Source organism: Streptomyces sp. NPDC058051, assembly GCF_042885475.1.
Classification (GTDB): domain Bacteria; phylum Actinomycetota; class Actinomycetes; order Streptomycetales; family Streptomycetaceae; genus Streptomyces.
Genome location: NZ_JBHVRW010000013.1, coordinates 113356 through 171026, shown reverse-complemented (window position 1 = coordinate 171026; position 57671 = coordinate 113356). Strand labels below are relative to the sequence as shown.

The following is a 57671-nucleotide window of genomic DNA, read 5'->3' as shown; positions in this document are numbered from 1 at the left end:
GCCGGCGCTGACGGCCTGCTCGGACTCGGGCGGCGGCTCCCACCGGCTGCGCATCGTCGGCGTCGCCGACCAGCAGAAGCCGATCGGGGAACTCGTCGGCCTTTACCGCACGTCCCATCCCGACGACACCTTCTCCACCTCCTTCGCCCCCACGGACCAGGTGCAGACGGTGGTGCGCACCCAGCTCGCCGGCGGCAACGCCCCCGATGTGCACGTGCTCTATCCCGGCAGCGGCAGCGCCATGTCCATGGTCGAGTTGGCCAGGGCCGGGCTGCTCGCCGATCTCAGCGACCAGGCGTGGACCCACGAGGTCCCGGCGAACTTCCACCCCGCCTACCGGTACCAGGAAAAGACGTTTCTGTACTCGGCGGGAAGCAGTGTCATCGGCGCCATTCACAACAAGAGGGTCTTCGCCGAGGCCGGAGTCGCGCCGCCCAGGACCTGGAGCGAACTCCTCGATGTCTGCGCCGGGCTGAAGGCCAAGGGCGTGACGCCGATCGCGCTGGGGGCACAGACTCCCTGGGTCACCCAGCTGATCACCTACGCGCTGGTACCCAATGCCGTATACGCGAAGAACCCCGGCTTCGACGCCGAGATGGCTGCCGGGCGGGCACATTTCCGCGGCTCCGGGTGGGCCGACGCGCTGGGCAAGTACCAGGAGTTGCAGCGCCGGGGGTTCTTCAACGACAACCCCAACGGAACGACGTACGAGCAGCAGACCTCCATGGTGGCGAGCGGCAAGGCGGCGATGGCCGTCCAGGTCTCCGCCGTACTCGCCAACTTCCGCCAGGCCGCCACCGATCCGGACGACCTCGGCATGTTCCCGTTCCCCGGCGGGGACGACCCCGCCGCACCGTGGATTCCGGCGGGCATCGTCGTCGGCCTCGGCGTCTCGGCGCGGTCCGGGAAGACGGCGGAGGCAAAGGCGTTCATCGAGTTCCTCGGAAAACAGGAGAACCTCAACCGCTGGGCCGAGTCCGTCGCCGCGATCCCGTTCGCACGCGACGATTCCACCCGGATCGATCCCGTCCTCAAGGACTTCCTGCCCGTCATCGACGGCGGCCGGGCCGTCCCCTTCATGGACCAGAGCTGGCCCAACGCCGAGGTGCAGCCCGCCCATTTCGCCGCCGTACAGAACCTGCTGGCGGGAAAGACGGACGTCGACGGCGCACTGGGACAGATGGACAGGGCCTACGGGAAGACCTCGTGACCAGCACGTCCGAGAGGGTGGAGCCGACCGGCCGGGCGGGAGGCGGTCCTCCGGCCGGCCCCCGCCGTCCGGTCCGGCACCGCGATCACACCGCCCCGCCGTGGATCTTCGTGATCCCGGCACTCCTCGTGTACGGCGTCGTCGTCCTGTACCCGAGCCTTGCGGGTGTGGTGTACGCCTTCACCGACTGGTCCGGCATCGGCGGCTTCTCCTTCACGGGCCTGGACAACTTCCGTACGCTTCTCGACGACAGCCGCGCCCTGGAGTCCGTGAGCAACACGCTGCTGCTCACCGTCGCCGTGGTGGTCGTCCAGAACGGTGTCGGCCTGCTCCTCGCGCTCGGTGTCCACACCCGTATCAAGTCCCGCGCGGTGCTGCGCCTGGTCTTCTTCGCTCCCGCTGTCGTCAGCCCCGTCATGGTCGCGGTGCTGTGGAAGTACGTGTACAACCCGGAGAACGGCGCCGGTCTCAACGGCGTCCTCGACGCGATCGGGCTCGGGGGTCTGCGTCAGGACTGGCTCGGTGATCCGTCGCTCGCCCTGTGGTCCGTCGCGGCGATGGTCGTGTGGCAGTACGCCGGCTACTCGATGGTCGTCTTCCTCGCGGGGCTCCATGGCGTCCCCGCCGAACTCCACGAGGCCGCGAGAATCGACGGCGCCGGCTCCTGGCAGCGCTTCCGCCATGTCACCTGGCCGCTGCTGGCCCCGGCCCTGACGGTCAACCTCCTGCTGTCGACCATCGGTGGCCTCAAGCTCTTCGACCAGGTCTACGCCGCCACCAACGGCGGGCCCGGCACGTCCAGCGAGACCCTGTCGACCGTGCTCTACAAGGAGGCGTTCGTCTACGGGAAGTTCGGCTACAGCACCGCCGTCGCCCTCGTCCTCGCGCTGTTCGTCGCCGCGGTCTCCCTGGTCCAGCTCCACTATCTGCGCGCGAGGGAGGTCACCGCGTGAACGCCACGACGACCCCCGGCCCGACACCACGGCGACCCGGGCACGGTACGCGCACGGGCCGCAGACCGCGGTACGGACGGTACGTCCTCGAACTCGTCATGATCGCTGTCGCCGTTGTGTTCCTGTTCCCGGTCTACGCACTGGTCACCCTGGCGATGAAGGACCCCCGACAGATCGCCGACTCCCCCCTTTCGCCGCCCTCCCCGCCCACCTTCGCCAACTTCGGTGACGCCTGGTCCTCCGCGTCGCTGGGGCCCGCGCTGCTCAACAGCACGGTCATCACCGCGATGAGCCTGCTGCTCCTGGTCGTCCTCGGTTCGGCGGGCGCCTACTGCCTCGCGCGCCGGGGCCGCGGCATCGGCTACGGGATGTACGTCCTGTTCCTGCTGGGCATCGTGCTGCCGTTCCAGCTCGGCATGATCCCGCTGTACAAGCTCGTCGACGACCTGGGCTGGCTCGGCACGTACCAGGGCATGGTGTTCTTCTACACCGGCATCCAACTGCCGTTCACCGTCTTCCTCTACACCGGGTTCATCCGCGCCCTGCCGCAGGACTACGCGCAGGCGGCGCTGATCGACGGCTGCAACCACCGGCAGGCGTTCACCCGGATCGTCTTTCCCCTGCTGCGTCCCGTCACGGGCACCGTGATCATCCTGAACGCCGTGTTCATCTGGAACGACTTCTTCACCCCGCTGCTGTACCTGGGCGGATCCGGCAAGGAGACCGTGCCCGTCGGGGTGTTCGCCTTCGTCGGTCAGTACGTCTCCGACTACGGGCTCGTCTTCGCCGGACTGGTGCTGGCCGCCGTGCCGATCCTGGTGGTGTTCGTGGTCCTCCAGCGTTATGTCATCAAGGGATTCGCAGGCGGTCTCAAGGGCTGAGGCAGGTCATGACGCATTCGGCACACCCGCCCCTCCCCCCGGGCATCGCGAAGGCACTCGCCGAGACCCCGCGCGCCTTCTCGCCCACCGCCATCTGGTGGTGGAGCGGGGAACGACTCGACCGCGCACGGCTTCGGGCGCAACTGGAACGGTTCGCGCAGGGCGGGGTGCACAACCTCGTTCTCCTCAACCTGGCGCCGTCAGGGCCTCTGTTCGGCTGCGACGCCGACGACCCGCCGTTCCTCTCGGACGCGTGGTGGGAGCTGGTCGACGAAGTGTGCGAGGACGCCCGGACACGCGGCGTGAGTCTGTGGTTCTACGATCAGCTCGGCTTCTCCGGGGCGGATCTCCAGGCGCGCCTCGTCGACGAACGGCCGACGCTCGCGGGCCGTCGGCTCGACCGCCTGTGCGCCGTCGTCGACTCCACGCCTGAGCACACTGCCGAGTTGCGGTGTCCCGAGGGCGGCCGGCCGCTCGCGGGCCGTGCCGAACCGGTGGACGCCGACGGCCGCGCGGTCGGCCCCGCGGTCCCGGTCGCGGTGGACGACGCGGTGGTGCGTGCGCCGGGCCCCGGGCGCTGGCGGCTGACCCTCCATCATCATGTCGCGCTCGGCTTCGACTACCTGGGCGCACAGGCGTGCGCGGCGCTGCTGGACCGGGTGCACGGGGAGTTCGAGCGTCGGCTCGGCGACCGGCTCGGGAACGTCGTCGTCGGCTCGTTCCAGGACGAGCTGCCGACCCTGCCCACCTGGTCCACCGGCTTCGCCGACGCGTTTCTGCGCCGTCGCGGGTACGCCGTCACGGCGCGCCTCGACGCCCTGTACGGCGACAGCACGGACCCGGACGCTCACCGGGTGCGGCGCGACTATCAGGTGACCCGTGCCGAACTGGCCGAGGAGGCGTTCTTCCGGCCGCTGGCCGCCTGGCACGACCGCCACGGCCTGCTCATCGGCTGCGACCAGCAGGACCCGGCCCGTGCCGGGCAGCCCGTCGCGGGGGTGGCGCTGTACGCCGACTACGCCCGCACCCACCGCTGGTTCTCGGCGCCGGGCTCCGACCACCACGGGGATGCCCGCATCCATTCCTCGCTCGCCCATCTCTACAGCCGTCCCCGCACCTGGATCGAGGCATTCCACTCCACCGGCTGGGGCGGCACGCTGGAGGAGACGTTCGACTGGCTGCTGCCGTGGCTCCGCGCCGGTGCGACCCTCTACAACCCGCATGCCGTCTACTACACGACCAAGGGCGGCTGGTGGGAGTGGGCGCCGCCGGCCACCGACTGGCGGCAGCCGTACTGGCGCCACCACCGCGTCTTCGCGGACGCCGTGACGCGGCTGTGCGCGATCCTGAGCCTCGGCCGCCATCTCTGCGACCTCGCGATCCTGCTGCCGACGACCACGGTGCAGGCCGGTACCGCTCTGGACGGGGTCACCGACGCGGCGGCGCGGGCGCAGTCGGCGTACCTCCGGCTGACCGGTGACATGGCCTGGTTCCGTACCCGGCCGGGTCTCATGGACCGTCTCGGCCGCGACGCCGACGTCATCGACGACGCATCGCTCGCGCGCGCCCGCATCACGCCGTCCGGCGACGGGGTGCGGCTGCGGGTCGCGGATGAGGCGTACACCACGATCGTGCTGCCCGGGTGCACGGTCCTGGAACGGGACACGGCACAACGGCTCGTCGAATTCGCCTCCTCCGGTGGGACGTTGATCGCGTTCGACGTCCTCCCCGAACAGGTCGTCGGTCCCGGTGGGGCCGGTGTGCTCGCCCGGCTGCGCGCGTGCTTCGCGGACGGCCGGGCCGCATTCGTCCCCGGGACGGACGATCCGGCCGACGCGCTCGCCACGGCGCTCGCGGGGACGGTGCCGGTGGTCCGCGCGCCGGTTCCGGCGCTCGCGCGCCGGGTGGACGACGCCACGGTGGTGTTCCTGACCGCGGCCGCCCCACGGGCGACCCGGGCCCGCGTCGCGGCACCCGACGAGAGGGGCGCCGCACTGGGCTGGCTGGACGCCCGCTACGACTTCGACCCGGGCCGCTGCGCACGCAACGCACGGGTGCGGGTACGGGACGCGGCGGGCCCGGCCGTCCTGCTGGACCCGTTCGGCGGGGCTCCGCGGACGCTGCCGGTGCGGCCCGCCGACGACGACGGCCGCGCGGTCGAGGTCGACGTCCCCTTCGATACGGGCCCCGCGGCCGTGCTCGTCCTTTCGGCCCGGCCCCCCGGGCCGGCCGCGACCGAAGTGTCCGCCGTGTCCGGCGTACGAGCCGCACCCCACACAGCCGATGGGCCCGACGCACCCGGCGACGGACCGGGCACCGCCACCGTCGAGATCCCTCCGGACGCGGACTGGGACGTGACGCTCGTGCCGACCCTCGACAACACGTGGGGCGACTTCGCCCGGCCCGCGACCGGCCCGCCCACCGTCCCGGCGGTGACCGAGTGCCGGACGTTCCGGCACCGGGTCGAAGGCGCCGGGGAGGACGGCCTACGCGACGGCTGGACCGGTCCCGGCCGCGCGGCCGGGCCGCTCACCTCCACGGTTCACGCGACGTTCGGCCCGCACGCGGTCGTGTCCCGTGGCGGCCCCGGCCACAACACCCCGTCGGTCCTCGCATGGTCCGACACCCTGGGCGTGTACAAGGACCCGGTGCACCGTGCCGTTCTGGGGCCCAAGGGGCATGTGCCGGAGGAGTTCGTGCACATCGGCCCCGTGGCTGCCGGAGAGGTGGCGCGGGTGCGGACGGAGTTGGTGCTCGACGAGCCGTTCGACGGACACCTCGCGATCGGGGCCGCGGCGGCGAAGCGGGCCCGGCTCGACGGGGCACCCGTGGCCCTGGACGACGGAGGGCATTTCGCGACGGGTCCGGTGGCGGTGGCAGCGGGGCGCCGCCTGCTCGAACTGGAACTGACCGCCGATCAGGACGTCGACCTGCGGGCGCATGTGGCGCTCGTGCGCGATCCGTCGTCCTGTCGGCGACCGGAGTGGATCCACTCCGCCGGGACGATGGGCACGACGGTGCGGCTGTCCGCCCTCCCTGCCCGGGCCGTCGTCCAAGTCGCCTCGCGCGCGCCGTGCGTGCTGCGCGTCAATGGTCACGTGGTCGGCAGGCAGGGCGGATTCGACCCGTACCCCGAACACGCGGTCCCGCGCGTGCGGCGGCACGACGTGGCGGCGGCCCTGCGCCCCGGTGACAACGACCTCACGGTGGAGACGTCCGGGAGCGGCGACCGCGCGGTGCTGGTGGACACCGACTTCACCGACGGGAACGGTGGACGGGTCGCGGCCCCGCACAGCGACGCCCGCTGGTGGGCCGTGGGCGCGAACGGGCGTGTGCCGGTCGCCGTGCGCCGCGAGCCGGTGGGCGACCCGGCCGCCCTGCACCTGCGCCGCCGTCCTCATCCGCTGCCGGGTGCCGCCTGGCTGGATCCGGCAGCGGACGACGGCACGGTGCTGCCTGTCCGGTTCGCGGTCCCGGGGAGCCGGGGATCGGTGGAGTGGCTGTGGTGCGAACTGCCGCCCGGGACGGTCCGGTTGACCGCGCAGGTGCGCGGCGTGACGACGGTGTTCGTGGACGGCTCGGAGTGTGCCGGGGCCGTCACCACCGTCACCGGGCGGGATGTGTGGACCGTGGCGGTCGACCTGGCGGCAGGTGGCCCCTCAGGGCCACGCACCGCGGCCCTGCGCATCCGGACCCGCCCGGGGTACGAGGGGGGCGCCGCACTGGCCGGTCCGGTGCGCTGCGAGGTGGGGCCCGGCCGGATGCGCGTCGGCGACTGGGAGGCGCGCGGCCTCGCCGAGTACAGCGGCGGTGTGCGGTACCGGCGCCTGGTGACCCTGCCGGCCGGAGCCGACGCGGGGCATGTGTCGCTCGACCTCGGACGGGTCCGCGGAACGGCGGAGGTGCGGGTCGGCGGCGGCGCCGCGGGCGTGCGCGTGTGCTCCCCGTACGTCTTCGATCTGACGGGTCTGGTGCGGCCCGGTGCCAACACGCTCGACATCACCGTGTTCGGAACGCTTGCGCCACGCCTGGACGCGACGAGCCCGACCCACTTCGTCTTCCCGGGCCAGCGTGTCAGTGGGCTGCTGGGTCCTGTGCGGCTGCGCTTCGCCGTGGCGCGGGCCTGAGCGGCACGCCCCCACCGCCCACACCCTCCTACGACCGCTGCCGGACCTGAGGAACGCGTACGGCATCAGGATCTGAGAAACGCCAGCACCGCCAGGACCCGGCGATGCCCCTCCGTGTGCACCGGCAGATCGAGTTTGTTGAAGATGCTGCCGATGTGTTTGTTGATGGCGGCTTCGCTGATGAACAGGTGCGCCGCCAGGTTCGCGTTGGATCGTCCTTCCGCCATCAGGCTCAGCACCTCCTTCTCGCGGGCGCTGAGCCGCTCCAGCGGATCGGGACGGACCTTGACGAGCTGTTGGATCACCTCGGGATCCACCACGGTCCCGCCGGAGGCGACGCGGTCGAGCGTCGACATGAAGTCGGCGACCGCACCGACCCGTTCCTTCAGCAGATAACCCACCGCGGCGCCGTTGCACGAATCGAGCAGCCGCAGGGCGTACGAGCGCTCGACGTACTGACTGAGCACGAGCACCGGCAGCCCGGTGTACGTCTCCCGCAGGTCGACGGCCGCACGCAGCCCGTCGTCCCCGTTCGAAGGCGGCATCCGTACGTCCGTGATGACCAGGTCGGGACGGTTCCGGTGGACGGCCGTGACGAGTGCGTCCGCGTCCCCGACCACGGCGATCGTCTCGTGGCCGAACCGCTGCAACAGGCCGACCAGCCCTTCGCGCAGCAGTACCGCGTCTTCCGCGAGGATCACACGAAGTGGCACGGGATCTCCACATGAAGAAGAGTCGGACCGCCCGGCGGGCTCGACACGCGCATGCGGCCGTCCAAGGCGGTGAGCCGGTCGGCGAGGCCGGTCAGACCCGTTCCGTCGGCCGGGGCCGCGCCGCCGTCTCCGTCGTCCGTGATCTCCAGGACCAGCATGTCGGCGTGGTAGCGGCCGTGTACTTCGGCGCTCAGGGCGCCGCTGTGTCGCGCGATGTTCGTCATGGCCTCGTTGATCAGGAAGTACACGTTGGTCTCCAGCTGTCTGGGGAGTCTTCCCGGCAGTTGGAGATCGACGGTGACCGGTACGGGGAAGCGGCTCGCTCGGTCCTCGACCGCGGCGACCAGGCCGTGGTCCGCGAGCACCGGGGGGTTGATCCCCCGGATCAGACTACGCAACTCCAGATGGGTGGCGGAGAGCTGGTTCTCGGCCTCGGTGAGCTGCGCGGCGAGCGGGGATCCCTCGGGGATGTCCAGACGCATCAGGCCGAGCGTCATTCCGAGCGAGACCAAACGCTGTTGTGCACCGTCGTGCAGGTCGCGCTCGATGCGTACGCGCTCCGCGTCGAAGGAGTCGATGAGCCGCACCGGCGACGCGTGCACCTCCTTCAGCGACTCCCCGAGCTCGTCGTCGCGCGGTGCGAGAAAGGTCCGGGCGAGCGCGGCGCGCGCGCCGGCCCACGACGTCACGGTGTACGGCGAGGCCAGCAGCACGACGGCGCCGAAGACCGCCCACGGCCAGGTGGTGCTGTCGGCCGCCTCGAAGGTGAGGGCGGGCAGGCCGAAGGAGAAGGCGAGCACCAGCAGGTCGAGCCACCACAGCGCCGCCGCGGAGATGAGCGTGAACAGCAGCTCGCGCCAGGTGATCTGTTCGGTCAGGCGGGTCGACGCCCAGGCCCGGAGACCGGGTTGCTCCGGCCGCCGGTGCGGGTTCGGCATCCCGTCGAGGTCGACGAGGCGCAGCCGGCGCCGCTCGACCGTCGCCACGGTGATGGAGGACAGGACGACGCCGACGAGGGGGGCAGCGCCGACCAGGACCACCAGGAGGAGCAGCCCGGCCGCCAGTCCCGTGACGAACACCGCGACGGCCGCCGCGCCGACCACGACACCGGTGGCCAGATACACCAGTGAGCGCCACGGCCAGCTGGAGGCCAAGAAGTTCAGCGGGCTCTGAGCCATGGCCTGCCAAGCCGTTCTGGGACGCATGTGACAACGGTAGGCCAGACGTCCGCTCGATCGCGGTAGAGCCGGCTCTACTTGTGGAGTAGAGCGCACATCAATGTGGCGCCCTGGGTCGCTCCGCTGAAATCGACGCCATGACCACCACTCAACAGGCACCCGCTCCGGATGCGGTTCAGCTGTGTACCGTCCGGAAGGTCTACGGAGCCGGCGGCGGCTCGGTTACCGCGCTGGACGGCATTTCCATCGGTTTTCCGCGCGGAACGTTCACGGCCGTCATGGGTCCGTCCGGCTCCGGGAAATCCACGCTGCTGCAGTGTGCGGCCGGCCTGGACCGGCCCACCGAAGGACAGGTGATGCTGGCCGGCGTCGACATCGGACGAGCGGGTGAGCGGGAGCGCGCCGGATTGCGGCGCGACCACATCGGCTTCGTGTTCCAGTCCTTCAACCTGGTCGAATCGCTGACGGCGGCGCAGAACGTGGAACTCCCGTCGCGTTTTGCCGGGCGCCGGGTCAGCCGTGAGCGGGTCGACGCCGCGCTCGCCGCAGTCGGGCTGGAGGAGCGGGCGGGGCACCGGCCGAGCGAGCTGTCCGGCGGTCAGCAGCAGCGCGTCGCGCTGGCCCGGGCGCTCGTGACCCGGCCGGAGATGCTGTTCGCGGACGAGCCCACGGGTGCCCTGGACACGACCACATCGCGTGAGGTGCTGCGGATGATGCGCCTGCTGGTCGACGAGGAAGGGCAGACCACCCTCATGGTCACCCACGACCCGGTGGCCGCGGCGGTCGCAGATGCGGTCGTGTTCCTCAAGGACGGCCGCATCGCGGACCGGATCAGCCTCAACCGGGACTCCGACGTCGGCAACGCCGCCTCGATCGCGGCCCACATGGCGAGTCTGGAGGCGTGATGCTGGTCTTCGCGAACGTCCGTGAGCGCTGGACCAGCTTTCTGGCGGCCTTCGTCGCGGTGCTGGTCGGCGTGGCGCTCATCACGACGACCCTGATCATCTACGACTCCTCCCGCCCCGAGCTCCAGTCCCGCCTGACGGCCGCCTCCGCGCTCGCGATCCCCGAGCGGGCGGTCGACCAGGACGGCAGCCCGGCGGATCGGGTGCCATGGAGCCGGAGTGAGGCCCAGCCACTGATCGACGAGCTGGGCGCGGTGCCCGGTGTGGGCTCTGTCGTGGTGGACCGCTCGTTCTACGCGCAGGCGTTCCTCGGCGGCAGACCGGTCGAGGACGAAGGAGCCCTGGAGGCGGGGCACGGCTGGTCGAGCACGCGGCTCGCTCCGTACGAGCTCGTCACGGGACGGGTGCCGGTCACGGCCGACGAGGTCGTGGTGGACCGGGCACTCAAAGTGGCGGCGGGCACGACGCTCACAGTGAACCTCACCGCCGGGCGTACCGCGTTCCGCGTGGTCGGCACCGTGGACGGACCGGGCTACTACTTCACCGACGACTTCGCCACGCGGCAGGAGCCGGGCGTCGGTGCCCTCGCGATCCTCGCCGACAAGGGCGCGTCCGTCAGCGACATCAGGGCAAGGGCCGAGAGCATCGTCGGGGACAGGGGCACCGTGGTCTCCGGCGACGGCCGGTCCGTGCTCCAGCCCAAGTACGTGGAACACAAGCGGTTCCTCGGCACGCAGCTCATCGGAGCCATGGCGACGCTCGGCCTGTTCACCACCGTCTTCGTGGTCGCGTCCATGCTGGTCCTGGCGACCGGGCTCCGGCGGCGGGAGATCGGACTGCTGCGGATGATCGGTGCGGCTCCGCACCAGGTGCGCCGGATGATTCTGGGCGAGGCGGGCCTCATCGGCCTCCTGGGTTCGCTGGCCGGCTGCTCGGCGGGTATCGGCGCCGCGCCGCTGCTGCGCGACATCCTGCGGGGGCTCGACGTGACGCCGCCGGATCTCACGGTGCGGGTGACCCTGTGGCCGCTGTTCACGGCGGCCGCGATCGGCGTCGGCGTCAGCGTCCTGGGGGCCTGGACATCCGGCCGGGTGGCAGCCCGGGTGGCGCCGATAGAGGCACTGCTGGACAGCAGGGCGAACAGTCGGACAATGAGCCGCGCCCGCTGGATCGGCAGCCTGACCGTGCTCGGCCTCGGTGTGGCGCTCACGATCGCGACCGCCGCCGTCGGCGCCGACGACCGGATCAACATGGCGATCTTCGCCACGATGGTGCTCATCGTGGCGGCGGCCCTGCTCGCCCCGGTGTTCATCGGCCCCGTCGGACGGGCGCTCACCTCGCCGTTCACGCATCTCGGCTCGGCCGTCCCGCTTCTCGTGCGGGCGGAGCTGCACGCCGACGCGCGCCGGGCGGCGTCACTCGCGGCCCCGGTGATCGCGGCCGTCGGTTTCGCCGTCCTGCTCAGCGGCATGGTGGACACGATGCGAGTGGCGTACCCGGCGGGCGACGCGCTCAAGCTCACGGGACAGGTGATCGTGACGCCGGACGGAGCACCGGGCAACACCGACGAGGTGGTCGCTGCCAACCCCGTGGGCAAAGCCATGCTGCCGACTCGGGCCTTCGTCCGCGACAAGGACGGCACGCTCACCGCCATCGACGCGCTCGGCTCGCGCGACCCGCGCTGGGACAGACCGGGCGAGGCGGTGCTCGGCAGGAAGACGGCGGACTTCCTGGGCGTGAAGGCCGGTGCCGACTACGCGGTGAGGTTCGCCGACGGTGCCACGGTGAAGTTGCGCATCGCCCGCGTCCTGCCGGACGAACCCGCCCGAGGAGACTTCGTGATGTCTCGTCAGCTCGTGCGTGCGCACGACCCGGGCGCGCTCACCGACGACATCTTCGTCCCGGTGCGGCTGAAGCCCGCCTCGGCCGTTCCCGGCACGGCCGTGCACGACGCGGTGCGGTACGCGCTCGACGACTACGCCACCGACGCGAAGCTGACCGACAGCCTCGCGGTCATGCTGATCGTCGTCGCCGTCGGCTACAGCGGGATCGCCGTGGCCAACAGCATGGCCATGGCCGCGCACGGCCGACGCCGCGACTTCGCCGTGATGAAGTCGGCCGGCGGCACGGTGCGGCAGCTCCTGCTGTTCTCCGTTGCCGAGACCTCCCTCGTCGTCACGGTCGGCGCGGCACTCGGGGTCCTGGTGACCTTGGGCCCGCTGGCCGGCATGGCGTCCGGGCTGTCCCAGGCGACCTCCACGGAAGTCGGCCTGCACCTGAACCTGCCCACCATCGCCGCGGTGGTCCTCGGCTCCCTCGTGCCGGCGATCGCGGCGAGCGCGGTTGTCACCTGGCGGACCATGCGTCGGGAGGCGGCGTAGGACGGCAGCGCCCGGCACACGGGCCGGGGCCGGCGCCCTGGCCCGTCGTCTTCTGCGGGAAGCACGCCGAGCCCGCACGGGTCGGGGTTCGGGGCCGGTCCAGCTCCACACCCATGGAGATGTGCTGGTGGGCGCCCCGCGGAGAGGTTCCGCTCGGCCGCTCTGCCTGCTCTCGCTCCGCAACCGGGCCGAGGGCGCGGCCCCGGGGCCGCGCCGGGTGCTGCGCTGCGGGAACATCCGGGCGCGGCCCGTCAGTGGCACAGGCGGGTGTTGAGCCGGGCGGCCCGGCGCGTCAGGTAGTCGCGCTCGGCGAGATTGGGGGCCTTGGGGGCCGCCTCGGCGTACAGCCGTGCCGCCGTCGCCAGGTCGCCGTCGCGCTCGTGGAGGTACGCCGCCACCGCCGTGTGGCGGGGCAGTGAGTCGTCCAGCTCCGCGAGCGCGGCCAGCCCGGCGCGCGGTCCGTCGGCCTCGCCGACGGCCACCGCGCGGTTGAGCCGGACGATCGGGCTGCCGGTGAGGCGTACGAGTTCGTCGTACCACTCGACGATCTGTACCCAGTCGGTCTCCTCGGCGGTGGGCGCGTCGGCGTGGAGTGCCGCGATGGCTGCCTGGGCCTGGAACTCGCCCAGCCGGTCGCGGGCAAGAGCCGCCTGCAGGATCTCGACGCCCTCGGCGATCGACTCGGTGTCCCACCGGCCGCGGTCCTGCTCGGCGAGCGGCACCAGGCTGCCGTCGGGCGCGGTCCGGGTGGCGCGCCGGGCATGGTGGAGCAGCATGAGGGCCAGCAGTCCCGCCACTTCGGGGTGGTCGATCGCGGCCGCGAGCTGCCGGGTGAGCCGGATGGACTCGGCGGCGAGGTCGACGTCGCCGGAGTAGCCCTCGTTGAAGACCAGGTAGAGGACGCGCAGCACGGTGGCCACGTCGCCCGGCTGGTCGAACCGCACGCCGGAGACGGTGCGCTTGGCGCGGCTGATGCGCTGCGCCATGGTCGCCTCGGGCACCAGGTAGGCCCGGGCGATCTGGCGGGTGGTGAGCCCGCCGACGGCGCGCAGGGTGAGCGCGACCGCGGACGACGGCGTGAGCGAGGGGTGGGCGCACAGAAAGTAGAGCTGGAGCGTGTCGTCCCCCGCGGGCGCCGGCCCGGGCGCCGGCTCCTCGTCGGCGAGGTCCTCACGCCGGCGGCGGGCGGCGTCCGCCCGGGTCGCGTCGAGGAACCGGCGCCAGGCCACGGTGATCAGCCAGCCCTTCGGATCCCGCGGCGGCTCGGCCGGCCAGACGCGGACGGCCTCGACCAGCGCGTCCTGCACGGCGTCCTCGGCCGCCGCGAAGTCGGCTCCGCGGCGGACGAGGATCCCGAGCACGCTCGGCGTGAGGCTCCGGAGCAGGGCCTCGTTCATCCGGGAGGTCACTCCGTGATGGTGGGCGGCGCGGTCAGGAACGGGCGCAGTTCGAGCCACTCGTGGATCGGCTTCCCACCCGCCCCGGGGGCGGCCGACAGTTCCCCGGCCAGCTCGATGGCGCGCTCGTAGCTGTCGACGTCGATCACCATCCAGCCGGCGATGAGGTCCTTGGTCTCGGCGAACGGGCCGTCGGTGACCGGCGGGCGCCCCTCACCGTCGTACCGGACGAATGTTCCCTCCGGGGAGAGCGCCTGACCGTCGACGAACTCGCCGGTCCCCTCCAGCCTGTCCGCGAAGTCCTGCATGTACTGCACGTGCGCCGAGATCTCCTCCGGCGTCCACCGGTTCATGGGCACGTCGTTGACCGCAGCCGGAGCGCCGCGGTAGTGCTTGAGCAGCAAGTACTTGGCCATCGTGTTTCTCCTCGGTACTGGTGCGACCCATTCTGGTCACGTTCACCACGGGGACGGAGCCGGGCACGGGATCTCGACATCGCCGTCCGAATCTTTTTGACTCTCGTGGATGAGCCCGGGTGAGGCGTCTCCTGGCGTCCGGATCCACGGCGTGGCGCGAGGGCGCCCCGAGCGACCCGAGAGAGCCGGAGAGGGCCTGCGGGAGCCGGGGGCCGGGCTACGATCGATCGCCGGACAGGAGCGGCGCGGTCGAGCAGGCCCCGTCCGCTCCGATGATCCGGCATGCACGTCGGCAAGGAGTCAGCACGAGTCCGCTCGCACCTGGTCGCGGTGAATCACACGTGCGGATCGGCGAAGTACGGCAAGAGTCATGTGACCAGGCAGCACACGACCATCAATCTGATCCGGAAGAGCAGTGGGGAGAGAACGTGTTCTACTACGTCCTCAAGTACGTCATCATCGGGCCGCTCCTCCGGCTGTTCTTCCGCCCGAGGATCGAGGGCCTGGAACACATTCCCCAGGACGGCGCGGCCATCGTCGCCGGTAACCATCTGTCGTTCTCCGACCATTTCCTGATGCCCGCGATCCTCAAGCGGCGCATCACCTTCCTCGCCAAGGCGGAGTACTTCACCGGACCGGGCGTGAAGGGGCGGCTGACCGCCGCCTTCTTCCACGGCATCGGGCAGATTCCGGTGGACCGGTCGGGCAAGGATGCCGGGCGGGCGGCCATCCGCGAGGGGCTCGGGGTGCTGGGCAGGGGCGAGTTGCTGGGGATCTATCCGGAAGGCACTCGTTCGCACGACGGCCGGCTGTACAAGGGCAAGGTCGGCGTGGCCGTGATGGCGATCACGGCGCAGGTGCCGGTGGTGCCGTGTGCGATGGTCGGTACGTTCGAGATCCAGCCGCCGGGACAGGTCGTCCCGCGTATCAAGCGGGTCACCATCCGCTTCGGTGAGCCGTTGGAGTTCTCCCGCTACGCCGGTCTGGAGAACGAGAAGGCCGCGATCCGGGCGGTCACCGACGAGATCATGTACGCGATCCTCGGGCTTTCCGGGCAGGAGTACGTCGACGAGTACGCGGCCAAGGTGAAGGCCGCAGAGGCCGCGCAGGCCGGGCCGTCGAAGAAGTTCCCGAAATGGCGACGCTGACGGCGCATCCGCGACGGACGGACTCCGCCGGTCCGGACAGGGGCACGGGCGGCCGGTGGTCCGAGACCACCGGCCGCCCGTGCCCGTGAGGTGTGACCGTTACGGCTTGGGTGTGGCGTGCGGGGCGCACGTCACGTCGCTGCGGTCGGTCTTGCCGGTGAGCAGGTAGGTGTCCACCCGCTCGTTGATGCAGGGGTTGACCAGGCCGGTGACACCGTGCGATCCGGCGTCGCGCTCGGTGATGAGGCGCGAGCCCTTGAAGCGCTTGTGCAGTTCGACGGCGCCCTGGTACGGGGTGGCGGCGTCACGCGCGGACTGCACGATCAGCACCGGGGGCAGGCCCTTGCCGGTCTTCACGTTCAGCGGGGTCTGCTGCTTGGCCGGCCAGGTCGCACAGGGCAGGTTCATCCAGGCGTTGGCCCAGGTCATGAACGGGTAGTCCTGGTGCAGCCGGGTGTTGTCGCGGTCCCACTTCTGCCAGCTGGTGGGCCACTTGGCGTCCGTGCACTCGACCGCCGTGTACACGGCGTTGCTGTTCTCCGAGGAGATGTTCCCCGCGATGTCCGACATGTCCGGGGCCGCGGCGTCGACCAGAGCCTGGGTGTCGCCGCCCCGGTAGTCGCTCCAGGTCTGGGCGATGGGCGCCCAGGTGGAGTCGTAGTACGGGGCACTCTGGAAGAAGCCGATGAGCTCGGCGGGGCCGAGGACGCCACCGATCGGGCTCTTCTTGGCCTCGGCACGCAGCTTCAGCCACTCCTCCTCGACCTTCTGGGGGGTGGCGCCGATGTGGAAGACGGAGTCGTTCTCGGCGACCCATGCCTTCCAGTCGTCCCAGCGTCCCTGGAAGGCGATGTCCTGGTTGAGGTTGGCCTGGTACCAGATGTTGTCCTTCGCCGGGTTGACGACACTGTCGACGACCATGCGGCGGACATGGGTCGGGAAGAGCGTGCCGTAGACCGCGCCCAGGTAAGTGCCGTAGGAGACGCCCAGGTAGTTGAGCTTCTTCTCACCGAGGGCGGCGCGGATGACATCCAGGTCGCGTGCGGTGTTCGGCGTGGTCATGTGCGGCAGCATGTCGCCGCTGCGTTCCGCACAGCCGTCCGCGTACTCGGCGGCGAGCTTGCGCTGCGCGCGCTTGTCGGCCTCGGAGTCGGGTACGGGATCGGCCTTCGGGGCCTTGACGAACTCCTGGGGATCGATGCAGGAGATCGGCGCGGAGTGACCCACGCCCCGTGGCTCGAAGCCGACGAAGTCGTATGCCTTCGCCGTATTCGTCCAGAGGGGGTTCTTCGTGGTGATCCGGGTCGGGAACCGCAGCCCCGAACCGCCGGGACCTCCGGGGTTGTAGATCAGGGCGCCCTGTCGTTCGCCCTTCGTGCCGGTGCTGACATGCCGGTCGACAGCGAGCTTGATCTGCTTGCCGTCGGGCTTGGCGTAGTCGAGCGGCACGGTCACCCAGCCGCACTGGATCGGCTTGGCCAGGGCCCAGTCGGCCGGACAGTCCTTCCAGTCGATGCCGGACTTGGCCGCCCGGGCGGCGGCGAGCTGAACGCCGCGGACCTCGGAACCGTGGTGCCGGCCTTCGGCGGTGGCCGCCGGTGCGGCCACCGCGCCCGCTATGAGCGTGCCCGCGATCAGAGCACCGGCCGAGCCGAGCGCTGCTGTGCGTCTCAAGTGGAACCTCCCCCAACTGTGAAGCGCCGCCGGTGGCAGCGCAGTTCATACATGTCCTCCCGCGGATCCTGTCGTCTGTGGGGTTCCTGAGAACAGGCCGTGCAGTTACTTCTTTACCGAATCGATAACCGGACACCCGTGTCCCGCTGAGCGGAGTTCACCTCTCCGGCCTTCCAACACCTCGCTGAGTGCGTCGTCCAGAACCCTGCGCAGCAGGCGTGCGTCGGGGGCGACGGCCGTCACCAGCACAGCCGGGCCGACGAGCGGCGCGAGGACGGCAGTCGGTGCCAACAGGCGCGCTTCGAGACGCTTCTCGTCGAACGAGGGGTCCACCACCAGGAGTTGACCGACGGCCCGGTGGCCGCCCAGGACGGCCGCGCCGTCCCATCCGCCGGGTGCTCCCGGCCCGTACGCCATCTGCTGGTCGATCAGCGGACGGCCCGCGCGGTGTACGGAGAGGCGGCTGGTGAGGGTGCCGGTGCTCTCGCCGTGGCGGCCGAGGATCTGCTCCTCGCGCAGCACCAGCCGTGCGGTGGGGGCGAGTTCGACCCGTGTGGCCATGCGCAGGACGCTGCGGTGCGCCGAGACGAGCTGTTCCGGAAGCCAGCGAAGCTCGGCCCGGTCCGCCACGTTCAACTCGATGTCGTACGTGGCCGGTTCGGCGGCCGTTCCCGGTCCGGGCAGGGCGACGGTCGCCGCAGCCGCGTCGACGGTGAGCCGAGCGCCCTCCTCGACCTGCGCCTCGATGGCGAGCCGGTCGCCGCCCAGCGGCGCGCTCATGGCGCCGACGACGGTGACACGGGCGTACGAGCCGTTCGCCGCCCGGGTGCGGCGCAGGGCCAGGGGGCCGTCGCTCGCCAGCACGGGGAGCGAGGTGGCGCCCCGGCTGTCGAGGGCGGCGGTGATTCTGGCGGTGGCCCGGACGCTCATGCGGTCCAGGCGGCGAGCTGCCCCCGTACCCAGTCGGCGACGGGCCCCACACCTTCTTCGGAGGTGAGCGAGGTGAAGGCCACGGGGAGCCGGCCACGCTGCTGTGCGGCGTCCTGGGCCATGCGGTCGAGATCGGAGCCGACGTACGGGGCGAGGTCGGTCTTGTTGATGACGAGCAGGTCGGAGGTGGTGACGCCGGGGCCGCCCTTGCGCGGGATGTCGTCGCCGCCCGCCACGTCGATGACGAAGATCTGGGCGTCGACCAGGCCCTTGGAGAAGGTGGCGGTCAGGTTGTCGCCACCGGATTCGACGAGGATCAGATCGAGCGGCCCGACGGTGTCCTCCAGGTCCTCGACGGCTTCGAGGTTGGCGGAGATGTCGTCCCGGATCGCGGTGTGCGGGCAGGCACCGGTCTCCACGGCCTGGATGCGCTCCGGTGGCAGGACGGCGTGACGCAGCAGGAAGGCGGCGTCCTCCCGGGTGTAGATGTCGTTGGTGACCACGGCGATGGAGAGCTGGTCGCGCAGGGTCCGACAGAGGGCGGCGACGGTGGCGGTCTTGCCGGAGCCGACGGGTCCGCCGAGTCCGATGCGCAGAGCGCGGCGGGTGCCGTCGGGGCGGGCGGCATCGGCTCCCACGGCGGCGGGGCCGTGCTGGGTGTGGTCGAGGTGCATGGTGTGCGGCTCCTGGTTCGTGCGGGTCTACGAAGCGAACAGGCGGACCGGCCAGGCCGCGTGTGCCTCGGCGGTGATGTCGAGCAGGGGGGCGGAGGCGGCGGGCAGCGCGTCGACGGTTCCGTGCGCCGCGGCGGCCGCTTGTGCGGCGATCAGGTCGAGTTCGGGTGCGAGTCGGGCGAGGACGGCGGTGGCCTCGAAGGGGTCGAGGGACAGGAGGCGGACGACGGCGGTGGCCGGTCCGCTGACGGTCTCGTAGGCGGCGCAGTGCGCGGCTTCCTCGGGGCCGAGCCCCGCCGCGCGTGCGGTGAGGCCCAGCACGACGGGCTGGTGGGCGCCGCGCGGCCGGGCCAGGGCGAGCGCGTCGAGTTCGGGACCGGGCCAGGTCGCTCGGGCCGCCCGCATCAGCTGCCGGCCGAGCCTGCGGGCGACGGCCCGTAGCGCGGGTGACGGGGTGCGGGCGTCGGCGGCCTCGTCGAGCGCGAGCGGGTCGTGGCCGTGGGCGGCCGCCGCGGCAAGCGCGGCGGCCGTGAGTCCGGTGGTGTGGAGGCGTCCCCTGCAGAACTCGGCGAGGTCGGCGGCGTCGCGGATGCGACCGTCCTTCACGGCCGGTTCGGCTCCGCCTGAATGGGCGTGGCCGCCGGCGGGGAACCGGCCGTCGGCGAGGACGAGCAGAGCGGCGCGGCTCATCGCAGGGTCCGCATCAGAAGAGGAAGTAGCGTTGGGCCATGGGCAGTTCGGCGGCCGGTGCCGGTTCGACCGGGGTGCCGTCGATCGTCACGGCGAAACTGTCGGGGTCGACATGGACCTGCGGCATCGCGTCGTTCTCGCGCATGTCGGCCTTGGTGACGCCTCGTGTGCTGGTGATCGGCACGAACCGCTTGCCGAGACCGAGGCGCTCGGGCAGCCCGTCCTCGATGGCCGCGTTCGCCACGAAGTTGAAGGAGTTGGCCGCGGGGGAACGGCCGACCGCGCCGAACATCGGGCGGGGCAGCACCGGCTGCGGGGTCGGGATGGAGGCGTTGGCGTCGCCCATCTGCGCGTACGCGATCTGGCCGCCCTTGATGACGGTCTGCGGCTTGACGCCGAAGAACGCCGGTTCCCACAGCACCAGGTCCGCGAGCTTGCCCGTCCGGACCGAGCCGATCTCCCCGTCGAGGCCCTGAGCCACCGCGGGATTGATCGTGTATTTGGCGACATAGCGACGGACTCGTTGGTTGTCGGCCCGTCCGTCGCCGGGCAGTGCCCCCCGGCGCCGCTTCATCACATGGGCGGTCTGCCAGGTGCGCAGGACCACTTCGCCGATGCGGCCCATCGCCTGGGAGTCGGAGGAGATGATCGAGATGGCCCCGAGGTCGTGGAGGATGTCCTCGGCCGCGATGGTGGACGGCCGGATCCGCGATTCCGCGAAGGCGAGATCCTCCGGCACTGCGGGGTTGAGGTGGTGACAGACCATCAGCATGTCGAGGTGTTCCTCGATGGTGTTGACGGTGTGCGGCCGGGTCGGGTTGGTCGAGCTCGGCAGGACGTTCGGCTGGGACACGACGCCGATGATGTCCGGGGCGTGCCCACCCCCCGCGCCCTCGGTGTGGTAGGCGTGAACGGAGCGCCCGGCGATGGCGGCCAGGGTGTCCGCGACGAATCCGGCCTCGTTGAGGGTGTCGGTGTGGATGGCGAGCTGGGCGCCCGTCTCCTCGCAGACGCTCAGGCAGGCGTCGATGACGGCGGGGGTGGCGCCCCAGTCCTCATGGATCTTAAAGCCGAGTGCTCCGGCGCGCAGTTGGGAATGCATGGCCTCGCGCGACATGGTGTTGCCCTTGCCGAGCAGCCCGATGTTGACGGGGTACGCCTCCAGCGCTCCGAACATCCGGGCAAGGTGCCATGGGCCCGGAGTGATGGTGGTGGCCTTGGTGCCCTCGGCCGGTCCGGTGCCGCCGCCCACCAGCGTCGTGGTTCCGGAGGAGAGCGCCTGGTCCACCAGGGTCGGCGAGATCAGGTGCACATGGGCGTCGATGGCGCCGGCGGTGAGGAACTTCCCGTTGCCCGCGATGATTTCGGTCTCGGGCCCGATGACCAGGTCGGGGTGGATCCCGTCCATGGTGTCCGGGTTGCCGGCCTTGCCGATCCCGGTGATCCGGCCGTCGCGGATACCGATGTCCGCCTTGACGATGCCCCAGTGGTCGATGATCACGGCGCCGGTGATGACGGTGTCGGGGGCGCCTTCGGCCCGGGTGGTCCGTGCCTGGCCCATCGACTCGCGGATCACCTTGCCGCCGCCGAAGACGGCCTCGTCCCCCGCGAGTCCGGGGCCGCCCGATCGGTCCTCCTCGATCTCGACGAACAGATCCGTGTCGGCGAGCCGGATGCGGTCACCCGTCGTGGGGCCGAACAGGTCGGCGTAGACCGCGCGGTCGAGTTCAGCCATCGAGGGCACCTCCGGTTTCGCCGCGCAGGCCGGGGACGACGCGCCGTCCGGCGAGGGGCACGAGCTCGATGTCGACCGGCACACCGGGCTCGAAGCGCACGGCGGTCCCGGCGGCAATGTTCAGCCGCAGTCCGCGAGCGGCCGAACGGTCGAAGTCCAGGCCCGGGTTGGTCTCGGCGAAGTGATAGTGCGAACCGACCTGGATGGGCCGGTCGGCGGCGTTGAGGACGGTGAGGCGGGTGACGGGCCGGCCCTCGTTGAACGGCACGGGCCCGTCCGCGTACAGGATCTCTCCGGGAATCATCGGTGACACCTTCAGTCAGACGATCGGCTCGTGGACGGTGACGAGTTTCGTGCCGTCGGGGAACGTGGCCTCGACCTGTACGTCATGGATCATCTCGGGCACCCCGTCCATGACGTCCTCGCGGGAGAGCACGCTGCGGCCCGACGCCATCAGTTCGGAGACCGTACGGCCGTCGCGCGCACCCTCCAGCAGATGTGCGGTGATCAGCGCGACCGCCTCGGGGTGGTTGAGCCGCAGCCCGCGGTCCCGGCGCTTCTGAGCCACATCCGCAGCAACATGGATGAGCAGGCGTTCCTGCTCATGCGGGGTCAGTTGCACGCTTCCACCTCACAGTCCGGTGCCCAGTACCGGCCCTGGGCGCAGCGAGACACTAGCCGCCTTCAACGAACTGTTGAATATCGAGCCGGTCCCTCGCGGCGAGATATTGCACGTTAGAGCCGAAGTTTTTCCGGCGCGTTAACTGATCTTTTGCAGATCCGACGAACGATCCCTCTTCTTGAACCGAAGCCCGCCGGACACTGGGGAACCGGTCCGTATACGGCGCGGTCATGGTCACCGCACAGGGCCCGCACCTGCTGACCGCGTCCGCGGCAAGCCCGACCGTGGCCCAGCCGCTGCGCGAGGCGGTCACGGCCCAGGCACCCGCGGACTCTCAGGTGCGGGTCACGGATGCGTTCCCGCACCGCGAATCGTCAGACGAACCGCGCCGCACGGCGTTCCCGCGTCACCGCGTCACCGCGTCACCGCGTCACCGCGTCACCGCGTCACCGAACGAACCGGGCCGCACCGCGTTCCCGCGTCACGGAGCGGCAGCTGGGCACTCAGCTCCCCTGCTCGTGCTGCCCCCTGTGCTCCGCGGCGATACCGAAGCTCCGCCGTTCGCCGGGAGCGGACACGGAGGAGCCGATCGAGGAGACCGAGCTGATCACCCGTTCCTCGGCAGCTTCCTCACCGCTTTCGAGTCGCTCCAGGTCAGCGGCCGAAACAAGCGCCACGAGCGGCTTGCCGTGCCGCGTCACGACCACTCGTTCGCCACCGTAGACGACGCGGTTGATCAGATCGGCGAGCTCAGCTCGGGCTTGCGTCACCGGAATCTCGTAGGCCATGCTTCCTAGCTTATGTAATGTCCACCTCGTCCGCCGTGGTCCGTGGCGACAGCGATGATCCAGGTCAGAGGCTGTCGCGTGCTCTCGTCCGTGAGAGATGTGCGGGACGAAGGGCTGTCCCGTAATCCCTGGCGGGTCTCAGCGGGGATCGACGCCTCACACGACGCCATCGGGCGGGTGCAACCAGACGTCCTGGCCGTGAGGTCTCCCGGCCGGCCCGAAGGCGTCGGCCGGCGGCTCACCGAGACCGACTTACCGCCCGCACAGGGCGGGCGGTATGCCCGGGCGTCCGTCGCGCGGGTACCAGCCCGCAGTGTCCTCGTCGCACCACAGCCCGTCCATCCGGTCTCTCACCCACATCGCCGTCGTACCGCCCAGGTCGCTCGCCCGCGCGATCTGCGTGGTCGGAAACGGGACCTGCTCACCGGAACGGGGACAGAGCGACAACTGGCACCTCGACAACTGCATCGGACTTCGAAACAGCCACGAGCATGCCCGCTGATCAGGCTGACGCATAAGGAAACTCCCATATCCCCGACAGAGTCAAGTCGGCGCCGGGGCTCATCCCTTGCGACCGGGTGGCGAACGGCATGGGAAAGAGATGATCCACATCGAGATGATGCAGGCCCGTGGCCATCCGGCGGTACCAAGCCGCCCGAGTGTGAAATCCGCTCGTACAAGACGGGCCGCTACTACCTTCGGGTGATACGCGCTTACGAGTCTTGCGCCTCAAATCCCCCTGTGGGTCACTGAAATGGCGAACGGGCGGGCTGCACATCCCTGACCGAGGAAGTTGAGAACAGACAGCACTTGCCGGATCTATTCCGTGCCCGAGAAAAAGTTCCGGCAGCTTAGGCCCGGGCCGGGCCCCGGCCTTGTGCGCCCGCTCCCCCTGAACTCTCTGCAATGCCAACAACTGCGTGCCAGCACACGTGGCGTCACTTGAATTCGTCGACAACCGACCTTTCCGGCGGAAGCCGAACACGTGGGCCGGGCACGCTCCGCCGGTCCCCGTATGTGCCGTCGGAGAACAAGGAGCGTTGTACATGCCTCTCTCCCGACCAGGGCTCCACCAGCGACGGAACCGTGGTGACCATCACGGGAACACACCTGCCCCATGGGCCCGTGCGACCGAGTTCGAATGACAGCCCGACGGTGGACAGCCAAGACCGAGGCAATGGTTCGGGATCCGGACAACAGCCCCGACCTCGTGATTCCCGGACCACTCGCTCCGGTCATCGAAAATCGCGAGTACGAAGCGCCCACCGCAATGGCGACGGTACTCGAAATTTCCTCAAGGAGTTCTGCATGAAGGAGAAATCCCACGACGTCCTGACGTCCGGTCCTGATGAATCCGCAATCGCCACAAGCAGGTTCACCAGTCCGGAGAACGGTATCGAGAAGAACCTCGCCGGAGTGCTGGCCGACGTCATGTGCGTCGAACATGTGTCGATCGACAGCAATTTCTTCGACGACCTCGGCGCCAACTCATTGGTGATGGCTCATTTCTGCGCCCGAGTCAGAAAGCGAGAAGACCTTCCCTCGGCGTCGATGAAGGACATCTACCGGCACCCGACGATCCGCAGTCTGGCGACGGGGCTCGCGAACTCCGCCCCCGTCGAGCCGTCGGTCCCGGCGCCGTCCATGGGGGTGACCCCCGTCGGCACGGTGCGGTACGCCCTCTGCGGAACCCTGCAGTTCCTGCTTTTCCTGGGATACTTATTCTTCGCCGGACTTGTTGGCAACCGAGGCTACGCATGGGTCTCCGCCGGGTCGGGTGTGATCGATGTGTACCTGCGATCGTTCGTCTTCGGAGGCATCGGCTTCGTCGGTCTGTGCACCTTCCCCATCGCGGCCAAGTGGCTCCTCATCGGCCGGTGGACATCACGAAGTTTCCCGGTCTGGGGTCTGACCTATCTGCGCTTCTGGACCGTCAAAGTGCTGATCCACGCCAACCCGATGACCTTCTTCGTCGGCAATCCCCTGTACGTGCTGTACCTGCGAGCGCTGGGCGCACGGATCGGCAAGGGGGTCACGATCCTCTCCCGCAACGTTCCGGTATGCACCGACCTCCTCACGGTCGGCGCCGGCACCGTGATCCGCAAAGACTCGTTCTTCCTCTGCTACCGGGCACACGCCGGACGTATCCAGACCGGCCGGGTCACCCTCGGCCGGGACGTGTTCATCGGCGAGAAGACCGTGATCGACATCGACACGTCGATGGGTGACGGGGCCCAACTCGGCCACACGTCCACGCTGTACAGCGGCCAGGCGGTCCCGGGCGGTCAGAGCTGGCACGGATCCCCGGCACAGCTCACGCAGCACGACTACCTGAGGATCGGGCCGGCCGCATGCGGCACGCTGCGCCGGGCCGGCTTCGGCCTGATCACCGTGCTTCAGCTGTTCTTCCTCTACGTGCCGCTGTCTGTCGGGGGCGCGTACATGCTGGTGACCCTCGTCCCGGCGCTGGACAACCGGCTGGGCACGGTGGATCTCACGTCACTGGATATCTGCATCGACGCGCTGATCCTTTCCCTGCTGCTGTTCTTCGGCTTCGTCGTCGTGGGCCTGGCCGTGATGTTCACCGTTCCGCGCCTGCTGAACCTGTTCGTCAAGCCGAACACGATCTATCCGCTGTACGGGTTTCACTACTCGGCACACCGGGCGATCGGGCGCATGACCAACATCAAGTTCTTCACATGGCTGTTGGGTGACAGCTCCTACATCGTCCACTACCTGCGCGGCATCGGATACGACTTGTCCCAGGTCGAGCAGACCGGGTCGAACTTCGGCACGGAAGTGCAACACGAGACCCCGTTTCTGTGCTCGGTCGGGAGCGGGACGATGGTCGCCGACGGGCTCTCCATCATCAACGCCGACTATTCGAGCACGTCCTTCCGGGTGTCCCGGGCCTCGATCGGGTCGAACAACTTCCTCGGGAACAACATCGCCTATCCCTCGGGGGCCAGGACGGGCGAGAACTGCCTCCTCGCGACGAAGGTGATGGTTCCGCTCGAAGGCGAGGTGCGCGAGGGAGTGGGCCTGCTGGGCTCGCCAAGCTTCGAGATTCCCCGGTCGGTCGAGCGCGATTCCCGGTTCGACCATCTGCGCACCGGCGACGAGCTGCGCCACCACCTCGCCGCGAAGAACCACTACAACATCCGCTCGATGGTCTTCTTCCTGCTCGTGCGGTGGCTGCACTTCTTCGTGCTCACGATGCTCGGCCTGGCGAACGCCGAGCTGTACGACTCCTACGGGCATGTGCTGATCGCCGTGTTCCTGGCGTCGAGCCTCGGGTTCACCGCCCTCTACTTCGTACTGGTGGAACGCGGCATCGCGGCGTTCCGCGCGCTGCAACCGCAGGTGTGCTCCATCTACGACCCGTACTTCTGGTGGCATGAGCGCCTCTGGAAGGTGCCCGACACCTACCTCAACATCTTCAACGGCACCCCCTTCAAGAACGTGATCTGGCGGATGCTGGGGGTCCGGATCGGCAGCAGGGTCTTCGATGACGGCTGCTACATGACGGAGCGGACGCTCACCAGCATCGGGAACGACTGCACGCTGAATGCGGGAAGCAAGATCCAGTGCCACTCGCAGGAGGACGGCACCTTCAAATCCGATCGCAGCACCCTCGGCGCCGGCTGCACCATCGGTGTGGGAGCCCATGTCCATTACGGCGTGACGATGGGCACCGGCGCGGTGCTCGCACCCGACTCCTTCCTCATGAAGGGCGAGGAGGTCCCCGAGCACGCACGCTGGGGAGGAAATCCCGCCACGGAGACGCGAGTTGCCCCTCATCAGCCCGAGGCGCTGACGCGGAAGGGATAGCAGCGCCGCCCTTGTCGGCGCTGAACAGCACGATGGCGAAGGCGAATGGAGAGGGACGACCAGATGGGAATGCAAGCGCAGGCCGACCGGGAGTTCTGGCGCGCTGTGCTCGTCGCCGGTGGATTCACCGAAATCCCGCGGTGGACGCTCGATCCGGCGAAGGGCATCGGCGAACACGAGACGCCGGTCCCGGACGACGTCGTCGCGGCGTTGCGCCGACTGGCCGAGGACCTGGCGGTACCACTCGACTCGGTGCTGCTGGCAGCGCACTCCAAGGTGCTCGCCGCGCTGTCCGGAGAGCACGAGGTCGCAACCGGATACGTCACCGCTGAGGGCGGCCGACCGCTGCTCTGCCGGCTGACGACCGGGCCCGACTCGTGGCGGACGCTGCTGCTGGACGCTCATCGAGTCGCGTCGGGCCTGCTGCGGCACAAGGACTACCCGGTCGATGAGCTCAGGTGCGAACTGGGCCTGGCAGAACCGTCGATCGAGGCTGTTTTCGATCCGCACGGCGTGGGCGGCGAAGTCGCCGGTAGCACCATGCTGTGGGTGGGATTTTCACAACGCGGCCGCCACCTTGTGCTGCGGCTGCGCTATCGGACCGACGCGCTCGATGAGGACTGCGCCGTCAGGATCGCCGGTTATCACCTCACCGCACTCGCGCTGATCGCCGCCGATCCGGACGCCGAGCACGGGCGGCAGAACCTGCTCTCCGCCGAGGAAATCCATTTCCAGCTCGAATCACTCGCCGGCCCACGCCGGGAACTGCCGGACCACCGCTTCCACGAACTGTTCGAGCAGCGGGTGGCGGCACGCCCGGACGCCGTCGCCGCGGTGCACGGTGAGCAGCAACTGACGTATCGGGAACTCAACGCACGCGCCAACCGGGTGGGTCGAGCCCTGCTGGCGCGGGGGCTGCGCCCCGAAGGTGTCGTCGCAGTGGTGACCGAGCGCAACCTGGACTGGATGGCCGCCGTCCTCGCGGTCTTCAAGGCCGGCGGCGTGTATCTGCCCATCGAGCCGCATTTCCCGGCCGACCGTCTCGCGACCATGCTCTCCCGTGCCGCATGCGAGCTCGTGCTGACCGAACCCGGCAGCACTACCACGCTCGACCAGGCCCTCGACTCGCTGTCCGGCGTCCAGAAGCTCTTCGTCCGCGCAGCGTACGAGGAAGACCACGCCGACGATGATCTGGGCCTGCGCATCGCACCGGACCAGCTCGCCTACATCTACTTCACCTCCGGCTCCACAGGTGAGCCCAAGGGTGCGATGTGCGAGCACGCGGGCATGCTGAACCACCTCTACGCCAAGATCGACGACCTGGAGATCGGCGAGGGACAGGTGGTCGCCCAGACCGCACCCCAATGTTTCGACATCTCGCTGTGGCAGTTGGTGTCCGCGCTCCTGGTCGGGGGGCGGACCCTCCTGGTGGAGCAGGAGGTGATCCTGAACGTCCAGCGGTTCGTCGACAAGATCGTCGACGGCCGGGTCGCCGTCCTCCAGGTCGTACCCTCCTACCTGGACGTGGTCGTGTCCTGGCTGAAGCAGCACCCCCGCGAGCTGCCGGACCTGCGGTGCGTGTCGGTCACGGGCGAGGCGCTGAAGAAGGAGCTCGTGCAGCGCTGGTTCGCCGCCCAGCCCGGGATCAAGCTGGTCAACGCCTACGGGCTGACCGAGACCTCGGACGACACCAACCACGAGGTCATGGGACGCGTGCCCGACGGAGACCGGGTCCTGCTGGGGCCCGCCGTCAACAACGTGCACGTCTACGTCGTCGACGAGCACCTGATCCCGGTGCCGCTCGGTGCCCCCGGCCTGATTGTCTTCTCCGGCGTCTGCGTCGGCCGCGGATACGTCAACGACCCCGAGCGCACCCGGCAGGCCTACCTGGCCGATCCGCACCGTGAGGGCGCCCGCCTCTACCGGGGCGGCGACTACGGCCGCTGGACGCCCGAGGGAAAGCTGGAGTTCCTCGGCCGCCGCGACACCCAGGTGAAGATCCGTGGCTTCCGGATCGAGATCGGCGAGATCGAGAACACCCTGTTGCAGGTGCCCGGTGTTCGCGACGGTGCGGTCGTGGTCACCGAGCGGGCCGACCGGAGCAAGCACCTGGTGGCGTTCTACTCCGGTCGGCGGCCACTCAAGGCCGACGTCCTGCCGGACCGGCTCGGTGAGTCGCTGCCCGTGTACATGGTCCCGACGGCCTTTCACTGGCGGGAGACTCTGCCGCTGACGGCCAACAGCAAGATCGACAGAAGGACCCTGCAGGCACTCGCCGGAGAGCTCGACGCCGTCCGGGACGACTACCGCGCGCCGGATACGCCGACCGAACAACAGTTGGCGGCCGCATGGGCGAAGGTCCTCGGCATCCCGCAGGACCGGATCGGACGGCGGGACCACTTCTTCGACCGGGGCGGCACGTCGCTGTCGGCGGTGAAGCTGGCCATCGTCCTGGACCGTGCGGTGTCCCTCAAGGATGTCACCGGTCACCCGATCCTCGCCGATCTGGCCGGGCTGATCGACGGCAGGTCCGTGCGGCGTGCCGGGCTGCTTCAGCCGCTGTCGAAACCGGAGGGTGCGCAGACCGCAGCCCTGGTGTGCTTCCCCTGTGCCGGCGGCAACGCGGTGAACTTCCAGCCGATGGCCGGAGCGCTGCCGGACGGCGGACCGGCGGTCTACGCCGTCGAGCTGCCCGGTCACGACGTGGCCGCCGACAGCGAATCGCTCGTGCCGATGACGCAGGTGGTCGAGCAGGTCGTCGACGAGATCATCGGGCGTGGCCTGACCAGGGTCCTGCTGTGGGGCCACTCCTCGGGAACCGCGCCGGCGGTGGAGACGGCCAGAAAGCTGCGGGAGCGCGGGGTGGACGTCCAACGGGTCTTCCTCGGCGCGCAACTGCTCGGTGACGCCGACGACCGGCGCGCCACCATCACCGAGCTGACCGGACGGAGCAACGCCGAGATCGCCGCGAGCCTGAGCACGCACGGCGACCACACCTCGCTCGGTGAGCTGAGTGCGCAGCACGCCGAGCACGTCAGCGCCGCCTACCGGCACGACTGCGTGTCCGCACACCACTACTTCGCCGACGTCCTGGAGCACCCGCCGGCGCAGAAGCTCTCCGCGCCGGTCACCGTGGTCGTTGCCGCGGACGACCCGAGCACGGCGGAGTACCCGCGCCGGTACCTCGACTGGCAGCTTCTGGCCGAGCAGGTCGACCTGCACGAACTCTCCGACGGCGGCCACTACTTCCTGCGTACCCGTCCGGCCGAGGCAGCAAAGGCCGTGCTGCACGCCGCCGAACTGTCCGCTACTTCCTGAGTATCGGCTGAAAGGAAAACGAGATGTCGTTCACATCCACGGCGTTGCTGGTCGACGTGGAACTGAATACCGGCGCACCCCCACGGGTGCGGGCCGAGGCCACCGGAGACGCGCCGGCCTGGGCAGCCGGGCACCGGGACGCGCTGCGCGCAGTCGTCGCCGAGCATGGTTCGGTCCTGGTCCGGGGCCTCGGGCTGCGCGATGCGGCCGAGACCGGAGCCGTCTTCTCCGAGCTGGCCACCGGTCTGATGACCGAGCAGGAGGCCTTCGCACCCCGGCAGTCCTACTCCGACGGGCTGCACTCCCCATCGAAGTGGCCGCCGAACCAGCCCATGTGTATGCACCACGAGCTGAGCTACACGCTTGAGTTCCCCGGCCTGATGATGTTCGCCTGTCTCAGCGCGCCCACCGACGGCGGGGCGACCGCGGTGGCCGACTCACCGACTGTGCTGGACGCGCTGCCCGCCGAGTTGACCGAGCGGTTCGAGCGCGAGGGCTGGCTGCTCACCCGCAGCTACAACGACGAGATCGGCGCGTCCGTCGCCGAGTCCTTCGGCACGGACGACCGGGGCGCCGTCGAGCGCTACTGCCGCACCAACGCAATCGCGTTCGAGTGGCAGCCCGACGGTGGGCTGCGCACCAGACAGCGCCGTAGCGCCGTGGTACGCCACCCGGTCACCGGCCGACGCTGCTGGTTCAACCAGATCGCGTTCCTCAACGAGTGGACGATGGCCCCCGAGGTGCACGAGTACTTGGTGGACGTGTACGGCGCCGACGGGTTGCCGTTCAACACCCGATTCGGCAACGGCGACCCGATCGGCGAGGACGTCGTCCAGCTGCTCAACAGCGTCTACGAGGCGAACACCGCACGCGAACCGTGGCAGGCCGGCGACCTGATGCTCGTCGACAACGTCCGCACCGCGCACAGCAGAGAGCCCTTCGAGGGACCGCGCGAGCTGCTCGTCGCCCTGGCCGAACCTGTGCGTCTGGCCGACTGCTCACCGACCGTGGAGGTGACCACGCGATGACCACTGTCGATTCCACCGCGAGTGAGTCCGCAGGCGTCGCACTGATCACCGTGCCACCGTTCGCGGTGATCTCCGGTGACCAGGTCCGGCGCACACTGCACGGATGCGAGAAACGGATCACGGAGTTGGTCGAGACCACCTACCGGGTGCACGGCGCCGGTGACTCGGTGAACCCGCCGTCGTACTTCCTGCGTTTCCCCGACCGCCCGTCGTCCCGGATCATCGCGCTGCCCGCCTCGATCGGTGGGGACACACAGGTGGACGGCCTGAAGTGGATCTCCAGCTTCCCGGAGAACGTGACGGCGGGCATCCCCAGGGCATCGGCCGTGCTGATCCTCAACGACCATGACACCGGCTACCCGTTCGCCTGCCTGGAGAGTTCGATCATCAGCGCCACCCGGACGGCCGCGTCGGCGGCGTCGGCGGCCGACTGGCTCAGCCGTGACCGGTCGCGACCGACGCGCGTCGGGTTCTTCGGGGTGGGCCTGATCGCCCGCTACATCCACACCTTCCTGGTCGGTACCGGCTGGTCGTTCGACGAGATCGGCGTACACGACCTGTCCGCCGACAGCGCGGCAGGCTTCCGCTGCTACCTGGAGCAGTCGGGCACCAGCGGCCGCATCACCGTGCACGACAGCGCCGAGCAGTTGATCCGAAACAGCGACCTGGTGGTCTTCGCCACGGTCGCCGGTCAGCCGCACGTCAGTGACCCGTCATGGTTCGCACACAACCCGCTGGTGCTGCATGTGTCGCTGCGCGACCTCGCGCCGGAGATCCTGCTCGCCTCGACCAACGTCGTCGATGACGTCGAGCACTGCCTCAAGGCCGACACGTCGCCGCATCTGGCCGAGCAACTCACGGGCAGCCGGGACTTCCTGCACGGCACGTTGGACGACGTGATGGCCGGGCGGGTGACGGTGCCGACGGACCGGCCGGTGGTGTTCTCGCCCTTCGGCCTCGGGGTGCTCGACCTCGCGGTGGGCAAGTACGTGTACACCGAAGTGGCTCGCCGCGGAGAGTTGCACGTCGTCGACAACTTCTTCCACGAACTGAGCCGGTACGGATGAGCAGGCCGAGAGTCCAGAAGGCTCCTTCACGGCTGGTCCCGGGAGGAGACCACCGGTCACGTCGCCGCAGGTCCTGACACATGAGACAGCGGCCGCTGGCGCAGGGCCCCTTCCCGCCCGGTCGGAGACGGGGTCTCGCCCGCACAAGCGGGGAACGCGCCACGGCCGGACGGAAGTTCCGATAGTGCTCTGCTCCAGACAGAGGAGACCATCGTGCCTGTCATTTCCGCTCCCTACGCCTTCAATGAAGAGGATCTCTATGTCGACCTCCGGTCGATCTTCGGGCACTCGCTCTTCCTGAAGTGTGAGGGCTTCAACTTCGCCGGCTCGATCAAGTTGAAGGCCGCGACCGAGATGGTGGAGGACGCTGAGCGGGATGGAATCCTGACGCCGGAATCGTTCCTGGTCGAGTCCTCGTCCGGAAACCTCGGCGTGGCGCTGAGCATGATCGCGGCGAGCAAGGGCTACCGGTTCCTGTGTGTGACGGACGCCCGCGTCAATCTGTCCAACAGAATGATGATGGAGGCGTTGGGCAGTCAGGTGCACGTGATCGCCGAACAGGAGGCCAACGGCGGTTTTCTCGGCGCACGGCTGGACTACGTCCGCGCGCTGTGCGCCTCCGACGACCGGTATGTGTGGCTCAGCCAGTACACCAATCCGAGCAACTGGAAGGCGCACTACCGCACGACCGCGCCGCAGATCGCCCGTCAGTTCCCGCGGCTGGACGTGCTGTTCGTCGGAGCCGGCACCACAGGAACCCTGATGGGCTGTGCGCGCTACTTCCGGAGATGGCACCGGCGGGTGCGGATCATCGCGGTGGACAGCGTCGGCTCGGTATCCTTCGGCGGTTCGCCGGGCCGCCGGATGATTCCCGGTCTGGGCACGAGCATGCGCCCGCCGCTGCTCGACGAGTCCTATGTCGACGAGGTGATTCGTGTCGAGGAGGCGGACACCGTACGTGCCTGCCATCGTCTGGCCAGGCGCGGATTCCTGTTCGGCGGCTCCACCGGCACGGTGATCAGCGCCGCAACGGACTGGATGGCCCGGCATGACGCGCGCGAACTCACCGCAGTGGCCATCGGCCCGGACCTCGGCGAGCGCTACCTCGACACCATCTACCAGACCAACTGGCTGCAGGGTCTCTACGGCGAGGAGGTGCTCGACTCCGACAAGCAGGCCGCCGATTCCTGGACAGCCGCCCCCTCGCCGGTGACACCGTAGGACCGTCGGCCGGACCCTGCCAGTCTCCCGATTCAGGAAGTCTGTTCAGACAGCCGGCGAGGCGTTCGAGGATCCGGAGGGCGTTACCCCTTGATCATGGACACCCTGATCACCGGTGACTTTCGGCCTGCGGGTCTCCCCCCAGGTCTTGGGGGCGAGCTGGTAGGCAGCTCGGGTCACACGGACCCGTGTCCCGAGGTGGAGTCGACGGCCGCCTGTACCGCTTCCAGCAGCGCGGCCAGATCACGGGCCCGATCCCATTCCGCGGCCGTGTACCTCCAGATCCGGCTCACGCCCGGGAGTTCCGGCCGGCCTTGCGTGATCTGCACAATCCGCTTCCCCTTCCGGTCGGGCCCGGTGACGCGTAGGTGCAGGTGCCGTATGTGGAAGCGGAGAGGGTGGTCACAGCCGAAGATCTCCAGTATCCGACCGTCGAACGAGTAGAACTCCCTGCCGACCGTGGCCGTGATCTCGTCGTTCATGGGGGGAATCCTATGCACGGTGACCAGTCGGCGGCAGGCCCCTGTCACACACCACTTCCCTCACCGCCCCCGCCACCGCGCCCGTGCGGCGTCTGCGAAGACCTGCGTCGGAGCGTCTCGGCAGCGGGAACTCCCGGCCGTCCTGGGCCATGACCTCGGCCCGTGGTGAGGAGGAATCGCGGCTTACCGTAGGCGCTTCAGGAACCTGCTGGAGCAGGCCAGTTGAGGGGGGTACATGCCGCAGATCAAGAAGGTCACGTTGCAGAGCGGCAAGGTCCGTTACCGCGCCGTCGTCGACATGGGCCATGACGCCCAGGGCAAGCGCATGCAGCGCACCGTCACGATGGACACTGCAACAGAGGTGCGTGACGAGATCGCCCGCATCCGCAATCAGCGGGCGACGGGCATGTTCGTCATGCCGAGCAGGATCACAGTGTCCGAGTGGCTCGACATCTGGCTGGCCGAGAAGGCCCAGGACCTGGAGGAGAGCACGGTCCAGGGGTACAGGAACGCTTTGGTCCACGCGCATTCCTACCTCGGCTACATGCGCCTGCAGGAACTGACGGAGGAACACGTCGAGTCCATGGTCGCCTGGCTGCTCGTCGGCGCCCGCAGACGTGGCGGCCAAGCCGGCACAGGGCTGCGCCCCTCGACGGCCCAAGGGGTGCTCAGTCGCCTGAAAGAGGCCCTCGGCCGGGCCGTCGTACGGAAATTGGTGCATGCCAACGTCGCCGTGTACGTGAAGATCCCTCGCCGTGCCCGCAAGGAGGACAAGCGCACCAACAAGCGTCCCGCCCCGTGGAACGTCGTCGAGGTCAAGGACTTCCTTCTCGGCATCAAGGACGAGCGTCTGTTCGCCCCGCTGATACTCAGCCTGATGGGCCTGCGTGCCGCTGAGGTCGCCGGTCTGCGCTGGGAGGACATCGACTTCGACGCCGAAACACTGGTCATCGCCCACACCAGGACGATGATCGGCAACGCCCGGGTGCTGGAGAGGGACACCAGAACAGAGGCGGGCGAACGCACACTGCCACTGCCACTGCCGGTGAGGCAGGCGCTGCTCGCCTTTCAGTTGACGCAGGAGATGGAGCAGATGTCGATGGGCGCGCTCCATCAGCGTTCTGGCCATATGTTCGTCGACCACCTCGGCCGGCCGCTCACGACTCGCCACCTGCGTGAGGCCGCGTACTCCCTGCAGCGGAAGCTGGAGCTGCGGAAGGTCCGGCTCTACGACGCGCGCCACTCGTGCCTCATGTTTCTTGCCGTCAACGGTGTGCCGGACGCCGTTCTCGCCGCATGGGCCGGCCATGCCGACGCCAACTCCGCCCAGCGGGGGTCCGTCCGCCCGAGCCCCGAGGACCTCGTCGTCGCCTCGGACCACCTCACTTCTCTCCTCGGTTTCAGTGAGGGCGAAGCAGCCTGACGATCAGGACGACGTGACAGATTGTGAGATTTCTGCCCGAGGCGAACAGTTAAAACAGCATCTGACCTGGGACTTTTAGTGGATCACTAGGATGTGTTCCGCATCATAATCCTCCGTACGTCCTGTACATTTTTTGCACACATGCGCAGGCCCCGCACAGCACCCGGAGGAGAGGCATCGCCATGCTGTTCCGTCCCACCGCCCGCTACGTACTGCCCGAGTTCACCGAGCGCACGTCCAGCGGAACCCGCACGCTCGACCCGTACTCCAGACTGCTCGCCGAACGGATCGTCTTCCTCGGCACCCCGGTCGACGACACCGCGGCCACCGACCTCATCGCGCAGTTCATGTACCTGGAGCACGACGCTCCCGACCGCCCCATTTCCCTCTACATCAACAGCCCGGGCGGCTCGTTCGAAGCCATGTGCGCGATCTACGACACGATGCAGTACCTCAGCTGCGAGGTGGAGACCTACTGCCTCGGCCAGGCCGGTTCCTGCGCGTCGACGCTGCTCGCCGCGGGCGCTCCGGGCCGACGGCACGCGCTGCCCGGCGCCAGGGTCGTCGTACGGCAGCCCGAGCTCACCGAGCCGATGCGGGGTCAGCCGTCCGATCTGGAGATCGAGGCGCAGGAGTGGGCACGGGTCCGCGAGCTGCTCACCGTCCTCCTGGCCCGCCACACGGGCCGCGGCGCCGAGCAGATCTCCGCCGACATCGAGCGCGACCTCATCCTCGACGCGGCCGGCGCCAAGGCGTACGGCCTGGTGGATCACATCATGGAGAACCGGAAGCCTGCCCTCCCGCCGCAGAGTGCGAGGTGAACGTCCGATGCTGCTCCCCGAACTGCCACCCCTCCCCGCACTGACGCGCGCAGAGGGGGAGTTCATCGACTGCTACCTCGAAGTCCTCGACCAGTTGGGGCGGATCAATCCGGCACGCGCCGACGACACCTACAGCGCGCTGCGCGCCGCACAGGCACTGGCCTCACGGGCGGGCGCCTTGCGGGACGCCCTCACGCTGATGCACGCACGCGGCGAAGCACGCATCCACACCGGGACGCTGACGCGGGCACTGCGCGTACTGGACGGGGAGCGGAGGGCCGCGCGCGTCACCGTACCCCCCGCTCGGGCGAGTTGATCCGCCCGCGCCGCCTGCGCACCCGGCGGGGCGCCGTCAACTCCCCCTGCCTCCACCCGCAGCGGATCGGCTCATCTCGCTCCGGCCCCGCTTCCGACGGACCTCAGCACGCTCCCCTGCGCGACACGCCCGGCCCGTACAGCAGGATTTCAGCCCTTTCGGCGTAGAAAATCCCTTCACATGATGACTATCCCAACTTGCGATTTTTTCGCGCACAGTGAGTGGATTTCATCGTTCCACCGCTGGTACGAGGTCGTCACCAGTGACCAGCGTGGACCCAAAAGGTTGCATACACACCCTAACGGGCTAGTCGCGATAACCCTCACATAGCGCCTCGCATCATCGGAAATCCGGCATCCGTTGAGTAAAGATCCCTGGGACGACAAGCCCCCGCCACCACGGCGGGGCGGTCCGGGCGGACGCCGAGTCCTGCCGCCGTCCGGATGCCTGGTCGACAGAAGTGGATCGGCAGGAGTGGAGGACCCGAGCACTACGGGCCGGCCGGAACATCGGCCGGCCCTCGGGGTGAAGCCGCCGTGCGCGGCCGGGCAACTTCGCCAGCCCGAACCCGACAGGTCATCCTTCACAGGCGGCTGACGAAGGGTTGCGCATGAGTGCGCAGGTTCATGTCCCGTCTCTGCTCGCCCGGGCCGGTACGGCCTCGGTTCTGACTCTGGCCGCCGTCGGCGGCACGATGCTCGCCCCGGGTGCCACGACCCAGGCCCAGGCGGCCACTCTCTCGTTGAAGGCGCTCAAGATCGCGGCGTCGAAGAAGGGATCGCCCTACAGCTGGGGGGCGACCGGCCCCTCTCGCTTCGACTGCTCGGGTCTGACCGTCTATTCGTTCAAGAAAGCCGGTAAGAAGCTCCCGCGCACGGCCCAGCAGCAGTACAACAAGACCCGCCACATCTCGGCCTCCCACAGGCAACGCGGCGACCTGGTCTTCTTCCACTACGGCCACGGCATCTACCACGTGGGGATCTACGCCGGGAAGGGCAGGATCTGGCACTCGCCGCGATCCGGCGCGGTAGTCCGCCTGGAGAAGATCTGGACGAAGAGCGTCTACTACGGGCGGGTCCGCTGATGCCCCTCCACTGGAGGGTCCGATGCCGCTCCGGCGGACCGGGCCACCCCCCTCCGGTGGATCGGGCGATGCCTCTCCGGCGATCAGGGGTGCCCCTCCGGTACATCGGGCCGCGCCACGGGCCGTGACCCGCCGGACCGGGACCGGTCCGTGCCGGCGGTCCGTGCGCCCTCCGGCATCGGGCGGAACCGGACGTCGGCGCGGGCCCCGACGCGGCGAGCACCGTTCCTCGCACCGCCGAGGGCGGGTGAACAGGCACTCGGGAAGCGCCGAGCCGACGAACCGTACGGCCTGTCAGCTCTCCACCGGGATGCTCCACGGGAGCGCGATCGACACCGTCTTGCCGCCGTCGGCGGTGGGGGTGACGGTGAGTCGGCCGCCGCACTCCTTCGCCAGGCAGCGAATGATCACCATGCCGCGCCCGTTGTCCTGCTGAACCGCGGCGGGGAGCCGCCGGGGCCAGCGGGGGTGGCTGTCCGTCACCCCCAGATGCAGTTCCTCCTCCCGCACCAGCCTCAGGGCCACGGTGAAGGTGGGCGACTGTCCGAAGGTGTGCTGGACCGCGTTGGTCGCGAGTTCCGAGACGATGAGGCGAATGCTGTCGGCGTACTCCGTATCCCCGGCCAGCCCCCAGTCGTTCAGCACTCTCGCCACATGTCTGCGGGCCGCCGACACCGAGACCGGCTCGCTCGGCAGAGTGACGCGTGCTTCCTGATGGTCTGCCATGGCGAGCCGTCCCTTTCCCACCCGGACCGGCCCTCGGCCGGTCCGGGATGTGCTTCGCACCGGATTGCCATTGATGCTGCCCTCTGGGGCGGCCATCCACCACGATATGCATATATCTGTCGCTCAATGCGGTGAACTCTGCCACGCACGAGCGCATCCGGGCGTGACACTGTCCGCTCGGCACAAGAGGGAGGGAGGCCGCAGATGCAGCACGGCCCTGCGGTGAGGCGCCGCAAGCTCGGAGAGGAACTCCGGAGTCTGCGCCACGCGTCCGGACTGACCAGTCGCGACGCCGCGCGGACACTCGGCTGGCACCAGTCGAAGGTGAGCCGTATCGAGACCGGAGTCAGTGGGGTACGGCCGGCCGACGTGGCCCGACTGCTGGACGCGTACGGCGTGGACGACACGCAACTGCGGACGCTGCTGGCCACGCTGGCGGGCTCGGCGGGCGGTGGCGGCACCGGGTGGTGGCACGCCTATCGCGGCCTGATCCCGCCCCAGTACCGCGACTTCATCAGCCTGGAGTCCCAGGCGCGGACCGCGCGGACCCTGGAGACCTCGGTGATGCCGGGGCTCCTGCAGACCGCCGACTACGCACGCGCGGTGACCCGGGCGTCGCTGGACGGGTTGCCCGTCGGCCAGTTGGACTCCCTGGTGGAGGTGCGGCTCGCCCGACAGGGAGTGCTGCGGACCGATCCGCCGCTGCGCCTGAGCGCGGTGCTCGACGAGGCGGTACTGCGTCGCGAGGTCGGCGGGCGACGGGTGATGAGGAACCAGCTGCGCCATCTGACGCGCGTGGCTCAACTTCCGCACGTGGAACTTCAGTTGCTGCCGTTCTCGGTCGGCGGCTACGCCGGACTCACCGGTCCTTTCGTTATCTTCTCATTTCCGAACACTTCTGATCTGGACGTGGTAGTTCTTGACCATTTGACGAGTAGCCTCTACCTGGAGCGGAAAGAAGACCTTGAGGCGTACAGCTCGGCCTTCCGCACCATGCAGGCACACGCGCTGTCGCCGCAGCACTCGTTGGACCTCATCGCCGCGATCGACCGCGACGAACGGTGACCCCGAACTGCCCGAGGGGGGCTCATGTCGGAATGCCTCGCACAGCACGAGTTACGGTGGCGGCGCAGCAGCCGCAGTACGGGGATGAACAACTGCGTGGAGGCCGCAGCGTTCGGTGACGGACGGCTGGCCGTGCGGGACTCCAAGGACGTGTCCAGGCCGCCGCTGCGGTTCTCCGCGGCGTCCTGGGCATCCTTCCTCGCCGGCCTGGACCGGGGTCCGGTCAGCTGACGGGAGCGGTCCGGCGCACGATCGCCACCGCCGCGTCGACCTGCTCCCGGGTCAGGTCGGCCCGCGCTGTGAGCCTCAGTCGGGAGACACCGTCCGGCACCGACGGCGGCCGGAAGCATCCCACCGCGATTCCCTCGGTGCGGCAGTCGGCCGCCCAGCGCACCGCGGCGTCCGCCGAGGGTGCGCGTACCGAGACCACGGCCGCGTCGGGACGTGCGGCGGTCAGGCCGGCCTCGGTGAGCCGCAGGTACAGGGCGTTGGCGACGGCACGGGCCCTTCCGGCGCGTTCCGGTTCGCGGCGCAGCAGCCGCAGGCTCGCCAGGGCGGCGCCCACCGCAGCCGGTGCGAGGCCCGTGTCGAAGATGAACGTACGGGCCGTGTTGACCAGGTGTTCGATGACCGGGGCGGGTCCGAGGACCGCTCCGCCCTGGCTGCCGAGGGACTTGGAGAGCGTGAGTGTGGTGACGATCCCCTCGCCGTCCGCGAGTCCGGCGGCGGCGAGCGCTCCCCGGCCGCCCTCGCCCAGCACGCCCAGACCGTGCGCGTCGTCGACGAGCAGCGCGGCGCCCTCCGTCCGGCAGGCGTCGGCCAGTCCGGCCAGTGGTGCGGCGTCGCCGTCCACCGAGAAGACCGAGTCGGTGACCACGAGCGCGGGTCCGCCGTGTGCGTGCAGGGCTTTGCGTACGGCATCGGGATCGGCATGCGGGACGACGGCGGTCTCGGCGCGGGAGAGCCGGCAACCGTCCACGATCGAGGCGTGGTTGCCCGCGTCGGAGACGATCAGTGAGCCGCGGCCGGTGAGCGCGGTGAGGGCGGCGAGATTGGCCGCGTAGCCCGACGACAGCACCAGGGCGGCCTCGAAACCGCAGAAGTCGGCCAGTTCGCTCTCCAGTTCGGTGTGGAGCGCGGTGGTGCCGGTGACGAGCCGCGATCCGGTCGCCCCCGCACCCCACGTGCGGGCCGCCTCGGCTGCGGCGGCGGTGACCTCGGGGTGGCGGGTCAGGCCCAGGTAGTCGTTGCTCGCGAGGTCCAGAAGTTCTGGTTCGGCGGGTCGGGAGCGGAGCGTGCGGACGAGTCCGGCGTCCGCGCGGCGGCGCGCCTCGGCATCGATCCATTCGAACGGGGCGAAGGACATGAGCGGTCCCTTTTGTAGGCAGCTCACAGACCCTAACCGGCCTCGCAGCAGGGCATGATGTGGCAATACACACACGCTCGACGGGCTCTGTTGTCCGGTTCCTCCTTGGCTGCGGACGGTGCCGTAGGCCAGGATCGACGCCATGGACCTCCTGAACACGCTGGTGGACAAGGGGCTGCGGCGCGAGCTGCCGACCCGCGAAGAAGCGCTCGCCGTACTGGCGACCTCGGACGACGATCTGCTCGAAGTGGTGGCCGCGGCCGGAAAGGTGCGCCGCCAGTGGTTCGGGCGGCGCGTGAAGCTGAACTATCTGGTCAATCTCAAGTCCGGGCTCTGCCCCGAGGACTGCTCGTACTGCTCGCAGCGGCTCGGTTCGAAGGCCGAGATCCTCAAGTACACCTGGCTCAAGCCGGACGAGGCGTCGAAGGCCGCCGCCGCCGGGGTGGCGGGTGGCGCCAAACGGGTGTGTCTGGTGGCGAGCGGTCGCGGCCCGACGGACCGTGATGTGGACCGTGTGTCGGAGACCATCGAGGCGATCAAGGAACGGAACGAGGGCGTCGAGGTGTGTGCCTGTCTCGGTCTGCTCTCCGACGGACAGGCCGAACGGCTGCGGTCGGCGGGCGCCGACGCGTACAACCACAACCTCAACACGTCCGAGGGGACGTACGGGGACATCACCACCACCCACACCTATGCGGACCGGGTGGAGACGGTGCAGCAGGCGCAGGCCGCCGGGCTCTCCGCGTGCTCCGGGCTGATCGCGGGGATGGGTGAGAGCGACGCCGATCTGGTCGACGTCGTCTTCTCGCTGCGCGAGCTGGATCCGGACTCGGTGCCGGTGAACTTCCTGATCCCGTTCGAGGGAACCCCGCTGGCCAAGGAGTGGAACCTCACCCCCCAGCGGTGCCTGCGCATTCTGGCGATGGTCCGGTTCGTGTGTCCGGATGTCGAAGTGCGGCTCGCGGGCGGGCGCGAGGTGCATCTGCGTTCCCTGCAGCCGCTCGCCCTGCACCTGGTCAACTCCATCTTCCTGGGCGACTACCTCACCAGTGAGGGACAGGCGGGCCAGGCGGATCTGGACATGATCGCGGACGCCGGTTTCCAGGTGGAGGGCGCGGGAACGACGACGCTGCCCGCACACCGCGAGCAGGCGGGTGGCGGCTGCGGCTCGCACGACGGCGGATGCGCTCCCTGCGGTGGCGACGCCCCCGGGGAGGCCGGCACCGCGGAGGCCGGCACCGCGGAGGTCCCGGCGGCCCGCACGGATCTGGTGGCGGTCCGCCGTCGCGGCGCGGGCACGGATCTCGCCCCCAATGCCTGAGCTCCTCACCCCGGCGGACCTGCGGTCCCTGGACCGGGCCCACGTCTGGCATCCCTACGGCCCGATGCCGGGGCGTCAGGAACCGCTGATCGTGGAGTCCGCCTCCGGGGTACGGCTCCGCCTCGCCGAACCGGCCCACGGCCGGAGCGAGTTGATCGACGGCATGTCGTCCTGGTGGTCGGCGGTGCACGGCTACAACCACCCGGTGCTCAACGAGGCGGCACGCGGTCAGCTGGACCGGATGAGTCATGTGATGTTCGGCGGGCTCACCCATGAGCCCGCCGTGCGGCTGGCCACCCGGCTGGTCGAGATCACCCCGGAACCACTGCGGCATGTCTTCCTCGCCGACTCGGGGTCGGTGTCGGTCGAGGTCGCGGTCAAGATGTGTTTGCAGTACTGGCGCTCGGCCGGGCGGCCGGCCAAGCAGCGGCTGCTGACCTGGCGCGGGGGGTATCACGGGGACACCTGGCAGCCGATGTCGGTGTGCGATCCCGAGGGCGGCATGCACGAGCTGTGGTCGGGGATACTGCCCCGGCAGGTCTTCGCGGACGAGCCGCCGGCCGGATTCGACGCGGAGCCGGACACCGCGTACGTACACCACCTGTGGGAGCTGATCGCGGAGCACGCCGACCGGCTGGCCGCGGTGATCGTGGAGCCGGTGGTCCAGGGCGCGGGCGGCATGCGCTTCCACTCCCCCGCCTATCTGCGGGTGCTGCGCGAGGCGTGCGACGCGCATGACGTGCTGCTGGTGTTCGACGAGATCGCCACGGGTTTCGGCCGAACCGGGAAACTGTTCGCCGCCGGGCATGCGGAGGTCTCACCCGATGTCATGTGTGTGGGCAAGGCACTGACCGGCGGCTATCTGACGATGGCGGCGACACTGTGCACCTCACGGGTGGCGGAGGGCATCTCGCGCGGCGAGGTGCCGGTACTGGCACACGGGCCCACGTTCATGGGCAACCCGCTCGCCTCCGCGGTGGCGTGCGCCTCCATCGATCTGTTGCTCGGACAGGACTGGTCGAAGGAGGTCGAGCGGATCGGCAGCGGGCTGCGGGACGGTCTCGACCGGGCCGTGGAACTGCCCGGGGTACGGGATGTACGGGTGCTCGGCGCGATCGGCGTCGTCCAGCTCGACCACGAGGTGGACATGGAGGCCGCGACCCGGGCGGCGGTACGTGAGGGTGTGTGGCTGAGGCCGTTCCGCGACCTCGTCTACACGATGCCGCCCTATGTGACGGATGACGAGGACGTGGCGCGGATCGCCCGTGCCGTGTGCGCGGCTGCGCGGGAGGGTTGAGATGACAGTACTGGTGGTGACGGGTACAGGCACGGAGATCGGCAAGACGGTCGTGACCGCGGCCGTGGCGGCGGCGCACCGGGATCGCGGTGTCGCGGTGCTCAAGCCCGCCCAGACAGGGCTGGCGCCGGGTGAGAGGGGGGACGCCGCCGAGGTGGTCCGGCTGGCGGGCGGCCATGTGACCGCTGTCGAACTGGCCCGGTACCCCGAGCCGTTGGCACCTGCCACGGCTGCTCGCCGGGCCGGTCTCCCGCCGGTACGGCCGTACGAGATCGCCCAGGCGGCGGAGAAGCTGGCGACCGACCACGATCTGGTGCTGGTCGAGGGAGCGGGCGGGTTGCTCGTACGGTTCGACGACGACGGCGCGACCCTCGCCGACGCGGCCCGGCTGATGTCCGCACCGGTCCTGGTCGTGACGCCTGCCGGACTGGGCACGCTCAATACCACCGCGCTGACGTCGGAGGCGTTGCGGGCCCGCGGGCTGGAGTGCCTCGGTGTGGTGGTGGGCAGCATGCCCGCCGAGCCGGATCTTGCGGCGCGCTGCAATCTGGAGGACCTTCCGGTGGCGGCGGGCGCCCCGCTGCTGGGGGTGGTCCCGGCCGGTGCGGGGGCACTGCTGCCCGCCGAGTTCCGTGCCCGGGCCGGGAGTTGGCTGGCAGCCCGGCTGGGCGGGACTCGGCCGGCAGATTGAGCGACGGTGCCGCGCGGGGCGTGGCCCGGTGGTCGGCGCCGGCGCACTGACGCCTCGCCCATCGGGTCACACCGGCGGTGTCAGAGACTCCACGAGCGCAGTTCGTCGGCGATGACCCGGACGTCCGCCTTGTCCTGCTTGACCAGTCGGGCCAGGTCGCGGACCTGTTCGGGTGACGTGATGACCTTCAGTCCGGAGGCGACGAGATAGCCGTAGGCGACGGCCGAGGAGAACATCGCGTTGGAATGTTCGAGCGCCGGAACATGGAGCAGCAGCTGGAGTAGCGCGGCGGCCCTGGAGTGCGGGTCGCTGTAGACCGGGCTGCCGAAGATCTCTGCCTCGTGACGGGCCACCGCGGCCACGAGCGCGCCCCAGTCGACGACCTGCGGATCGCCGGGGGTCTTGTGCTCGGCCACCATCAGCAGCCAGGAAAGGTCGATCTGGAGGTTCAACGCGTGCCTTTGCGCTCCGGGCCGAACTCCTCGGCGAACACCGACTCGTACTGCTTCATGAAGTCGGCCGCGGCTTCGACGAAGGTGTGTCCGACCTCGCCCGCATCCTGCTTCACGAGCTCCTCTATGTAGCGGTTCATGCTCATCCCCCTCTGCAGCGCGCGCTGTCGCGCGGCCTCGGCGGTGGCCTCGTCCACTCTCACGTTCAACTGAGTCTTGGGCACTCCACCACGCTAGCGCGAGGACGCTAGCACCTGCAAGAGGGGGGCTTGCGGTGACCGGCCCGCCGGCCGACGATCCGCCCGTCGCGCACGGCACCACCCCTCGCTCGTGACACGGTCGCCCGTCACCGCATGGCGGTATTCGCCGTTCCCGTCCTGCGCGGGCTCTCCCTGCGCCGGCCCGCGCAGGAGAGGCGGCCGGCCGCGAAACGGCAGCGCCTCGGACACCGCCTGCCGCGTCCGCGCCCCGGGCCGTCGGCTCCTCCCGGCCGGCCCGACCCGGCGCGGGGTCGACCTCGCGATGTTACAAAGGGCCATGTGGCCACACGTTTCGGACGATTCCGGAAGGCCCCGGTTCGGTCACTCAGGGAGAAGCGTCCTCGAAGCCTCGCCGGGCAGGTCTTCGCCCTGCAGGCGGCTGTGGTGGTGCTGCTCGTGGCGGCGGCGGTGCTGGCCCTCCTGCTTCAGGCCCAGCACGACACCAACGCGGAGGCGAGAAACCGTTCGGTCGCCGTCGCGGAGACGTTCGCGCACGCGCCCGGCGTGGTGGCGGCACTGGAGTCGCCCGATCCCTCCAAAGCCCTCCAGCCGCTCACCGAGGAGGCGCGGAAGGCGGCCGACGTCGACTTCATCGTCGTGACGGACACGGAGGGGATCCGCTACACGCATCCCCGGCCGAACCAGATCGGAAAGGGGCTGGTCGGTTCCATCGGGCCGGCACTGGCCGGGAAGGTGCATACCGAAACCGTCAATGGCCCGCTCGGCCGGGAGGTACAGGCGACCGTCCCCGTCTACGATCGCGCGCACAAGATCGCGGGTCTGGTGTCCGCCGGCATGGAGGTCGAGAAGGTGACCGGCGTGATGTCCCGGCAGATCCCGATCATCCTGGGAGCGGGAGCGGCCGCGCTCGCCATGGCGACGGCCGGCACGGCGTTGGTGGCCGGGCGGCTCCGGCGGCAGACCCACCGCCTGGGCCCGGTCGAGATCACCCGCATGTACGAGCATCACGACGCGGTCCTGCACGCCGTGCGCGAAGGGGTGCTCATCGTCGGCGACGACGGCCGGCTGATCCTCGCGAACGACGAGGCCAGGCGGCTGCTGGAGCTGCCGCAGGACGCCGAGGGGCGGCGGGTGACGGACCTGCCCGGCCTCGACCCCGACATGGTGGAGCTGCTCACCTCGGGACGCGTGGCCACGGACGAGGTGCACCGCGCGGGGGACCGGCTGCTCGCGGTGAACCAACGGCCGACAGATCGCCACGGCGGTCCCGGGGGGACCGTGGCGACCCTGCGTGACTCCACAGAACTGCGGGCGCTGTCCGGACGGGCGAACAAGGCCCGCGAGCGGCTGAGTCTGCTGCACGACGCCGGGCTGGGCATCGGTACGACCCTCGACGTGGTGAGCACGGCCGAGGAGCTGGCGAGGGTCGCCGTCCCCCGGCTGGCCGACTTCGTCACCGTCGATCTGGCCGACCCGGTCCTGCGTGGGGACGAGCCGACCAGCACGGACACGGATGTGCGCCGCACCGCCGTCGAGGGAATCCGGGACGATCCTCCCCTCCATGAACGCGGCACCCTCCTCGTCCTCCTCCCCTCCACCCCGCAGGCGCGTGCCTTCGCCAGCGGCCGACCGGAGCTGGTACCCGACCTGTCCTCCGCACAGGGCTGGCTCGCGCAGGAACCGGAGCGGACACGCAGGGTCGTGGAGTACGGCATCCATTCGCTCATCGTCGTGCCCCTCCGGGCGCGCGGTGTCATCCTCGGCATGGCCACCTTCTGGCGCTCGGAGAAGCCCCAGCCGTTCGAGGCCGACGACCTGTCGCTGGCCGAGGAGCTGGTCGCCCGCGCGGCGGTCAGTATCGACAACGCACGCCGCTACACGCGGGAGCACGCCCTGGCGGTGACTCTGCAGCGCAGTCTGCTCCCGCGGGCACTGCCCGAACAGAGCGCCCTCGAAGTCGCCCATCGTTATCTGCCGGCGTACTCCGGAGTGAGCGGCGACTGGTTCGACGTGATCCCGCTCCCGGGCAGCCGGGTGGCCCTGGTCGTCGGGGATGTCGTCGGCCACGGCCTGCACGCCGCCGCCACGATGGGACGGCTGCGCACGGCCGTGCACAACTTCTCCACACTCGACCTGCCGCCCGACGAGATCCTCACCCACCTCGACGACCTCGTGGGACGCATCGACCAGGAGGAGGGAGAGGCGTCCGCCGGAGCGGGGATCACGGGAGCCACCTGCGTCTACGCGATCTACGATCCCGTCTCCCGTCACTGCGCCATGGCACGGGCCGGACACCCGCTGCCCGCGCTGGTCCGGCCCGACGGCACCGTGTCGTTCCCCGATCTTCCCGCCGGACCGCCTCTCGGTCTGGGCGGCATGCCGTTCGAGACCGAGGAACTGGAGCTGGCGGAGGGTACGCAGCTCGTCCTCTACACCGACGGACTCATCGAGGACCGCAGCCGGGACATCGACGTGGGGATCGAGCTGCTGCGTCAGGCCCTGGCATCCCATCCCGACCGGCCGCCGGAGGAGAGCTGCCAGGCGGTGCTCGACGAACTCCTGCCCAGCCGGCCGAAGGACGACGTGGCGCTGCTCATCGCCCGCACCCGGGCGATCCCGGCCGACCGCGTCGCCGACTGGGACGTACCGTTCGATCCCGCCTCCGTGTCGAGGATGCGTGCCGCCGTGGCCCGGAAGCTCGACGACTGGGGCCTGTCCGAGGTCGCGTTCGCCGTGGAACTGGTGCTGAGCGAGCTGATGACCAACGCCATCCGCTACGGCTCCGCACCGCTCACGGTGCGGCTGCTGCACGACCGCGTCCTGACGTGCGAGGTCGCCGACGGCAGCAGCACCTCGCCCCACCTGCTCTACGCCGCCGCACTGGACGAAGGGGGTCGCGGCCTGTTCCTCGTCTCGCGGACGAGCGAACGGTGGGGCACCCGCTACACCCCCCAGGGCAAAGTCATCTGGGCCGAGCTGTCGCTGCCCCGTCCGGGCGGGAGCATGAACGGCACGGCGTTCTCGTACCTCCTCGACGCGGAGCCCTGACGCGGCCGGAGCCGCAGGGCCGCCGCACAGAGGGACACAAATCGTTGGCCGCCCGGACTGTCGCTCTGCTTGGCTCGCCCCCATGAGTGATCTCCACATCCGCTGCGCCGACCACACCGACATCGATCCCATACTGGAGTTCTGGCGCGAAGCCGCAGAAGGGACAAGCATCAGCGACGACCGCGCCGGGGTGGCGCGCCTCATCGCGCGAGACCCCGAAGCCCTGCTCCTCGCAGAGCGCGACGGCCTTCTCGCGGGCACCGTCATAGCCGGATTCGACGGTTGGCGGTGCTCCGCCTACCGACTGGCCGTACGCCCGGACTGCCGTCGTCAAGGTGTCGCCACGGCCTTGATGGAGGCGGCCGAAGCACGCTTCACCGCCCTGGGCGGACGACGGGTGGACGCCATGGTCCTGGAAGCCAACGAGCGGGCGCATCACACCTGGGCCGCCGGTGGCTACCACCGCGAGGACCACTGGCGGCGCTGGGTGAAGCCGCTCACGGACTGAGGCGATCTCCCGAACGGGCACTCGACTTTGCCGATCCTTTACGATGGGTGGTCTCCTGACCGATCCTTCCGAAAGGTGTGAGCGTCCGCCCATGGGCGAGCCTCCCAGTAGCCGACATCGCCGACATCGAGCGATCCTCCCCTCCCTGCCCGATCATGGGACGGAGGTGAACCGATGACCGAAGTGCTTCTGCTGCTCGTGGCGGTCCTGCTCTCGCTCGCCTGCGGCGCCTTCGTCGCGGCCGAGTTCTCCCTGACGACCGTCGAGCGCGGTCAGCTCGAACGGGCCGCGGAACGGGGTGAGCGCGGCGCGGTCGGCGCCCTCAAGGCCGTACGCAGCCTCACCTTCCAGCTCTCCGGCGCGCAGCTCGGCATCACCGTCACCAATCTGGTGGTCGGTATGCTCTCCGAACCCTCCATCGCGAAGCTGATCCGCGGCCCGGTGGAGGCCGTCGGCTTCTCCCCCGGCGTGGCGTCGTCGCTGGCCCTCGTCCTGGGGACCGCGCTGTCCACCGTGTTCCTGATGGTCGTCGGTGAGCTCGTCCCGAAGAACTGGGCGATCTCCTCCCCGCTCGCCATGGCGAAGGCGGTGGCGACCCCGCAGCGGGCCTTCACCGCCGCCTTCCGGCCGTTCATCAGCCACCTGAACAACACCGCGAACCGGATCGTGCGCCGCTTCGGCCTGGAGCCGGCCGAGGAGCTGGCCTCCGCGCGCAGCCCGCAGGAGCTGGTGGCGCTGGCCCGGCACTCGGCCAAGGAGGGCGCGCTGGAGGCGGACACCGCGGAGCTGTTCGTCCGTACGCTCAATCTGGCGGAACTCACGGCGGAGAACGTCATGACCCCGCGCGTCCAGGTCACCGCCCTGGAGGTACAGGCGACCGCGGAGGACGTCGCCAACGCCACCCGGGCGACCGGACTGTCCCGCTTCCCCGTCTACCGCGGCAGCCTCGACACCGTCGTCGGCGTGGCCCACATCAAGGACGTGCTGGCCATCCCGGCCGACCGGCGGTCCCGTACGGGCGTCTCGGAGATGCTGCGTGAGCCCCTGCTCGTACCGGAGACCCTCACCGTGGACCGGCTCCTGGACCAGCTGTCCGGCAAGCCCGCCATGGCCGTCGTCATCGACGAGTACGGCGGGACGGCCGGCGTCGTGACCCTGGAGGACATCGTCGAGGAGGTCGTCGGCGAAGTGCGCGACGAGCACGACCCGCACGAGACGCCGGACCTCGCACCGGCGGGTGAGGACGCCGACGGACGGACCCTGTGGTCGGCCGACGGCGCCGCCCGCCTCGACCAGCTGAAGAGGATCGGACTGCGGGTGCCGGACGGACCGTACGAGACGCTCGCCGGACTGGTCGCCACCGAGGTGGGCCGCATCCCCGCCGTCGGCGATTCGATCGAGCTGGCCGGCTGGCGGGTCGATGTGGTGGACGCCTCCGGTCGCCGTGCCGCACGAGCCCTGCTGCACGCGCCGCTGCCCGGGGACGACGAGCGGACGGAGGACGCACGATGACCGCCGTCCAGCTCTTCATCGGACTGATGACCCTGGTCGTCAATGCCTTCTTCGTGGGCGCCGAGTTCGCGCTGATCTCCGTACGCCGCAGCCAGATAGAGCTGGAGGCCGAGAACGGGAACCGGCGGGCGCGCAGCGTCCTCTGGGGCCTCCAGCACGTATCGGCGCTGCTCGCGGCGGCACAGCTGGGCATCACGCTCTGCACGCTGGTCCTCGGCATCGTCGCCGAACCGGCCATCGCGCATCTGCTGGAGCCCGTGTTCGACGCGGTGGGCATGCCGCACGGACTGATCCATCCGATCTCGTTCGTGATCGCGCTGTCCCTGGCCACGTATCTGCACATGCTGCTCGGCGAGATGGTGCCGAAGAACATCGCCCTGGCCGCGCCCGTACGGACCGCGCTGCTGCTCGGGCCACCGCTGGTGGCTCTCGCCAGGGCGCTGCGCCCGGTGATCTTCACCATCAACGCCTTCGCCAACACGCTGCTGAAGCTCCTCCGGGTCGAGACGAAGGACGAGGTGTCCGCCACGTTCTCCGACGACGAACTGGCCCGCCTGGTGACGGACGCCGGGGACGCGGGGCTGGTCGACGACCGCGCGGCCGAGCGGCTCCACCACGCCCTTGAGCTGGGCCGCCGCCCGGTGCGGGATGTGGTGCTGCCGGTGGAGAAGGTGACGTACGCGAAGATCGGGACCACGCCGGAACAGCTGGAACAGCTCTCGTACGAGACAGGTTTCTCACGTTTCCCGGTGATGGACAGTGAGGAGCGGATCCTGGGCTACCTCCATGTGAAGGACGCCTTGGACGCCACACCGCGCGATGTGCCCTTCCCCGTGACGGCCATGCGTCCGATCGCCCGGGTGCGGGCCGCCACACCGCTCGACGACGCACTGACGGCTCTGCGGCGAAGCCGCACCCATCTGGCGGCCGTTCTGGACGAGGACGATCGACTGGCCGGAATGGTCACGATGGAGGACGTACTGCGCGAGTTGGTGGGACGGTCCCAGGCCCGCTGATCACTCGGGCGCCGGTCGACGCGTTCGCGCGGGGCCTTGAGGGGCGGTGCGGGGGTGGTGTGCGGGTCCGGTCGCACACCACCCCGGGTGGTGGCGGGTCCGGTCGCACACCACCCCCGCGCCCTCAGTCGGCCATCCGGCTCGATTACGCTGACAGTCCATGGCAATCAGCACCGCAATATGGTCCTTCGCCCTGGTCGTAGGGTTGCTCACCCTCACTCCCGGTCTCGACACGGCTCTCATTCTTCGTACCTCGGCGCTGGGCCGTCGCAGACGTGCCGCCGGTGTCGTGCTCGGCATTCAGAGCGGCACCCTCGTGTGGGGCGCGCTCACCTCGGTCGGTGTCACCGCACTGCTCACCGCGTCGCACGTGGCGTACGAAGCGCTGCGCTACGCCGGAGCCGCGTATCTGCTCTGGATGGGCGGACGCATGATCCTCGACACCCTGCGCAACCGCGCCGCCGAAGAGGCGGAGGCGCCGGGGGCCGCTGCCGACGACCTCGTGGCTCGTGGAACCGACAGCCTCGCCGCCGGGTGGCGGCAGGGCACCCTGACCAATCTGCTCAATCCGAAGATGGGCGTGTTCTACGTGGCCGTCCTGCCGCAGTTCATTCCGGCAGGGGCCCCGCACTTCGCCACAGGTCTCCTGCTGACCGGGGTGCACATCGTGCTGGGCCTGCTCTGGTCGGCACTGCTGGTGGCCTTCGCGCAGGTCCTGCGGGGCTGGTTGCAGCGCCCGCAGGCCCGCCGGCTGCTCGACCGGATCACCGGGACCGTCATCACCGGATTCGGCGTGCGGCTGGCCCTGAGCGACTGAGCGCGCCTCCGTCCGGCTCCCTGAGCTCGCGGACCCGCCCGGGGCCGCCCGGGACCGTGCAGTGCTGTCGGAAAGCGGTCGGTCCCGTTGGCGATACCATCACATCGCCATGGAAATGAATGCCTCGTACACCAGTTTTGTCGCGGTCGGCGACTCGTTCACCGAGGGCATGTCGGACCTGCTGCCCGACGGCTCGTACCGCGGCTGGGCCGACGTTCTCGCCGGACGGCTCGCCGCCCGTACGCCGGGCTTCCGCTACGCGAATCTCGCCGTACGCGGCAAGCTCATCGGCCAGATCGTCGACGAGCAGGTCGGCGCCGCCGCGGCCATGCGCGCCGATGTCGTCACGCTCGTCGGCGGTCTCAACGACACACTGAGGCCCACGTGCGACATGGGAATGGTCCGCGGACGGCTCGAAGAGGCCGTGGAACGTCTCGCGCCCTCGTGCGGGACGCTGGTTCTCATGCGCAGCCCCGGCCGCAACGGCCCGGTCATGGAACGCTTCCGTCCGCGGATGGAAGAGCTGTTCTCGCTCATCGACGAGTTGGCAGCCCGCCATGGAGCATCGGTCGTCGATCTGTACGGGGCACCGGCCCTCGGTGATCCCCGCCTGTGGGATGTGGACCGGCTGCATCTGACGGCCGACGGGCACCACAGGGTGGCCGAGGCGGTGTGGCAGTCGCTCGGGCTGCCGCCGGAGAGCGACTGGCAAACGCCGCTCCCGGCCGCCGTACCCCCGAAGTGGGCGATACGACGCATCGACGACCTCCGCTTCGCCCGTCGGCACCTGCTGCCGTGGATCGGCCGCCGCCTGACCGGTCGCTCGTCCGGGGACGGGCGGACAGGCGCCCAGTACAGCGCCGAACTGGACAGGGCGTTCTGGGTGACCCCCGAGGACGGCAGCACGCCCGGCCCGGTGGCGACGTGGCGCCCGGTGGATGTGACCGGCCTCTCCTAGCAAGCCACCGCCGGACCGCGACACCGGCCTGCACACATCGCCGACGGAATCCAGGCACTGTCCGCCACGTCCGCCACGTCCGCCACGTCCGCCGCATTCGCCGCGTGAGCCACACGAACGGACAGAACCAGGCCAAAGGGCCTCGGGCCTTCAGTAGATCAACTACTGATCATCTCTCACGGAGTCCCACCGCCGGCCGGCTCAGCCCCGCGCAAAGCGCCCTGCGTCCAGCAGACGGGGCAGGTCGCGGCAGCCCAGGATCTCACCCGCGCCGCAGCGCGCGCCGGAGTCGAAGCCATAGCCCACGACGGGCTTCCCGCCGTGGGCTACGTCGCTCTCGATCGCCGCAATCGAGCAGGCCGACCCGCGCGACGCCGACCGAGCCACGCATTGGACTGAAACTCCAGAGATGGATATATTTTCTGTACAAGGGTGGATGAAAAATCAAGGAGTGAGTGGTTGTGACAGCACCACGGAACGCGGGCGGGCGATGACCGCGGAAGGCATGGGCCGTGCGAGCGGCCGGAATGACACGCAGCATCGGGACGGGCAGCTTCTCGGGTCGGCGGCGTCCACCGCACCGGAGGACGAGCACCTCCTGGCCGAGGCCGAGAAGATCGCCCAGGCGCTGGGCCGCATGTTCCCCGGCATCTGCGAGGTCGTGCTGCACGACCTGCGCGATCCGGACCACGCCATCCGCTTCATCGAGAACAACCTGTCGGGACGCCAGGTGGGAGAGTCCGCCACCGAACTGGGCCTGGCCCGCATCAGGGATGCGCACTACCCCAGCGTCATCCAGAACTACGCCAACCAGTTCCCCGACGGACGCCCCGCGAAGAGCACCTCGATCGGGATCAAGAACGCCGCCGGACAGTACATCGCCGCCCTGTGCCTGAACCTGGACATCTCGACGCTCTCGCCCATCACGCTGACGCTGTCGAACCTGGTCGCGACCGATCCCGAGAACCGCGACGTCCAGCTTGAGTCACTGCGCGACCGAAGCCGCCGGGAACTGCGCGAAGTCATCGAGACAGCCGCTGCCGAGCGCTCCACGACTCCGCGGGCCCTGCCCCGGGAGGCGAAGAGGGACCTGGTGCGTCGCGTGTACGAGGACGGTTACTTCGACACCCGCAATGCCGCCCAGACCATCGCCGACCTCCTCGGCATCTCCCGAGCCAGCGTGTACGCCTACACGAAGTGAGACCATGACCACCAGCGAGATCACCACGGGGGAAGGCCGTCCCCGCACGGACGGGACCGCCATGAAGACGTTGGCCGACCCCGACACCCCCTTCGCCGTCGTCGACGTGCACAAAGCCTTGCGCAACATCGAACGACTGGCGACGCGGGCCGACCGGCTCGGGGTCACCCTGCGGCCACATGTGAAGACGGCCAAGAGCCTCGACATCGCTGCCCTGATGCACAGCGGCGCCCCGTGCCCTGTCACCGTCTCCACCCTCGCCGAGGCCGAGGCGTTCGCCGACGGCGGCTACACCGACATCACGTACGCCGTCGGTATCGACCCGCACAAGCTGCCGCGCGTCATCGCCCTCCAGCGCCGCGGCGTCACCCTGCGCGTGCTGCTCGACAGCCGCGAACAGGCCGTCCGCGTTGCCGAAGCCGCCCGCGAAGCCGGCCTCGCCGTCCCCGCACAGATCGAGATCGACTGTGACGGCCACCGGGGCGGCCTCAAGGCCGACGCCCCCGGACTCGTCGACATCGCCCGCATCCTGCACGAGGCCGGATGCCTCGACGGTGTCCTGACCCACGCGGGCGAGTCCTACTTCGCCCACACCCCCGAGGGCCGGCGGCTGGCAGCCGAGAACGAACGCGACACCGCGGTCGCGGCGGCGCAGCGGCTGCGCACCTCCGGGCTGCCCGTCGGCACGGTCAGCGTCGGCTCCACGCCGACCGCACACGCGGCCGAGGACCTCACCGGCGTCACCGAGCTGCGCGCCGGCAACTACGTCTTCTTCGACCTGGTCATGGCCGGTCTGGGCGTCTGCCGCGTGGAGGACCTCGCGCTGTCGGTGGTCGTGACCGTCATCGGCCACCGTCCCGAGCACGGCTGGATCGTGACCGACGGCGGCTGGATGGCCATGTCCCGGGACCGCGGGACCGCCGTCCAGGCCCAGGACCAGGGCTACGGCCTCGTCCTCGACCTGGCCGGGAACCCGATCCCGAACCTGGTCATGAGCGCGGCGAGCCAGGAGCACGGCACCCTCACCGCCCGCGACGGTGCCCACCTGCCCGACCTGCCCGTCGGCACCCGTCTGCGCATCCTGCCCAATCACGCGTGCGCGACCGCGGCCCAGCACCGCGGCTACCACGTCGTCGACAGCACCCAGCACACGGAATCAGCGCCCGTCATCCAGGCCGACTGGGAACGCATCACCGGCTGGTGACCGGCGGCGGGACCGCCCTCACCCCCGACCCACGCGAGGAAACCCATGACTGCCACCTTGCCCGTGACCTTCGACGACGTACGCGAGGCCGCCGCACGTCTCAACGGCATCGCCCACCGCACCCCTGTGCTGACCTCCCGCACGCTCAACGCCCTTGTCGGCGCGGAGGTGCTCATCAAGTGCGAGAACTTCCAGCGGGTGGGCGCCTTCAAGTTCCGCGGCGCCTACAACGCCGCCGCACAGCTGTCCCCCGCGCAGCTGGCCAAAGGCATCGCCGCCTACTCCTCGGGCAATCACGCCCAGGCCACCGCACTGGCCGCCCGGGAGCTGGGCACCAGCGCCGTCATCCTGATGCCCGAGGACGCTCCCGAGTCGAAGAGGGAGGCCACCGCCGGATACGGCGCGGAAATCGTCACCTACGACCGCTACACCCAGGACCGCACCGCGCTCGGCGAGGCACTCGCCGCCGAGCGCGGCCTCGCGCTCATCCCTCCCTACGACCACCCGCACGTCATCGCCGGCCAGGGCACCGCTGCCCTCGAACTCTTCGAGGAGACCGGGGAACTGGACATGCTCATCGCACCCGTCGGAGGCGGGGGCCTCATGGCCGGCAGCGCCATCACCGCCAAGACCCTGTATCCCGGCATCGCCGTCGTCGGTGTCGAACCCGACAACGGCGACGACACCAAGCGCTCCCTGGAAGCCGGTGAACGCATCACCATCCCCGTGCCGCGGACCCTCGCCGACGGGCAGGCTCTGTCCACCCCCGGCGAGATCACCTTCGCCGTCAACCAGCAGCTCGTGGACGGCATCGCTCTCGTCAGTGACGACGAGATCCGCGACGCCATGCGCTTCGCCTTCGACCGGCTCAAGATCGTCCTCGAACCCAGCGGCGCGACCGCCCTCGCCGCCCTCCTCGCCGGACACATCGACCACCGCCCCCGGCGGATCGGCATCATCGCCTCCGGAGGCAACATCAACACCCAGCGATTCACCGACATCATCAACAGCTGACACCCAAGGGCATCACTCAACCCCGACGCGGCACCCACCGGCACCTCGCCCGGCCTCCGGCCGCGTCGGCGGGCTTCGTTCGAACTCGGCTGCGAGGCTTTCAAGGTTCATCCGGCTTACGACGGCGTTGCCGCTCGCAGGATCGGCTTCCCGAACGACGGAGCCGAAGCGGCGGTGCGCACCGGTGACATCGGCGCAGACGTCCGCCCTCCCGCGCGCTTCCCTTCACGCGGTTCCTTCACGCAGAGGACATCCGTCCACGGGCGCCCCGCCCAGCACGGCGAATGACCCGTATACGTTCCGGCCAAGAGCTGGCAGATTTCAAGAACAACCCTCAGATCGACGCGATATGCTGATGCAGATTGTGCAAGCGGTTTGCAAAATGAGGAGGGTCATGGCAACGCGGGCGACCGACGCCGGGACGAACCAGAGCGTCGAACGAGCGGTCTCGGTGCTGCGCGCACTCGATGCCGGCCGTCCCGAACTACGCGTCTCCGACGTCGCCGAACTCACCGGGCTGGGCTCCTCCACCACCTCCCGCCTCCTCTCCACCCTCGAACGGCTCGACATGGTCGAACGCGACCCGGTCAGCAACCTCTACCGCCTCAGCCTCGGCATCCTCCCGCTGGCCGCCACCGCCACCAATCGCCACCCCGTCCACCGCGCCGCCCGCATGGTCCTCCAGGACCTCGCCACCCGCACCGGACTCGGAGCCAATGTCGCCATCCGCCGCGGCACCGAGCTGATGTTCCTGTGCAATTTCGAGGGAACCCGCGCCCCCAAGTCCTACACGCAGGCCGGACACACCGCCCCGCTGCACGCCACCAGCATCGGCAAATGCCTCCTCACCGGCCTCACGCCCAAAGAGCGCCGCAAGCTGCTTCCCGAACCGCTCGCGGCGCACACCGACTACACGACCACCAGTCACGACCTCCTCGACACCGAGATCGACACCGTCCGCCGCACCGGCTACGCCATCGAAGCCGAAGAACGCGCCCTGGGCCGTGCTTCGCTCGCCGCGCCCGTCCGCGACGCCTCGGGTGACGTCGTCGCCGCCATCTCTCTGTGGGGCCCCACCTCCCTTCTCGGCAACCACACCGAGGCCGAAGGGCAGCGCCTCGCCCTCACCCGTGAGGTCATCGAAGCCGCCGACGCCATCAGCCAAGCACTCGGCGCCCTCTGAATCACGCGACGAAGGGGCCCGGCCAAGGTCGAATGACCTTGGCCGGGCCCCTTCGTCGCGTCGCTACGCGCCGTACGCCTTGAACGCGAGCACGTGGGCGTGCCGCGCCCCGTGCGTCGCGTCCACCACGAGCCGCAGCGCGTCGGTGCGCACGGGCCCGCCGTCCGCATCGTTCAGCTCGTGCACGCGGTGGCGGCGGCGGTTGCCCGTCACCGTCAGCAGCGTGCGCCAGGTGCCGTCGGGCTCGCGGCTCTGGATGCGGTAGTCGCGGACCAGTTCCGGCATGACCTCGAACGGGGTGCGGTGGCGGTGCAGGTTGTTGAGGTACTCGTCGACGTCGTCGTCGAACACCACGCGTGTTTCGGCGAGTTGCCGCTCCTCGTCCCAGTCGAGGCGCAGCCACTGCGTGGCCCGGTCCGGGTCGGGCAGCGGCTCGGACGACCACATCTGCGGACCCCCGTAGGCGCGCTGGAATCCGCCGACGGCCCGCTCGGGCAGGAACGCGGCGGTGTCCGGCGTCGCACGGAAGGCGAAGGTCCGGCGGCGCAGGCCGCGGGCCTGCCACTCCAGGACCAACTGGCCCTCCTCCTCCGGGATGTCATGGTCGACGGCCGCGTCTCCCTCGGCCCTGCTGCGCAGGGCGAGGACGCCGTCGGTGCGCTCGGGGACGAGGACCAGCGCCGCGCCCGGGCAGGCGCGCACGATCAGCACGACGTTCTCCGGAGTGTCCGGACGGTGGTCGAAGCGGGCCGTGACCCAGTGAGGGCCGCCGGCCGGCACGGTCACCGTGGTGGTGAGCATGTGGTCGACGGGGACCGCGTTCTCGGGGCGGCCGGTGCTCCACAGTTCCACGGTGAGTTCGCTCGGCCGCTCGCCCGGGGCGCCGTGGACGAGCAGGTCGACCGTGTCGAGTGCCGGGTCCACCGGCAGCAGCAGCCCGAGGTCGCGGGTGAGCGGGTACGGCTCGCCGGGCGCGCTCGGCGTGGGCTCGGCAGCCAGGCGGCTCAGATGCGAGGAGGCGCTGACACGGGCCGCAAGCGCCAGATTGTCGGGGTCGT

The 57671-nt window shown here is 69.8% G+C and carries 49 protein-coding genes and 1 riboswitch (2 of these 50 only partly in view); of the genes, 31 read left to right on the top strand and 18 right to left on the bottom strand.

Going from position 1 to position 57671, the window contains the following annotated elements:
* The 4 genes in view from ACFVUT_RS21860 to ACFVUT_RS21845 are tightly spaced (at most 8 nt apart) and all read left to right on the top strand, a layout consistent with a single transcriptional unit that may run on beyond the window.
* On the top strand, positions 1-1210 hold the 3' portion of the coding sequence (locus tag ACFVUT_RS21860) for an extracellular solute-binding protein (RefSeq protein ID WP_389658888.1). 98 nt of this gene lie to the left of the window's left edge; only the last 1210 of its 1308 coding nucleotides appear in the window; the start codon falls outside the window, past its left edge; the stop codon is at positions 1208-1210.
* On the top strand, positions 1207-2163 hold the full coding sequence (locus ACFVUT_RS21855; protein WP_389658885.1) for a carbohydrate ABC transporter permease: 957 nt from the start codon (positions 1207-1209) through the stop codon (positions 2161-2163). The genes ACFVUT_RS21860 and ACFVUT_RS21855 overlap by 4 nt, the downstream gene beginning before the upstream one ends.
* Complete coding sequence (locus ACFVUT_RS21850) at positions 2160-3044, top strand: carbohydrate ABC transporter permease (RefSeq protein WP_389658882.1); 885 nt, start codon at positions 2160-2162, stop codon at positions 3042-3044. The genes ACFVUT_RS21855 and ACFVUT_RS21850 overlap by 4 nt, the downstream gene beginning before the upstream one ends.
* Positions 3045-3052: 8 nt before the next feature.
* Positions 3053-7171, top strand: a complete 4119-nt coding sequence (locus tag ACFVUT_RS21845) for a hypothetical protein (protein WP_389658879.1) — start codon at positions 3053-3055, stop codon at positions 7169-7171.
* A gap of 65 nt (positions 7172-7236) precedes the next feature.
* Here ACFVUT_RS21845 and ACFVUT_RS21840 read toward each other — a convergent pair whose 3' ends face one another.
* Positions 7237-7884 (bottom strand): response regulator, encoded by a 648-nt coding sequence (locus tag ACFVUT_RS21840; protein WP_389658876.1) that lies wholly within the window; start codon positions 7882-7884, stop codon positions 7237-7239.
* On the bottom strand, positions 7869-9089 hold the full coding sequence (locus ACFVUT_RS21835; protein ID WP_389658873.1) for a sensor histidine kinase: 1221 nt from the start codon (positions 9087-9089) through the stop codon (positions 7869-7871). The genes ACFVUT_RS21840 and ACFVUT_RS21835 overlap by 16 nt, the downstream gene beginning before the upstream one ends.
* 110 nt (positions 9090-9199) lie before the next feature.
* On the opposite strand from ACFVUT_RS21835, the gene ACFVUT_RS21830 reads away from it, so the two are divergent.
* Positions 9200-9967, top strand: a complete 768-nt coding sequence (locus ACFVUT_RS21830) for an ABC transporter ATP-binding protein (RefSeq protein WP_389658870.1) — start codon at positions 9200-9202, stop codon at positions 9965-9967.
* Complete coding sequence (locus tag ACFVUT_RS21825; RefSeq protein WP_389658867.1) at positions 9967-12348, top strand: FtsX-like permease family protein; 2382 nt, start codon at positions 9967-9969, stop codon at positions 12346-12348. Before ACFVUT_RS21830 ends, ACFVUT_RS21825 begins: the two co-directional genes overlap by 1 nt.
* A gap of 251 nt (positions 12349-12599) precedes the next feature.
* On the opposite strand, the gene ACFVUT_RS21820 is transcribed toward ACFVUT_RS21825, so the two are convergent.
* Positions 12600-13745 carry an RNA polymerase sigma factor gene (locus tag ACFVUT_RS21820; protein WP_389659035.1) on the bottom strand — a complete coding sequence of 382 codons (1146 nt, stop codon included), beginning with the start codon at positions 13743-13745 and terminating at the stop codon, positions 12600-12602.
* Positions 13746-13753: 8 nt separating this feature from the next.
* Positions 13754-14161, bottom strand: a complete 408-nt coding sequence (locus ACFVUT_RS21815) for a YciI family protein (protein WP_389658864.1) — start codon at positions 14159-14161, stop codon at positions 13754-13756.
* A gap of 428 nt (positions 14162-14589) precedes the next feature.
* Between ACFVUT_RS21815 and ACFVUT_RS21810 the strand changes: the two genes are divergently transcribed.
* Positions 14590-15309, top strand: a complete 720-nt coding sequence (locus tag ACFVUT_RS21810; protein ID WP_389658860.1) for a lysophospholipid acyltransferase family protein — start codon at positions 14590-14592, stop codon at positions 15307-15309.
* A 99-nt stretch (positions 15310-15408) separates the two neighbouring features.
* Here ACFVUT_RS21810 and ACFVUT_RS21805 read toward each other — a convergent pair whose 3' ends face one another.
* From ACFVUT_RS21805 to ACFVUT_RS21770, 8 genes are all read right to left on the bottom strand, one after another.
* Positions 15409-16983: an alpha/beta hydrolase gene (locus tag ACFVUT_RS21805; RefSeq protein WP_389671025.1), complete on the bottom strand. Its 1575-nt coding sequence runs from the start codon at positions 16981-16983 to the stop codon at positions 15409-15411.
* Positions 16984-17088: 105 nt separating this feature from the next.
* Positions 17089-17913 carry an urease accessory protein UreD gene (locus ACFVUT_RS21800; RefSeq protein ID WP_389660433.1) on the bottom strand — a complete coding sequence of 275 codons (825 nt, stop codon included), beginning with the start codon at positions 17911-17913 and terminating at the stop codon, positions 17089-17091.
* Positions 17910-18587: an urease accessory protein UreG gene (ureG, locus tag ACFVUT_RS21795; RefSeq protein WP_389660435.1), complete on the bottom strand. Its 678-nt coding sequence runs from the start codon at positions 18585-18587 to the stop codon at positions 17910-17912. The genes ACFVUT_RS21800 and ureG overlap by 4 nt, the downstream gene beginning before the upstream one ends.
* Positions 18588-18614: 27 nt before the next feature.
* A complete protein-coding gene (locus ACFVUT_RS21790) occupies positions 18615-19277 on the bottom strand; it encodes an urease accessory protein UreF (RefSeq protein WP_389660438.1) in 663 nt (220 codons plus the stop codon).
* Positions 19278-19290: 13 nt separating this feature from the next.
* Positions 19291-21012, bottom strand: coding sequence for an urease subunit alpha (locus ACFVUT_RS21785; RefSeq protein WP_389660441.1), 1722 nt, complete (start codon positions 21010-21012; stop codon positions 19291-19293).
* Complete coding sequence (locus ACFVUT_RS21780; RefSeq protein WP_389660444.1) at positions 21005-21316, bottom strand: urease subunit beta; 312 nt, start codon at positions 21314-21316, stop codon at positions 21005-21007. The genes ACFVUT_RS21785 and ACFVUT_RS21780 overlap by 8 nt, the downstream gene beginning before the upstream one ends.
* Before the next feature lie 15 nt (positions 21317-21331).
* On the bottom strand, positions 21332-21634 hold the full coding sequence (locus ACFVUT_RS21775; protein WP_389660447.1) for an urease subunit gamma: 303 nt from the start codon (positions 21632-21634) through the stop codon (positions 21332-21334).
* A 503-nt stretch (positions 21635-22137) separates the two neighbouring features.
* Positions 22138-22422, bottom strand: a complete 285-nt coding sequence (locus tag ACFVUT_RS21770; RefSeq protein ID WP_389660450.1) for a type II toxin-antitoxin system Phd/YefM family antitoxin — start codon at positions 22420-22422, stop codon at positions 22138-22140.
* 1308 nt (positions 22423-23730) lie between these two features.
* Between ACFVUT_RS21770 and ACFVUT_RS21765 the strand changes: the two genes are divergently transcribed.
* The 5 genes from ACFVUT_RS21765 to sbnA all read left to right on the top strand — a co-directional run bounded on the left by ACFVUT_RS21765 (position 23731) and on the right by sbnA (position 32887).
* Positions 23731-26253 carry a Pls/PosA family non-ribosomal peptide synthetase gene (locus tag ACFVUT_RS21765; protein WP_389660453.1) on the top strand — a complete coding sequence of 841 codons (2523 nt, stop codon included), beginning with the start codon at positions 23731-23733 and terminating at the stop codon, positions 26251-26253.
* Positions 26254-26316: 63 nt separating this feature from the next.
* Entirely contained in the window at positions 26317-29571 is a 3255-nt protein-coding gene (locus ACFVUT_RS21760; RefSeq protein WP_389660455.1) for an amino acid adenylation domain-containing protein, read from the top strand.
* 23 nt (positions 29572-29594) lie between these two features.
* The gene (locus ACFVUT_RS21755) at positions 29595-30599 is read left to right on the top strand and encodes a TauD/TfdA family dioxygenase (protein WP_389660457.1); all 1005 of its coding nucleotides are present in this window, start codon (positions 29595-29597) and stop codon (positions 30597-30599) included.
* A complete protein-coding gene (gene sbnB, locus ACFVUT_RS21750) occupies positions 30596-31666 on the top strand; it encodes a 2,3-diaminopropionate biosynthesis protein SbnB (RefSeq protein ID WP_389660459.1) in 1071 nt (356 codons plus the stop codon). The genes ACFVUT_RS21755 and sbnB overlap by 4 nt, the downstream gene beginning before the upstream one ends.
* Before the next feature lie 213 nt (positions 31667-31879).
* On the top strand, positions 31880-32887 hold the full coding sequence (gene sbnA / locus ACFVUT_RS21745; protein ID WP_389660460.1) for a 2,3-diaminopropionate biosynthesis protein SbnA: 1008 nt from the start codon (positions 31880-31882) through the stop codon (positions 32885-32887).
* Between the two features lie 176 nt (positions 32888-33063).
* On the opposite strand, the gene ACFVUT_RS21740 is transcribed toward sbnA, so the two are convergent.
* The gene (locus ACFVUT_RS21740; RefSeq protein ID WP_389660462.1) at positions 33064-33369 is read right to left on the bottom strand and encodes a hypothetical protein; all 306 of its coding nucleotides are present in this window, start codon (positions 33367-33369) and stop codon (positions 33064-33066) included.
* Positions 33370-33604: 235 nt separating this feature from the next.
* On the opposite strand from ACFVUT_RS21740, the gene ACFVUT_RS21735 reads away from it, so the two are divergent.
* The 4 genes from ACFVUT_RS21735 (at position 33605) to ACFVUT_RS21720 (ending at position 37013) form a co-directional block, all read left to right on the top strand.
* A complete protein-coding gene (locus ACFVUT_RS21735) occupies positions 33605-34792 on the top strand; it encodes a tyrosine-type recombinase/integrase (RefSeq protein WP_389660464.1) in 1188 nt (395 codons plus the stop codon).
* Positions 34793-34977: 185 nt separating this feature from the next.
* Complete coding sequence (locus tag ACFVUT_RS21730) at positions 34978-35613, top strand: ATP-dependent Clp protease proteolytic subunit (protein WP_389660504.1); 636 nt, start codon at positions 34978-34980, stop codon at positions 35611-35613.
* A gap of 7 nt (positions 35614-35620) precedes the next feature.
* Positions 35621-35929 (top strand): hypothetical protein, encoded by a 309-nt coding sequence (locus ACFVUT_RS21725; protein ID WP_389660466.1) that lies wholly within the window; start codon positions 35621-35623, stop codon positions 35927-35929.
* Positions 35930-36363: 434 nt separating this feature from the next.
* Positions 36364-36536, top strand: a riboswitch (cyclic di-AMP (ydaO/yuaA leader).
* Between the two features lie 3 nt (positions 36537-36539).
* The gene (locus ACFVUT_RS21720; protein ID WP_389660468.1) at positions 36540-37013 is read left to right on the top strand and encodes a C40 family peptidase; all 474 of its coding nucleotides are present in this window, start codon (positions 36540-36542) and stop codon (positions 37011-37013) included.
* A gap of 294 nt (positions 37014-37307) precedes the next feature.
* Here the strand turns inward: ACFVUT_RS21720 and ACFVUT_RS21715 are convergent, their stop codons facing one another.
* The gene (locus tag ACFVUT_RS21715) at positions 37308-37739 is read right to left on the bottom strand and encodes an ATP-binding protein (protein WP_389660470.1); all 432 of its coding nucleotides are present in this window, start codon (positions 37737-37739) and stop codon (positions 37308-37310) included.
* 204 nt (positions 37740-37943) lie between these two features.
* On the opposite strand from ACFVUT_RS21715, the gene ACFVUT_RS21710 reads away from it, so the two are divergent.
* Complete coding sequence (locus ACFVUT_RS21710; protein ID WP_389660472.1) at positions 37944-38804, top strand: helix-turn-helix domain-containing protein; 861 nt, start codon at positions 37944-37946, stop codon at positions 38802-38804.
* Between the two features lie 24 nt (positions 38805-38828).
* The gene (locus ACFVUT_RS21705; RefSeq protein ID WP_389660474.1) at positions 38829-39035 is read left to right on the top strand and encodes a DUF397 domain-containing protein; all 207 of its coding nucleotides are present in this window, start codon (positions 38829-38831) and stop codon (positions 39033-39035) included.
* Here ACFVUT_RS21705 and ACFVUT_RS21700 read toward each other — a convergent pair.
* Positions 39028-40170 (bottom strand): 8-amino-7-oxononanoate synthase, encoded by a 1143-nt coding sequence (locus tag ACFVUT_RS21700; protein WP_389660475.1) that lies wholly within the window; start codon positions 40168-40170, stop codon positions 39028-39030. The two genes, ACFVUT_RS21705 and ACFVUT_RS21700, sit on opposite strands and share 8 nt — an antisense overlap.
* Before the next feature lie 142 nt (positions 40171-40312).
* On the opposite strand from ACFVUT_RS21700, the gene bioB reads away from it, so the two are divergent.
* The 3 genes from bioB to bioD are packed head-to-tail and all read left to right on the top strand — an operon-like array spanning position 40313 to position 43479.
* Positions 40313-41491, top strand: coding sequence for a biotin synthase BioB (gene bioB / locus ACFVUT_RS21695; RefSeq protein WP_389660477.1), 1179 nt, complete (start codon positions 40313-40315; stop codon positions 41489-41491).
* A complete protein-coding gene (locus tag ACFVUT_RS21690) occupies positions 41484-42788 on the top strand; it encodes an adenosylmethionine--8-amino-7-oxononanoate transaminase (RefSeq protein ID WP_389660479.1) in 1305 nt (434 codons plus the stop codon). The genes bioB and ACFVUT_RS21690 overlap by 8 nt, the downstream gene beginning before the upstream one ends.
* A gap of 1 nt (position 42789) precedes the next feature.
* Positions 42790-43479: a dethiobiotin synthase gene (bioD, locus tag ACFVUT_RS21685; protein ID WP_389660481.1), complete on the top strand. Its 690-nt coding sequence runs from the start codon at positions 42790-42792 to the stop codon at positions 43477-43479.
* An 80-nt stretch (positions 43480-43559) separates the two neighbouring features.
* Here the strand turns inward: bioD and ACFVUT_RS21680 are convergent, their stop codons facing one another.
* Together ACFVUT_RS21680 and ACFVUT_RS21675 are read right to left on the bottom strand one after the other, a co-directional pair.
* The gene (locus tag ACFVUT_RS21680) at positions 43560-43931 is read right to left on the bottom strand and encodes a fic family toxin-antitoxin system, toxin component (RefSeq protein WP_389660483.1); all 372 of its coding nucleotides are present in this window, start codon (positions 43929-43931) and stop codon (positions 43560-43562) included.
* Positions 43928-44155 carry an antitoxin gene (locus ACFVUT_RS21675; RefSeq protein WP_389660485.1) on the bottom strand — a complete coding sequence of 76 codons (228 nt, stop codon included), beginning with the start codon at positions 44153-44155 and terminating at the stop codon, positions 43928-43930. The genes ACFVUT_RS21680 and ACFVUT_RS21675 overlap by 4 nt, the downstream gene beginning before the upstream one ends.
* A 315-nt stretch (positions 44156-44470) precedes the next feature.
* On the opposite strand from ACFVUT_RS21675, the gene ACFVUT_RS21670 reads away from it, so the two are divergent.
* The 10 genes from ACFVUT_RS21670 (at position 44471) to ACFVUT_RS21625 (ending at position 56613) form a co-directional block, all read left to right on the top strand.
* On the top strand, positions 44471-47200 hold the full coding sequence (locus tag ACFVUT_RS21670; RefSeq protein WP_389660487.1) for a SpoIIE family protein phosphatase: 2730 nt from the start codon (positions 44471-44473) through the stop codon (positions 47198-47200).
* Between the two features lie 82 nt (positions 47201-47282).
* Positions 47283-47708 (top strand): GNAT family N-acetyltransferase, encoded by a 426-nt coding sequence (locus ACFVUT_RS21665; protein ID WP_389660489.1) that lies wholly within the window; start codon positions 47283-47285, stop codon positions 47706-47708.
* Between the two features lie 174 nt (positions 47709-47882).
* Positions 47883-49220, top strand: coding sequence for a hemolysin family protein (locus ACFVUT_RS21660; RefSeq protein ID WP_389660491.1), 1338 nt, complete (start codon positions 47883-47885; stop codon positions 49218-49220).
* Positions 49217-50236: a hemolysin family protein gene (locus ACFVUT_RS21655; RefSeq protein WP_389660493.1), complete on the top strand. Its 1020-nt coding sequence runs from the start codon at positions 49217-49219 to the stop codon at positions 50234-50236. Before ACFVUT_RS21660 ends, ACFVUT_RS21655 begins: the two co-directional genes overlap by 4 nt.
* Before the next feature lie 160 nt (positions 50237-50396).
* Entirely contained in the window at positions 50397-51053 is a 657-nt protein-coding gene (locus tag ACFVUT_RS21650) for a LysE family translocator (protein ID WP_389660495.1), read from the top strand.
* A gap of 109 nt (positions 51054-51162) precedes the next feature.
* Positions 51163-52011, top strand: a complete 849-nt coding sequence (locus tag ACFVUT_RS21645; protein ID WP_389660497.1) for an SGNH/GDSL hydrolase family protein — start codon at positions 51163-51165, stop codon at positions 52009-52011.
* A 451-nt stretch (positions 52012-52462) separates the two neighbouring features.
* A complete protein-coding gene (locus ACFVUT_RS21640) occupies positions 52463-53212 on the top strand; it encodes a transcriptional regulator (protein WP_389660499.1) in 750 nt (249 codons plus the stop codon).
* Positions 53213-53273: 61 nt separating this feature from the next.
* Positions 53274-54416, top strand: coding sequence for a DSD1 family PLP-dependent enzyme (locus ACFVUT_RS21635; protein WP_389660506.1), 1143 nt, complete (start codon positions 53274-53276; stop codon positions 54414-54416).
* 45 nt (positions 54417-54461) lie between these two features.
* A complete protein-coding gene (locus tag ACFVUT_RS21630) occupies positions 54462-55430 on the top strand; it encodes a threo-3-hydroxy-L-aspartate ammonia-lyase (protein ID WP_389660501.1) in 969 nt (322 codons plus the stop codon).
* Between the two features lie 394 nt (positions 55431-55824).
* Positions 55825-56613 (top strand): IclR family transcriptional regulator, encoded by a 789-nt coding sequence (locus ACFVUT_RS21625; RefSeq protein WP_389660502.1) that lies wholly within the window; start codon positions 55825-55827, stop codon positions 56611-56613.
* Positions 56614-56676: 63 nt separating this feature from the next.
* Here ACFVUT_RS21625 and ACFVUT_RS21620 read toward each other — a convergent pair whose 3' ends face one another.
* Positions 56677-57671, bottom strand: partial view of an FAD-dependent oxidoreductase gene (locus tag ACFVUT_RS21620; protein WP_389658656.1) — the final stretch only. It continues 1306 nt past the right edge of the window; only the last 995 of its 2301 coding nucleotides appear in the window; its start codon lies beyond the right edge, outside the window; the stop codon is at positions 56677-56679.

Coding starts and splice junctions, on each gene's coding strand:
- ACFVUT_RS21625 (WP_389660502.1), top strand. CDS start 55,825: ATGGCAACGCGGGCGACCGACGCCGGGACGAACCAGAGCGTCGAACGA.
- ACFVUT_RS21765 (WP_389660453.1), top strand. CDS start 23,731: ATGAAGGAGAAATCCCACGACGTCCTGACGTCCGGTCCTGATGAATCC.
- ACFVUT_RS21780 (WP_389660444.1), bottom strand. CDS start 21,316: ATGATTCCCGGAGAGATCCTGTACGCGGACGGGCCCGTGCCGTTCAAC.
- ACFVUT_RS21785 (WP_389660441.1), bottom strand. CDS start 21,012: ATGGCTGAACTCGACCGCGCGGTCTACGCCGACCTGTTCGGCCCCACG.
- bioB (WP_389660477.1), top strand. CDS start 40,313: ATGGACCTCCTGAACACGCTGGTGGACAAGGGGCTGCGGCGCGAGCTG.
- ACFVUT_RS21830 (WP_389658870.1), top strand. CDS start 9,200: ATGACCACCACTCAACAGGCACCCGCTCCGGATGCGGTTCAGCTGTGT.
- ACFVUT_RS21650 (WP_389660495.1), top strand. CDS start 50,397: ATGGCAATCAGCACCGCAATATGGTCCTTCGCCCTGGTCGTAGGGTTG.
- ACFVUT_RS21735 (WP_389660464.1), top strand. CDS start 33,605: ATGCCGCAGATCAAGAAGGTCACGTTGCAGAGCGGCAAGGTCCGTTAC.
- ACFVUT_RS21820 (WP_389659035.1), bottom strand. CDS start 13,745: ATGAACGAGGCCCTGCTCCGGAGCCTCACGCCGAGCGTGCTCGGGATC.
- sbnB (WP_389660459.1), top strand. CDS start 30,596: ATGACCACTGTCGATTCCACCGCGAGTGAGTCCGCAGGCGTCGCACTG.
- ACFVUT_RS21690 (WP_389660479.1), top strand. CDS start 41,484: ATGCCTGAGCTCCTCACCCCGGCGGACCTGCGGTCCCTGGACCGGGCC.
- ACFVUT_RS21755 (WP_389660457.1), top strand. CDS start 29,595: ATGTCGTTCACATCCACGGCGTTGCTGGTCGACGTGGAACTGAATACC.
- ACFVUT_RS21740 (WP_389660462.1), bottom strand. CDS start 33,369: ATGAACGACGAGATCACGGCCACGGTCGGCAGGGAGTTCTACTCGTTC.
- ACFVUT_RS21835 (WP_389658873.1), bottom strand. CDS start 9,089: ATGCGTCCCAGAACGGCTTGGCAGGCCATGGCTCAGAGCCCGCTGAAC.
- ACFVUT_RS21720 (WP_389660468.1), top strand. CDS start 36,540: ATGAGTGCGCAGGTTCATGTCCCGTCTCTGCTCGCCCGGGCCGGTACG.
- ACFVUT_RS21790 (WP_389660438.1), bottom strand. CDS start 19,277: ATGAGCCGCGCCGCTCTGCTCGTCCTCGCCGACGGCCGGTTCCCCGCC.
- ACFVUT_RS21760 (WP_389660455.1), top strand. CDS start 26,317: ATGGGAATGCAAGCGCAGGCCGACCGGGAGTTCTGGCGCGCTGTGCTC.
- ACFVUT_RS21660 (WP_389660491.1), top strand. CDS start 47,883: ATGACCGAAGTGCTTCTGCTGCTCGTGGCGGTCCTGCTCTCGCTCGCC.
- ACFVUT_RS21700 (WP_389660475.1), bottom strand. CDS start 40,170: ATGTCCTTCGCCCCGTTCGAATGGATCGATGCCGAGGCGCGCCGCCGC.
- ACFVUT_RS21815 (WP_389658864.1), bottom strand. CDS start 14,161: ATGGCCAAGTACTTGCTGCTCAAGCACTACCGCGGCGCTCCGGCTGCG.
- ACFVUT_RS21630 (WP_389660501.1), top strand. CDS start 54,462: ATGACTGCCACCTTGCCCGTGACCTTCGACGACGTACGCGAGGCCGCC.
- ACFVUT_RS21635 (WP_389660506.1), top strand. CDS start 53,274: ATGAAGACGTTGGCCGACCCCGACACCCCCTTCGCCGTCGTCGACGTG.
- bioD (WP_389660481.1), top strand. CDS start 42,790: ATGACAGTACTGGTGGTGACGGGTACAGGCACGGAGATCGGCAAGACG.
- ACFVUT_RS21825 (WP_389658867.1), top strand. CDS start 9,967: ATGCTGGTCTTCGCGAACGTCCGTGAGCGCTGGACCAGCTTTCTGGCG.
- ACFVUT_RS21845 (WP_389658879.1), top strand. CDS start 3,053: ATGACGCATTCGGCACACCCGCCCCTCCCCCCGGGCATCGCGAAGGCA.
- ACFVUT_RS21725 (WP_389660466.1), top strand. CDS start 35,621: ATGCTGCTCCCCGAACTGCCACCCCTCCCCGCACTGACGCGCGCAGAG.
- ureG (WP_389660435.1), bottom strand. CDS start 18,587: ATGCACCTCGACCACACCCAGCACGGCCCCGCCGCCGTGGGAGCCGAT.
- ACFVUT_RS21715 (WP_389660470.1), bottom strand. CDS start 37,739: ATGGCAGACCATCAGGAAGCACGCGTCACTCTGCCGAGCGAGCCGGTC.
- ACFVUT_RS21665 (WP_389660489.1), top strand. CDS start 47,283: ATGAGTGATCTCCACATCCGCTGCGCCGACCACACCGACATCGATCCC.
- ACFVUT_RS21710 (WP_389660472.1), top strand. CDS start 37,944: ATGCAGCACGGCCCTGCGGTGAGGCGCCGCAAGCTCGGAGAGGAACTC.
- ACFVUT_RS21705 (WP_389660474.1), top strand. CDS start 38,829: ATGTCGGAATGCCTCGCACAGCACGAGTTACGGTGGCGGCGCAGCAGC.
- ACFVUT_RS21770 (WP_389660450.1), bottom strand. CDS start 22,422: ATGGCCTACGAGATTCCGGTGACGCAAGCCCGAGCTGAGCTCGCCGAT.
- ACFVUT_RS21645 (WP_389660497.1), top strand. CDS start 51,163: ATGGAAATGAATGCCTCGTACACCAGTTTTGTCGCGGTCGGCGACTCG.
- ACFVUT_RS21800 (WP_389660433.1), bottom strand. CDS start 17,913: ATGAGCGTCCGGGCCACCGCCAGAATCACCGCCGCCCTCGACAGCCGG.
- ACFVUT_RS21655 (WP_389660493.1), top strand. CDS start 49,217: ATGACCGCCGTCCAGCTCTTCATCGGACTGATGACCCTGGTCGTCAAT.